Source organism: Bartonella rattaustraliani AUST/NH4 (genome assembly GCF_000312565.1).
In the GTDB taxonomy this organism is placed as follows: domain Bacteria; phylum Pseudomonadota; class Alphaproteobacteria; order Rhizobiales; family Rhizobiaceae; genus Bartonella; species Bartonella rattaustraliani.
This window is the reverse complement of record NZ_CALW02000061.1, coordinates 57,672-106,992: the sequence shown is the minus strand read 5'-3', so window position 1 is coordinate 106,992 and position 49,321 is coordinate 57,672. Positions and strand designations below refer to the sequence as shown.

Genomic DNA, 49,321 nt, shown 5'->3' with positions numbered 1-49,321 from the left:
ACTTCTCAATCAATCATAGAGGAAAATATCATGGCTATGAGAAAACCCGTCATAACAGAACCAGAAATCAACCGTGTCATACGCTCAGCCAAAAAAAATGGATTAAGCGCCGTGGAAATAAGAACCGAAGGTTGTTCTGTTTTAATGTATCTCAAAGATGACTTACCGCCTTTCGTCCAAGAAAAGGAACAAAAGAAATCCTCAGACGATTTTTTCAAATTGAAATTGTAATATTGTAGAAAAGTTAATCAAAATGCCAAAGAGAAGACCGCCTCATCTTGTGAAAGAAGTCACAAGATACGGGAATGTTTTATGGTATGTTCGTATTGGTCACGGTCCTCGTATACGTATCAAAGGAGTCTATGGAACACGAGAGTTTATTGATCAATATGATAAAGCCATTCACATATTAAAGAATAATCAGCCCATACCAAGCAAGAAAAATTATGTAAAGAGTGGCTCGCTCCAAGAGCTCATCTATAAATACTATCAAAGCGTTCACTGGAATAAATTATCAAAAGGAACCCGCTACCAGAGACAATTAACCTACCGTAATATAATTGATAAAAATGGTGAGGCTCCCTACTCAGAAATTACCAAAAAGACGCTACAGCACGCTGTCAATGAACTGCTTGATACGCCGGGGTCCGCAAAGAATTTTATGGGAGCTATGAGCTGTCTCTTTAAATGGGCAGTTGACATGAATTATGTTGAAGATGATCCAACAATTGGCGTTAAAAGACCTGTAGCACAAAACAAAGATGGATTTATAGCCTGGACGGAAAAAGACATAGAAGACTACTATAAATGTTGGGCTGAACATACCAAAGAACGCGTATGGCTTGACGTTTTGCTTTACACGGGCTTGCGTCGTGGCGATGCGGTTCGTATCGGTTGGAAAGACGTTCAAGACGGTATCTTATTTCTAACAACAGAAAAGAGCGGCTTTAAAACAGAGGTTCACTTACCGCTTTTACCGGCTCTTATAGACAGTCTGGAACGCGGTAAAACCGGTCTCAATACTTTTATATGTGGCGAAAAAGGATATGCTTTAACAAAAGATAGCTTTGGAGTTTTGTTCTGTAAAGCTTGTCGTGTGGCGGGTATTAAAAAGTCTGCTCATGGTGTTCGAAAAATAGCTGCCACACGCGCTGCCAATGCAGGCGCAACGGTAGCCCAAATGAAAGCCCTCTTTGGTTGGACAGATGATACAATGGCGTCGCATTATACCAAGACAGCAGATAGAAAAAGGCTCGCCATTGAAGCAATCAAAAAACTGCAAAAAAATTCGGGATAGCCCCCCAAAAAATGTAATAGAATCAATGAATCATGAAATCCCAAATTTTCATATAATTTGTTTATTTTATTAAATATAAATATTTTCAAAGAGATTTGAAATGAGAGAATCCTACAATATTCGGAGCTATGCTTCAAGGTGGACAATGAAATTACCCTAATGAATCAATGTACTGTCATACCATAAAAGATAAAGAGCCAAATGCCTCTCATGAACCGCCTTTATACAAGGGCTGTTGTAACACAATAAGTTGGAAAACATCATGGCGATGTTAGCTCCTTCGTAAGCGTAAAGATGGTTGTGCACCATGGCTTTACCGTTTACAACTCACAAATCGCCATGAAATAAACTTAGGAACAGTGCGAGATATCTCTTAAAACCAACCACAAATGTGTCATGCAATGAAAGCAATATCATCTTGGTAGATTTTAAAAGCCATTTTTTAATCCATAAGTCACACCGTTATAGACATCAAAATATTAAACTGTGAGAAAATGAGACTGCCTCTCGTAAAAATCAGCTAAATATCAAAGACACTCTTATAATTTTGTTCACCTTTGATCTCGGGGGGGGCGGAAAAGAATCTATACGTTGAAGTGCCATCATAGCTAAGCGATCAAGTTCCGGATGACCAGAAGAAACAATAACACGGCTAGAAAAAATACTCCCCTGCTCATGCACTCTAAACTCCAACTTCACCGTTCCTTTTGCACGACTGATACGTTGTCCTACAACATATTTTTTTTGCATTTCTAATTGCGACTGTACCTTTGCTAACCATTCTATTAACAATGCATCCTCACGTGCTGTCATATCACCGCCTTGATTGGAGATAGACGAACGTATCGCTTTCATATTAGGCTGCTTTACGACCGACTTTGGCATAGGTATCAATTTTTTGGCAAGGACTTTTTGCTCTCCTTTTTGAGAAAAAGATTCTTCTTTGAGAAGAGGTTCTTCCAAAGATTTAAGGACCGAAAATTCATCCTCTTCGACATGGTCCTGAGGCTCTTCTGGTTGCTCTTCATCCTCTGTTTCCAATGTCTCTAAATCCTGCTCTAAAAAATCAGGCTGCAACATTTCCGGCTCTGTACGCATATCTAACAAATCTGTATCAATATCTAGAGAGGGAGTCTCTTGTGTAAAAGCTAATACAACCGCAGGTGAGAGCACAGCATTACTTACACCAGAGCTCCCAAAATAAAACCGTGCTCCCAATATGATATGCAAAGAGAAAGCACAAATAAACGCACAAATCCAAAGACTTATTAACTGCCTCGTATTCGCAAAATTCATCGTTTTTTCCACCGCACTTCTAAACCTATATTGGTATTAAACTTCATTAAAATAAGCTCTTTGAGAATTGCAACTTTTTTCTTGACTGATTTTATCATGTTTAATATGTTTTCTTCGTGGTTTTATGCGAAGTGAAGCCGCTTTTGCTTAACTGGCTCGTTTGTGTTCAGAAGGGCGAGGTTTTTTTATGTCAAATGAGAGAGGGGTTTTTAAAAAAAGGTTATGATGTGTTATGCAAATAAGACGAGAGAATATCCATAGGAGCTGCGTGATTTTAAGCGCATTATCGGTCTGTATCCCTTCATTGGTTTTTGCACAAAACAGTGACAACAGTGGTGTAACGGAGCTAAAACCAATTGTTATAAAAGGAAAAGGAATAGAGGGTACTTCAGGTTCAGTGACCATTCTGACCAGTCGTAAAACCGCTGAGGATATTAACGCAAAACAAATAGGTGACGCCCATGATGTTAGTCGTCTTAATCCGTCTGTAACCTATAACACAAGCAATAGCAGTTTTGTAGTTCGTGGTTTAGATGCAAATCGTGTTCTCACAACAATGGATGGAATTTCCCTTCCATGGTTTTCAGATATAGTCCGTGGAAACGGTGGAAATACAACTTTTGACTTTGGAGCGCTTTCTACGTTTGATGTTATTCAAGGATCAGATTCTAGTCTTTATGGATCTGGTGCACTCGGAGGCGTTGTCGCTTTGCGCACCCTTAATCCTGAAAACCTTATTCGTGAAGGAAAAAATTGGGGGAGCCTTATAAAAAGCGGTTATCATTCTGTTGATAACAGTTGGCGTGTCAACCAAGCTTTTGCGATACGTAATTACAATACGTTTTTGCTTTTCCAGGGGTCTTATATAGAAGGACATGAGCGTAAAAATATGGGAACTGTAGCAGGATACGGAGAGCGTACACGTAAAAATCCCGCTCATTATGATAAAAACAATTTGCTCTTTAAAGTTCATCAATATTTTTATGACAATCACCGGCTCACTTTCACCGCAGAGCGTTTTGGTTCCCATAAAGAGACACATGTGTTGAATGCCTCCACCAGATATGCTCCAGGTTCGGTTTATGAGAAAGATCATAGGCAGCGTGAACGTTTATCTCTTTCTTATGATTATAAGGGAGATGGAAATGCATTTTTAGGTGCATTTTATGGACAACTTTACTGGCAAAGACAGTCGAATAACAATGTTATGAGTGGCTTTCGCGTTCGCGCACCAAAAGGGGATTATTTAAGAGATAATTTGGTCCGTAATAGCAGTTATGGTTTAAATACTCATGCTCTCAAAACGGTGGATATTGGTTCTGGAACTCATACATTAAAGTTTGCTAGCAATGTTTCTTCATCCGAATTTCATCATTATATGTTAGGTAAGGACAATTGTCATCTGAAAGAAAATGCGCAAGGGTGTGCGTTTTTGCCTGCTAATCGATCAGAATCGCCAGACACAAAGAGTTACAATTTAGGCCTTGCTTTCGAAGATGAAATTTCTTTGGTGAATGACCGCTTTCGTATAACCCCTGGGGTTCGTTATGATTGGTACAAGCATAACCCTCAAAAGACCCCCAATTACGAGAAAGCGCTAGGTTCTAACGAATATCCTCCAGAAAAAACTGGCTCACGTTTTTCTCCTAAATTACGTATGGAGTGGGATGTTCGTGATCAAATCACACTTTATACTCAGTGGGCACAAGCTTTTCGCGCACCAGGAGTTTCCGAGCTCTACCTTTCTTACAACAAACCTCCTCTTTATTATGTGAGGGGAGATTCCGAGCTTCTGCCAGAAACAAGCAATGGATATGATGTCGGTATGCGATATGGAAATGAAACTTTTGGTGGTTCTTTTAGTGCCTTTTCCAATCGGTATAAAAATTTTATAGATACCATAGATAAAGGCCCATCAGAAGAATTTAAATTTGCGCGTCGGCATTATATAAATCGTTCACGTGTTCATATTTCAGGTATCGAAGCAAAAGTGCACTTTGCTCTTTATAATGGAATCCGTAGCAACTTTTCTCTTTCCTATGCTCAAGGAAAAGATCTTGATAAAAATGAATATCTTAACTCAATTCCAGGTTTGGAAGCAGTTATCGGTTTAGGATATGTTCAAAAAGCTTGGGGAACAGATGTTGTGCTTAAATTAGCAGCTAAACGTGATAAAGTTGCTGAAAAATCTGATCATCAAAAGAATCCAGGATATAAAGTTGTCGATATGTCTGGTTGGTGGAAGCCATTTGGTGAAAAAGGACCAGTTATAAGAGCTGGTGTCTATAACCTTTTCAATGAGAAATATTGGAATGTGTCGAATCTTCTTTCCAGTAAAGGTACAACGCCAAAAGATTATTACAGCCAGCCTGGTCGTAACTTTAAAGTGTCGTTCGTGCAAAAGTTTTAATAACTTCTGTTGACAACTTAAGACCAATAGAAGAAGGATAGATCATTGTGTTTCTGCTCTCGTCATTCTTTGAATTACAAAGATTTGAAAGAAAAGCTTTAACTGTTCTTGATCTATCTGTTTTTGGTTGTTGTGCTGTTGATTATAAGGACTTGTTTTGTGATAGGTTGAACTACGCACAGGGAGTGGTTCAACCTATTGCATTGTAAAGATAAAGTTTGAAAGTTAACTCTAAATATAAGGAAAGTCCATGTCATATACAACCGAAATGATTATTCGCTTGCGCGAAGAAAAAAAAGAGATGCGAAATCGTGATTTTGCAACCTCTATTGGTATTTCTGAGGCAGAACTTATTGCTGCCTATTGCACCATTGGAAAAGCAAAAAAGCTCCAAATTGATGTTGCCGCTCTCCTGGGGAATGCTTCTCATCTTGGAACAGTTATGGCGTTAACACGCAATGAATATGCTGTTCACGAAGTTACAGGAAATATTGAAAAATTCGTTCACAACAAAAATGTCCCTATAACACTCGGTGAAATTGATCTGCGTATTTTCGCAAAACAGTGGAAGTTTGGTTTTGAATATGAGATGACTATTCTTGGCAAACCTGCAAAAAGTCTGCAATTTTTTGATCAATATGGTGTTGCTATTTTTAAACTCTATTCTCAAGATACCACGAATATGGAGGAATGGAGTAAACTTGTTGAAAAGTTGCTTGATAAAGATCAATCACCTATTCTTGATATCCTTCCTGCGTCTCCTCCAGTTCAGCATGATAAGAGTGAATTAGATGTTGAACAATTCCGTAATCGTTGGCGCAATATGACCAATGTCCATCAGCTTCATGAGATTATTTCTGAGTTTAAAATGAATCGGTGTGATGCTGTGAAATATGCTGGCAACGAATTTGCCAATGAATTAAAGGTAGAAGCTGTTGAAATGATGCTTAACCAAGTTGCACAACAAGAAATACCTATTATGTGTTTTGTTGGTAATAGAGGATGTATCCAAATTTTCAGTGGGCAAGTTAAGAATATTAAGCAAATGGGACCATGGCTGAATGTTCTTGATCAAAAATTTGATCTTCATTTACTTATTTCCGGTATTGATAGTGTGTGGTATGTTCGCAAACCTACCTGTGATGGCTATGTCAGTTCGCTTGAAATCTTTGATAAAAACAGTGAAATCATTACACAGTTCTTTGGTTTACGAAAGGAAGGTCAAAAAGAACGTGAGGATTGGCGCTTATTATTGAATAATCTTCCTCTGCGTCAAGAAGCAGTCGTCGCTTAGAAAGGGAAAGTTAAATATGCTTGCTCTTTTTTTGCGTAAACTGTCGAATCTTTTTCTTCTTTTTGTACTGTTTTCTTTTTCTCAGCAAGTGATTGCTGAGCCTGTGACACGTTTTTCTGAAAATGCACGAATTGTCTCTATTGGTGGATCTCTTACAGAAATCGTTTATGCATTAGGCGCCCAAGATCAGCTTGTTGCCCGTGATAGTACAAGTATTTATCCGCAAGAAGCACTCAAACTTCCTGTGCTTGGATATATGCGTGCTCTTTCACCTGAAGGTGTTCTGTCACTTGCTCCAGAAGGTATATTGCTTGTTGAAGGAAGCGGACCTGCTTCAACAATTGATATTCTTAAAAAAGCTTCAATCCCTATGGTGATTGTACCAGAAAACTACTCCCGTGAAAGTGTGATAGAAAAGATTCGTATCGTTGGTCACGCTCTTCATCGCGAAGCACAAGCAGCTGCATTAATTAAGAAAATAAGTCGTGATTTTGTAGATAATGATGCACTTTTAGCAAAAGTAACAAAACCAAAGCGTGTTCTTTTTGTTCTCTCCGTACAAAATGGGCGCGTGATGGCTTCCGGAACAGACACAGCGGCTGATGGTATCATAAAGCTTTCAGGTGGAATTAATGCCATCACTGATTATAAGGGCTATAAGCTCCTTAATGGTGAGGCATTGTTGCAATCAAATCCTGATGTTATTTTACTTGTAAAACATCGTAAACAATCTGCTAACCTTGAAAAGATTTTAGCTATACCAGCAGTTCAAGCAACGAATGCAGCAAAAAATCACGCCATTAAACAGATGGATGTTATGTATCTTTTAAGTTTTGGTCCACGTACTGCAAGCGCTTCGAGAGAACTTATTAATATCCTTTATGGTACAAACCAGGATGGTAAGAGCTAAGAAAAATGGCAGATCCGATATCCACAGTATATGCACCTGGAACAGAGGAAAACAAAGAATTCAATCGTGCAATTTTGAAAAAAATTGTCTTATTATGTCTCAGTATATTTCTGATTTTCAGTGTTTTTAGTGGGCTTTTAAATGGCGCTTCTAGCATTTCTTTCTTTGATTTTTTTCATGCCATGCTTACACAAGATTTTTCTGTCAGCAGCAAAACCCGCGATTACCTTGTTCTTATCGACATTAGACTTCCCCGTGTTATCTTGGGATTATTAGTTGGATCATCATTAGCTGTTTCTGGTGTTCTCATGCAGGGGCTTTTTCGTAATCCTCTTGCAGACCCTGGAATTGTAGGTGTCTCAGCGGGTGCTGGCCTTGGTGCTGTTTTAGCAATTGTTGTTGGTATTGCTTTCCCTCCTTCATTGGCAGTTTTTCTAGAACCCTACAAAGTGATTATAGGTGCCTTTTTTGGAGGACTTTTATCAACCATTGTTCTTTATACAATAGCAACGCACCATAGTTTTACTTCTATTGCAACAATTCTTCTTGCTGGTATTGCTCTTGGTGCTTTAAGCAGCGCTGTTATTGGAACATTGATTTTTATCGCAAATGATCAGCAATTGCGTGATATTACTTTTTGGAATCTTGGTTCTCTTGCCGGTGCTACATGGCTGAAAGTCTGGCTTGTTCTCCCTTTTATTTGTATTGGTCTTCTTTTTTCACCCCTGTTATCACGAGCGCTTAATGCCCTTGCTCTTGGAGAAGCTGTTGCGGTTCATATTGGTTTTCCTATTCAACGCATTAAAAATATTGCTATTTTCCTTGTTTCCCTAATGTGTGGTAGCGCGGTTGCAGTTAGTGGAAGCATTGGTTTTATTGGTATTGTTGTTCCGCATATTTTGCGTCAACTCATTGGTCCTGATCATCGTTATCTCATTCCATGCTCCGCTCTCTTGGGTGCAGCATTGCTTATTTTTGCTGATACCTTTGCACGTTTAATTGTCGCCCCTGCTGAACTGCCAATCGGAATTGTTACAGCTCTTTTTGGCGCACCTTTTTTCCTTTGGATTCTGATATATAAACGGGGAACAAACTTTCCATGATCGAAGCAATTGGTGTCTGCGTTCAACGCAGGAAAAAACAGATTCTCAACCAGATAAATCTTCATGCAGAAAGTGGTTCTCTTACGATCATTATCGGTCCTAATGGATCTGGAAAAAGTACTTTCATCAAAGCACTCAGTGGAGAAATTCCTTACAGTGGGCAAATGACTTTAAATGATCATGATGTTAACAAAACAAAAACTTCTGAAATGGCAAAACTGCGGGCAGTGTTACCACAATCAACAGTGTTAGCATTTCCATTTTTGGTTCATGAAGTTGTGGAACTTAGTTTCTCTGCAAACCAAGTTGCCATTGCCAAAACTGAATCGCAAAATCTTACCCAAAAAGCTTTAAAACGTGTTGGCCTTGCTGACTATGGCAACCGATATTATCATCAATTATCAGGAGGAGAACAAGCTAGGGTACAACTTGCTCGTGTGCTTTGTCAAATATGGGAGCCTGTTTGTGATGGGATTTCTCGTTGGATGATATTAGATGAACCCATTGCTAGTCTTGATATTCAACATCAACTTGTTGTTATGGATATTGCCAAAAATTTTGCGCGTTGTGGTGGTGGTGTTCTTGCTGTTCTTCATGATCTCAATCTTGCCTCACATTATGCAGATAAAATCATATTGCTAAAGCAGGGGGAAATTTATTGTGAAGGAAGCGCCTCTACTGTTTTGACAACACAAAACCTACGTGATGTTTATCACTGTGCTTTAATCGTTTCTGAAGTTCCTAAAGCAAATGTTCCATTTATACTACCTCAAACAGCATCATGCCTATGAGATGGCGTATTGGGAGAAGGTTTTCTGATTGAACAAAAAATTAAGCAATATGATAAAGTATCTGAATTCCTTCAGAAGAAGTTGCTTTAAATGAATTAACTTCTCTTAACATGTTTATTTATAAACATCATTTAGCATTTTTTATATTGAATAAAAATATCAAATACGACAGTACTCTCTCATTCTTATCCCGAAACAAAAAGGCATGTTCTTGCACATTATAAAAGAAAATATCCTGTAAATACAATTTCTTGAAAAAGTGTTCAATTATTGTCTCCTCTGAACCGTGTGAATGCCAAAATAGAGGATACTATTGGAAATGAAAAAAACACTACTCTATTTTATGAAATAGTAACTTCTGCATTATAATAAAATGCGCATTTTAAAAAACTTATGAAGAGAATAACGTTATCATTAATATTCTGTGTAGGTTAATGATGATAGATATGTAAATTAATAATGCCACCATCTCTGATATTATTCCCATATAGATAATAACGCAGAAAGTATTCAAACTGTTTGCAAAGAGTGGTACTCCTATAAATCAAAGTGCCTTTGTTCAATATTTCTCTATGCGCTCTTATCGTTGTAATGGTATTTTATTATCTTACAATATGTATCCAAATTTCAATATTATGATCATGCTCAATATGAAAATGGTGTGTACAATTCACCCCATACTCACAGACAGAAAGCTGCCCTTTCTAACATAGTGTTCAGATCTTGATTTTATATATCAAAAGATTTTGTATAACAAAAAATATGCATTAATAAACAAGGCAATCTCTTTGTTAAAGCACATATTGATTTATAATGATTATTTATCGTTGTTTAGCTTGAATCAAAACCCCGAATATCCATAAGATTATTTTATTTCAAACCACTTTATGTTGAATCAATTTTGTTCATTTGGCTTTACACTATCAGTGGGACTGGGCATTTGGGTAAAATTATAAAAGAAAGGAAAAAATGCCTCTCATAAACCGCCTTCATGCAAAGGCTATCGCCATATTGATACAACTTATAGCATGAGAAAATTTTCCAAGATAAAAACAAACCCACCAACAAAATTTGAGAAAGCATGATTGTAAAGTTAGATCGGGTGATATGCTTGAATTTATGGCAGTGCATTTATTGTAACATTCCAATTGGTAGTGGTTATATATTCATAATGATATAAAGTATCTGAAAGCACTCAATAAATTTACATGACTTATAAAAATGCCGTGATGGAATCATCACGCTAAGATTGATGAGGCTGTCATCTGAGGGAGAAATTTATGAGACTGCAAAACTAAAAAACATGCAGACAAAAGACGCACTCTGATTTGTGCCCTTTAGCGCTTAATTTCCGCTTAATTTCCAATGACCTTTTTTCAATGATCTTTGCAACTCCACACAGTCATAGCTGTGAAAGAAAAAACTTTCTCCTGTTTTTCGTTATAAGTTCCCCCCTCATCCCTACAGTCATTTAAAGTTACTGACCGAAAAATCATCTTCATATCATTTTCATACTCCCCGATATCTTCATTTTAAGAGTATATAAATTATTTATGATATGATAACGCGGATTTACTCCGCGTCAACAATGATAACTATTTGTCATCCGATAGTTTTCATGACTTTATGGCATAAACAACCGTTACATTTACAGGTCGTGTTTCTGCTCCGCCCGTTGAAGAGAGAGTTATCTTATGCGTATGCTCGCCTGCAAATTCCGTTGTCCTTGATTTTTTCATATGATCAAGAGAAGCACCTTGCCCCCCCAACCCCCCATGTGGAATTCGCTCTAAGCTAAGGTAATTAATCTTGTGTATATGTGTCCCCGCATTTTCAATGGTACCAACATGTGTATGCGATTTTATGCTGTCTTTTTGTTCTTCTGCAAACTTTCTTTCTGAATCTAAGCCGCGACCACCATCAAAGCCGCGTAAAAACATCCCTCTAAAATCAGGAACTTTGAAAGTTGTATCACTCTCTTTTCCCCATTTATCACCTATTGCCTGAAATAATTGCGGATAATCTGTACGCTTATAGGTAGCGCCATCACATAAAATCCAACCGCTTGGCACTGTCTGCATGGCAAATGTAGCAATGAATCCAGCTGGAAAACTTTCTACTTTTTGTGGTGTTGGATTTAATAAATACCAGCCATCACGATCTTTCATTGAAAAATCGTGATGATATACCATTTCGTAAATACCATCTGTTTGTATTTCACCACCTTCTAATGGCATAACACCTGCATCCGTTGCCTTATAGATAGGTCTCTCCCCTATGTTATTCACCGTTACTGTCGTTGTACCAATATTCACGCCACAAGACTTAAAACGTATGATAAGATCATTATTGTATTGTGCTATGGGTGATGCTATCTTTAATGTTATGCGTGTTGTTTTATCTTCCGCATTCACCGTAAAGTTCGCATTAATCGAACCACCACTATCTGCAAGATATTCACGTACACGCTGCATCATCGCCCGCGCACTATCATTAACAGAACTCGGTGGCTGCCCTTCTGCCCAATTAATAATATTATCCGAATTAGCGTTTTCATCAGCCTTTAGTGACCAATCGTAAATATTAGACATTATAATCCCCCGTTCTACTCAATCATTCATTTCATCATTTCTACGCACCAAAGTGCATCACTCCATCACCATTAGTTGATACATCATTTGCTGCTGTACCCCCATACTAACTTATTTTCCTTCTTTCTCATTCCTCCTCTTTAAATAAACGAAAATGACCACACCTTATTTCTCATAAAACCAGCATCACTGCCTTCTCTAATAAGGTCATTCCTTCATCTCACATCACCTGCCCCTTATTACCCTGCTGTGATTGTCTCTCTCTTGAGAAACTTTTCGTTTTATTGAAAAATTTCATCAATATTGATCATGAGATTTGCTTGTCGCTTTAGTGCGTAGTACTGTTCAATGTCATTTTTGAGCCTATAAGACTGCTCATATGTTTTACCAAGTGGGCAAACACTCTATTTTTTGACACTTTAAGCTGCCCCATTTGCCATATTTTATAGCATAAATATTATGTTTTACTTCTCTGCAAAATCACTTCAATTTTTAAATTTTTGGTTGCAAATTTTTATCAATTGTTTTTCTTTATCTTCATTTTTTATAACTGCTGCTCATTTTTTGCAATATTAAGGTTTTATCATGAAAGTTAAAATCTGCTGGGTTTATAGGCTTTTTGCATAATCTACCGTATTTTATCTGCCCCCACATATCTTGTGTCATGAAATTTGTTTCTGAAAATATTTCCTACTCAATCAATACCAACGCCCCTCAATACCAACGCCCTTGTCAAAGGCTTGTTATTTTCAATCTAAAAGACAACAAAGAATAGATTTAACATACAAATCCCCCCGCATTTTCATTCAATTAAGAACAATGCACATAAAATACTCAAGACTTAATACCATCTTTATTAAACTTGAAAAATGTACCAATTTATATATTGGTGATAGAGGAAACGATGCCCCACTCCTAAAGGAGGCTTACACCACCGGCATTTGAAAGATACCCCACCCTTTTGCCATCTCTCTGTGAGCATAAATGCCCTTCTTGCTTATTTTATTATATGTCGAGTTTTTTTGCAAGAGCAATAAAGCCTTTTGAGCAACTTCAGCAATTGTTAGCATTTTTCTTTCCATCGCCAATCACTCCATGGTTTACACATAAAGTCATCAACTTACAAAAAAGCATCCTGATATTTTATAGCTTACTTTTTCAAATAGGGGCTCTCAACAAATCCAAACACCCTACTTTTGTATCTTATATCGGTCATATTCATATGCTCGTATATTTCTAGTGCTCATTGATGAATGAATCCTCTTCGCATTTTACCCATAATCTATATCTTGGTTGCTTTATCTTATTTTCTCTTTTAAAGGTAATCCCTTTCTCTATTTAAAGATCATTCTACTTTGCTAAAATTGCACTTTGTTTAGATTGCCTTTTTCTGTGATACATCAGAAAATCACATTATTCCATATAAATGAGGAAGGGTAAAATGGTAAAAAATGAGCCATGAAACATTCCTAGTTTCCTCCCTCTTCTTAAGCTCCAAGAAGTTTTTAGCTCAAAATAACATGACATTTTTATACAAAAAATACTGAAGATGAAGATTTGCATAAACGAGAAAGTGCTGTAAAAATAGGGAATAATTATTCCTAAAAATCGCAATCATAAAAATTTTTGAAATCGCCCTTTATATTAACTTTTATTGTTTTATGAAGATTTTCCCAATATTGTCGTCATTTTCTGAGTTGTAAAACCTCTTTTTATTTCTAAAGATATACAAAATCGTTAAAAACATATTTTTGTGATTGACAATAGAGATATTTATGCCAACCATGTTCACACTAACGAAAATGTTTTAAGTGGGGGTATCGTGCAAATATGGTTAGAAATATTGCATTGATTTTTTCAAAATAAAATTTCTTGCGCTTTATCACAGAGCTTCTTGCTGTAACTGTAATGGTTGCATTGTACTCCTTCACTAAAGCGCCCATGATTGATCATTTGAATACCTCCTCGTTAATATAACAATCTGTTTTTGGATTATTTGTTTATAAGGAGAAAGTTTGTGCAAAAAAATACTCCGTCAATCAGTAGCAGTCCCCTTCCCGCCTCGCAAAAAATTTATCAGCAAAGCCCTGTTTTTTCTGATGTACGCGTACCATTGCGTGAAATTTCATTGACCAATAGCAGCAATGAAAAACCTTTAAATGTTTACGATACTTCTGGTCCCTATACCGATCAAAATACGACCATTGATATTACAAAAGGATTACCAGAAATTAGCACACCTTGGCTTTCAAAGCGTGCTGATACGGAATCTTATCCGGCACGTCCCGTCAAACCTGAAGACAATGGCTTAACCCATGATAAAACCCTGACACCAACTTTTGAAAAAAAACGTCCTGTTTTGCGCGCAAAAAATGGCAAAGCAGTTACACAAATGGCGTATGCACGTGCAGGCATTATCACCGAAGAAATGGAATATGTCGCTATACGAGAAAATGAAGGATTAGCAATACAAGACCTCCCAAAAGTACAATCAAGCAAAGCATTTGATGGATCAATACCAGAAATTTATACTGCAGAATTTGTTCGCAATGAAATTGCCTGTGGCCGCGCCATTATTCCCCAAAATATTAATCATCCAGAATGCGAACCAATGATTATTGGACGCAATTTTCGTGTTAAGATTAATGCTAATATTGGCAATTCAGCGGTGACGTCCTCTATGGCAGAAGAAGTAGATAAAATGGTTTGGGCTATTCGTTGGGGTGCTGATACAGTGATGGATCTCTCAACAGGGCGAAATATTCACAATATTCGTGAGTGGATTATTAGAAACTCTCCGGTTCCAATCGGAACTGTCCCTCTTTATCAAGCACTCGAAAAAGCACAAGGTATTGCTGAAAATTTAACATGGGATATTTTCCGCGATACCCTTATCGAACAAGCAGAACAAGGTGTTGATTATTTCACCATTCATGCGGGATTAAGATTACCATTTATTCCTCTAACCATTGACCGTGTGACAGGTATCGTCTCACGGGGTGGGTCAATTATGGCAAAGTGGTGTTTACATCACCACAAAGAAAGTTTTCTCTATGAACATTTTGACGAAATTTGTGATATCGCACGCACCTATGACATTTCTCTTTCACTAGGAGATGGGCTGCGTCCTGGCTCTATTGCCGATGCGAATGATGAAGCGCAATTTGCTGAACTTAAGACTTTAGGAGAGTTAACAAAAATTGCTTGGGAAAAAGATGTACAAGTTATGATTGAAGGACCTGGGCATGTCCCAATGCATAAAATTAAAGAAAATATGGACCAACAATTAGATCTGTGTCATGAAGCACCCTTTTATACTTTGGGACCTCTTACCACTGACATTGCGCCTGGTTATGACCATATTACCTCAGCAATTGGTGCTGCTATGATTGGGTGGTTTGGCACTGCTATGCTCTGTTATGTAACGCCTAAAGAACATCTCGGGCTTCCTGATAAAAATGATGTTAAAACTGGTGTCATTACTTATAAAATTGCTGCCCATGCTGCTGATCTTGCGAAAGGTTTGCCAAGAGCGCAATTGCGCGATAATGCTCTCTCACGTGCACGATTTGATTTTCGATGGTATGATCAATTCAACCTTTCTCTTGATCCAGAAACAGCGCGGACCCTGCATGATGAAACATTGCCTAAAGAAGCGCATAAACTGGTACATTTTTGTTCCATGTGTGGACCAAAATTCTGTTCTATGCGAATTTCCCATGATATTCGTGAAACAGCAACAATGCAAAAAACAAAAGAGGAAGGGATGATTGCCATGGCTGAAAAATATCAAAAAAATGGCGATCTTTATGTCGATGTTACTCCTACTCAAAGAAAGAGAGCAAATAATTGAAGAGCATTCTTATCAAAGGTGCAGGTGTAGGGGGATTAACAGTTGCCGTTATGCTACAACAAAAAGGCATTCCTGTTACTGTATCCTCTCCCCCTCATTCTCCTATAGGAACTGCTAGTTGGTATGCAGGAGGCATGCTAGCACCTTACTGTGAAAGAGAAAGTACTGAACAAATTGTTGAAGATCTTGGCATAAAAGCCATAGAGTGGTGGCGCAAAACACTTCCCGATCTTGTCACAGAAAAGGGAACTTTAGTCGTCGCCCCTATGCGGGATAGGGTAGAGCTTGAACGATTTGCAATGCGTACACATCATCACAAAACTGTAAATAGTGCAGAAATAGCGCATCTTGAACCGGATCTTGCTGATCGTTTCAACCGTGCACTCTTTTACAAAAATGAAGCGCATATTGATCCCCGCAAAGCACTAATCTCTTTAAAAGAAACTCTTATAAAGAATGGTGCATGTTTTGTTGATGTGGGAATATCTGAAAAAAATTTTGATATTATTATTGATGCAACAGGAATAGCACGTTTAGGAAAAGACAAAAATATACGAGGTGTGCGCGGTGAAATGCTTCTTCTACACAGCACAGATATTAAAATCTTTCGTCCCGTTCGTCTTCTCCATCCACGGTTTCCTCTCTACATTGTCCCTCGAGAAAATAATATTTTTATGATTGGCGCAACAATGATTGAAAATAATTTTGATGGTGCTATTTCTGTGAGATCCATGATGGAATTGCTTAATGCTGCTTATACCTTGCATCCCGCTTTTTCTGAGGCAGAAATTATTGAATCCGGTGTTGGGATTCGACCATGCTATCCTGATAACTTCCCTTCTGTATACAAACATGATAATCATATTTTTATAAATGGATTTTACAGACATGGTTTTCTTTTATCTCCAGAAATGGCAAAACGAGCGATGAAACTAGCACTGGAGTAAAGCATGCAAATATTTGTCAATGGTGAAACAATACAAACAAAAGCCACTACTCTTAGTCTATTGCTTGAAGAATTGGGTTATGAAGGGAATTGGCTCGCAACCGCGGTTAATGCAGAGGTCATTCCTGTGGAGGCACGAAGCCAATTTAGCTTGCATGAAGGAGACAAAGTTGAAATTTTAAGCCCAATGCAAGGAGGTTGAAATGATGCTAAATCTTTATGGACGCCCATTCTCTTCTCGTCTTATGTTAGGTACGGCTCAATATCCTTCACCAGCAATCCTTCGTGAGGCTATTCACAAATCAAAGACAGAAATTGTTACAGTCTCCCTGCGCAGAGAAAGCGCAGGTGGAAAGCAAGGGGGACAATTTTGGCAATTCCTTAAAGAACTTGATATCACATTGCTCCCCAATACTGCTGGTTGTTATACTGTTAAAGAAGCCGTTACAACAGCACAACTTGCAAGAGACCTTTTTAAAACCTCTTGGATTAAACTCGAAATTATTGGTAATCCTGATACCTTACAACCAAATGTTTTTTCTTTAATTGAAGCCACACAAATTTTAAATAATGAAGGTTTCAAAGTTTTTGCCTATACAACAGATGATCTCATTGTTGCGGAGAAACTCTTGGATGTTGGGTGCCAAGTCATTATGCCTTGGTGTGCGCCTATTGGATCTGCCAAAGGTCCTCATCATACCGATGGATTGCGTTCTATTCGCGCTTACCTTCCCGAAACTACACTTGTTATTGACGCAGGCATTGGGCGTCCTTCACACGCTGCTGTTGCTATGGAGCTTGGTTATGATGCTGTCCTCCTTAACACTGCAGTTGCAAAAGCAGGTGATCCTGTCTTAATGGCGCAAGCATTTTCTCAAGCCATTCAAGCCGGACGAATGGGATATCAAGCTGGAATGCTCGAAGCACGCAATGTCGCTGTCCCTTCAACACCAGTTATTGGCAAAGCGTTATTTTCATGAAACTAGATCCATTTTATCTCATTGTTGACAATGCGGATTGGATCGAACGTTTGGTTCCTCTTGGTGTCAAACTTGTACAATTACGTATGAAAAATGAAAATTTAGAAACAATCCGTCAACATATCAAGCGTGCGAAAAATATCTGCGATAAGTGGGGGGCACAATTCATTGTTAATGATTATTGGTCCATAGCAATTGACGCAAAATGTGACTTTATTCATCTTGGACAAGAAGATTTAAGCCATACTGATCTCCCTGCAGTTCGTAAAAATAGTATAAAATTTGGTCTTAGTACCCATGATGAACAGGAATTGGATATCGCGTTATCTGTAAGCCCTGACTATATCGCGCTTGGTCCTATTTATCCAACAATCTTAAAAAAAATGAAATGGACACCACAAGGGCTCGAAAAAGTTAAACAATGGAAAAAACACATTGGTGCCTTACCCTTAGTGGGAATTGGAGGTTTGACCCCTGAGCGCGCCATTGGTGTTTTGCAAGCAGGCGCCAATAGTGTTGCTGTTGTAACCGATATTATCCTTCATAAAAAACCTGAACAGCGGATCCAACAATGGCTCAAGGTAACACAAACATGGCGTTAACACCTTCTATTCTGATTGTTGCAGGAACGGATCCAACAGGGGGTGCTGGTATTGTTCGGGATATAGAAACAGCAGCATATTTTCAAATAAAAGCAAATTTAGCCGTCACTTGTGTTAACGTACAAGATGATAACCACGTTGCTGAAATTTTTCCTATGCGTGAAAAACTCATCACCGCACAAATGCACACCGCTTTAGAAGCCAGTCCTATAAGTGCCATAAAAATTGGCATGACAGGAAACCGAGAAATTATAACAGCAGTTTGCCATATCTTAGAACAATATCCCCACATCCCAGTTATTTTTGATCCCGTACTTGTTGCCTCCTCAGGAGGAAAACTGACAACAGAAGAAACCATAGAAGTTATCATTCATAAACTGCTCCCTCTCGTTGATCTTTTAACACCCAATAGAGAAGAACTTGCTATTCTTAGCCAAAGTCCATTAGCGTCCTACCATGAAGAAGCCATACAACAAGCACAAAAAGTTCTGTCTTTTGGTCCACGCTCTCTCTTAATAAAAGGTGGGCATGCAGATGGTCCTCTTGCAACCGATAGCTTCATTGATAAAACTGGAATCATAAATATTTCTACTCCACGCTTAACAGGAACAATGCGTGGAACTGGTTGTATTCTTTCAAGTGCTATTGCAGCACATTTGGCGTTAAATGAACCTATGATTCAAGCAGTAAAAAATGCAAAAACATATATTCACACCTTGCTTTTAAAACATAATCAAAATCTTTCTTAAGAACGTGATCATGATCGTCATCTTATATTTAAAGCATTTTTTCTCTGTTATCATTTACCTTGAAAAGTATCTTTAAAATTTATTATAAATATATTTTTAAATAAAAACATGATTTTTATAGTAAAAAAATATTTTTACTTTTTTTAAATAAAATAAACATTTATAAATTAAAATATATCTCTATTACGTAAAATATAAATACAATTTATAACAACTATAATTTATATTTACTACATAATTATTTATTATAGAATAATAAGCATACGATAAAACTTAAAACAACCCTATTTTACAGCTTTTTTCTTGTTAAACGAGAAAGAAGTTATTACCATTGCCTCTATAAAAGTGCTCAAAAATATAGCACAAAACTTGAAAGATAATATCGTCTGGTCTATTCATAGTTAAATGGATCAACAGAAGAATAAGATGTTAAATCAAACACCATACGAAATATCATATGAAGAACTTCTAAACTTTTATAAAGAAAGTGGAGTGGATGCTGCTCTGACAGATTTACCCGTTGATCGCTTTCATCAATCTGTACTCTTAGAGAAAAAACCAACAAAAACTGTTCACATTTCTCATCACCAACAGCCCCCATCTCATCATCTCCCCCCACAACCAACTGTTAAACTCCGTCATCCCCCACCGCCTCACTCTGGTAGCGTGCAACATGAATCTTCAGCTATAGAAATAGCAAAAAGTGCGAATACTCTGGATGAATTAAAATCTGCTCTCCTCGCATTTAACGGTTGCTCATTAAAACTGACAGCAAAAAACACCTGTTTTTCAGATGGAACAGCAGGAAGCCCTCTCATGCTTATAGGAGAAGCACCAGGACGTGAGGAAGATCTACAAGGAACTCCGTTTGTAGGAAAAGCAGGTAAGTTGCTTAATAAAATTCTTGAATCAATTGGTTTGACAAGAAATAATGTTTATATTGCCAATACTATTCCTTGGCGCCCTCCCGGAAACCGCACTCCAACACCAAGAGAAGTCGCATTATGCCGTCCTTTTATTGAACGGCAAATCTATTTGGCGCGCCCTCGTATTCTGATAGCACTAGGAGGTGTTGCGACACAATTTCTTACCGGTGCTCAAAATGGAATTGTCCGAACAAGAGGAAAATGGCTCACATATGAAAGAGAAGGCAATATAAAAATACCTGTTATGCCCACCTTTCATCCCGCTTACCTTCTTCGAACGCCTAGTCAAAAAAAGCTCACATGGATGGATTTCTTAGAAGTAAAAAACCGCTTAGAGAACCTCTTGTAACTTCCTAATCTTATCCTTTCTTTAAAATATAAAAACTCTTTCAATTCTTTAATTTTTAAAATACAAACAGGAGGAATTATGCAACAATCAGCAACACCCGTTTATCGCCTAGAAGACTACCAACCAACCCCTTATACGATACCAAAAACACAACTCCACTTCTCTTTATCTCCAACAAAAACCTCTGTTACAGCAACATTGTCTATTGAGCCTCGCCACAACACAAAAGACTCTGCACCTCTTGTGCTGTCTGGTGATGATCTTAAATTAATTTCTGTTGCAATTAATGGCGAGATATTGTCCGAAAACGCTTATAAAGCCACGCCTTCACGCTTAGAAATTCCAACACCACCAGCGGCTCCTTTTACATTGCAATTGGTGACGGAAGTAAACCCAGAAAGCAACCGTCAACTCATGGGTCTTTATCTTTCAAATGGCGTTTATTGTACACAATGTGAATCAGAAGGGTTTCGTCGTATTACATACTTTTACGATCGCCCTGATATTCTTTCTACCTATACAGTCAAAATTGAAGCAGATTCTCAAACAATTCCTATCTTGCTTTCTAATGGCAATCTCGTGAAAATGGGAACCCTTGAAAATCATCGCCACTTTGCGGTTTGGAAAGATCCTTATCCCAAGCCCTCTTATCTCTTTGCTTTGGTTGGTGGAGATCTTGATAAGTTAGAAGACCATTTTACCACTGTCTCTGGTCGACGTATCAAACTTGGTATCTATGTGGAAAAAGGAAAAACCAAGCGTGCAACCTATGCAATGGATGCTCTCAAACGTTCCATGCGTTGGGATGAACAGCATTTCGGTCGTGAATATGATCTTGATGTTTTTAATATTGTTGCGGTTTCCGATTTTAATATGGGTGCCATGGAAAACAAAGGGCTTAATGTCTTTAATGATAAATATATCTTGGCAGATCCTGAAACTGCAACCGATCTTGATTATAGAAACATCGAACGTGTCATTGCCCATGAATATTTCCACAATTGGACTGGTAATCGTATTACTTGCAGAGATTGGTTTCAGCTCTGTTTAAAAGAAGGCTTAACAGTTTACCGTGATCAGGAATTTTCTTCTGATCAAAATGTGCGCAGCTTACAGAGAATTGAAAACATAAAAACCTTAAAAGCAGTGCAGTTTACTGAAGATTCTGGCCCTCTCGCTCATCCTGTACGCCCGCATCAGTATAGCCAAATCAACAACTTTTATACCACAACTGTTTATGAAAAAGGTGCAGAAGTTATTCGCATGGTGCATACTATTTTAGGGTCTACTCTCTTTCGTAAAGGAACGGATCTCTATTTTCAACGCCATGATGGGCAAGCTTGTACAATTGAAGATCTTATCGCCTGTTTTGCTGAAGTTTCCCAGAAAGATTTTTCACAATTTATGCTGTGGTATGAACAAGCTGGTACACCCCATGTAGAAATTAACCACCAGTATAGTGATGGTATTTTAACGATTCATGCACAACAACATATCCCAGCAACACCACAACAAAATACAAAAAAGCCCATGCTTATCCCTATCGCTTTTGGTCTCATAGGACATAATGGAGAAGATCTAACCTATGAATCTGACGCAGATATTCAATCAGATGTCATGCTCCTATCCAAAGAAAAACAAACCTTTACATTAAAAGGTCTCCGCGAAAAACCTGTTTTATCATTACTGCGAAACTTCTCTGCACCTATCATTTTAAAAACACCATTCCATGAAGATGAACTGGCTTTTCTTGCACAGAATGATAGCAATCAAGTTAACCGTTGGCAGTCTCTTAACCAGTTAATGACGCATGCTTTGGTTCAAGCTATTCAAGATACAACACAAGAAAAAGAAAAGATACCCTCTCCTTTGCTAAAACTTATTGAAAACATTCTTAAAGATGAAAGTCTTGAACCAGAGTTTCGCGCTTTTTGTTTAAGTCTACCAAGCGAGATTGAGCTTGCGCATACAATTGGTAAAAATATTGATCCAGATCGTATCCACCATGTCCGCAATCAGTTTTTAATCTCTCTTGCACGTCAGCATCAAGAATTCTTCACGAAACTTTATGCGCAAATGCAAATACAAGACCCTTATTTACCAAATACTGAGCAGGCAGGAAAACGCGCATTACGGAATATGATGCTAAACTATCTTTCACTTGCTGAAGCCCAACCAGACCGTGCTGCCGCACAATATGCAACAGCTGATAATATGACTGATCGTATGGCCAGTATCACTGTTTTAGTGCGGCATTTTAACAAAAGTGAGCAGGCACAAAATGCTTTAAATGATTTTGAAAACCGGTATCACCATGATCCTTTAGTTATGGATAAATGGTTTTCCATTCAAGCAATGGTTGCAGGGGCATCAACACTTGATCACGTTCAAAAACTCACACAACATCCGCTTTTTTCAAAAGACAACCCCAACCGTGTACGCTCTTTGATTGGTGTCTTTGCTTCTAACAATCTCACTGGTTTTAACAGAGCGGATGGTGCATCCTATGATTTTCTTTGCCAAATCATTTTGGAAATTGACAAAAAAAACCCACAGCTTGCCGCACGTTTATTAACAATGACACGCTCTTGGCGACAATTAGAACCTCTTCGTCAACAAAAATTTGAAGCTGCATTAAAAACAATTGTAGCAGCTCCCAAATTGTCAAGTGATGTTGCCGATATCATCAATCGTCTTCTTTCGTAATGATGAAAAAACATTTTAAATCAGTGTGTTATTAATATCATTTGAGAAAAAAGATATTTGATAATCACAAGCCTACAAACGGATTATAAACCTGTTTGTAGGCCATATTATGGTTCCCTGTTATTTTCACACTCCATTTTCATAAAAGTAAAATTATTTTTTCTAAAAAAAGACTAGACAGAAGACTCCTGTTTTGATTCATTGCACCCTATGAGGTCATCAATTAAAGAGCAAAGCAGGTTTTAGAATACATTAAAGGAACGAGAAATGGCTAAACTGGACGCATATAATGCGCCGACAAAGATATATGCCGATCAAAAATCAAGCGCTCAAAATCCTAAAGCGCGAAGTGGATATATCAATTTTCTTTCTGGTTCAGCCTATAAAAAGATTCTCTGTATTGAACCTTGGTTACGCCGTTCTGTTCCACTGGTCGTCATTGCATTTCTCATTGTGTTAGCAGCAATGCATTCCGTCTCAATCTATGATTGGCGAAATGTGATTGATAAAAATACACGTTCTACTATCACTCTTTTATCTTCCCATCTTGTCAACACAATTGATCAGATGACTCAGAAAGGAAAATCCGCAGCTCTTTCTCACAATCAGTTGCAGGATATGCTTACTAATTTTCATAATCAAGGGCTTATTGCGCTAAGCACTGTCATTGCTATAGTAGATCAAAAAGGAAATGTTCTCGCCTCGTCCAGTCCAGAAATTGCTTTAGGAAAACCCTTACAAGATTCTACCTCTAAAAATCTTTCTTTACAATCTTTCGAACAACATGCTGGAATCATGAAAATTACAATGAGTGGTAAAGTCCCTGCTCTCGCTTCATTTCAGCAAACACAAAATCAACAATATGGTGTCTTTATCAGCGAAAAAACGCAACATACCTATATGGAATGGCGGAAAATTTCCTCATTAAACATAACCCTGTTCATAGCGACTGCCGGTGTTATCCTAGCGCTCCTCTATGCTTATTACAGTCAAATTGTACGAGCACGCAAAACGGATCTTATCTCAGAAAAAATTCAAAACCGCATTGATATGGCAATGATGCGTGGACGCTGTGGATTGTGGGATTGGAATATGGCAAGCGGACGTGTTTATTGGTCGCAAGCCATTTATGAAATGCTTGGTTATGTCCCCCAAGAGTCCCTACTTTCAATTTCACAAATTACAGCCATTATTAGCCCGAATGATGCTGATTTTTTTGATCTTGCACAAGAATTAATGAGTGGCAAAAAAAAGCATATTGATATTAATGTTCCCATGCGTCATGCTGATGGTCATTATGTGTGGATGCGCATTCGTGCTGAAGTGACGGATGAAGAAGAACCTCATTTGGTTGGTATTGCCTTCGATATTAGTGAACAACATCAACTTGCCGAAGAAACAGCACAAGCCGATCTTCGTATCCGCGATGCTATTGAAAATATTTCAGAATCTTTTGTATTATGGGATTCAGCAGAACGCCTCGTCATGTCCAACAGCAAATTTTGCGAATATGCAGCTATCCCTAAACGTGCTCTACAGTCAGGTATCCAACGTGCAACCGTCGAATCTATGGCACGCCCTGCAATCAATGAATATCTACTCAAAGATGATGGCACTGGTAACATGACCAGTATTCGCCAAATGGCAGATGGTTCTTGGCTCAAAATTAATGAACGGCGCACTCAAGACGGAGGGCTTGTTTGTATCGGTACTGATATTTCAGAGTTGAAACAACAACAAGAAAAATTTGAAGACAGTGAAAGGCGTCTCTTTTCTTTTATTCAAGAACTCAAACGCGCTCGAGGAAATGCGCAACAACGTGCAACAGAAGTTGAAAAACTGAATATCAGTCTAAAAGCGGAAAAAGAGCGCGCTGAAAGTGCTAACAAAGCCAAATCAGAATTTTTAGCCAATATGTCGCATGAATTGCGTACTCCACTGAATGCCATTCTTGGCTTTTCAGATATTATGTTGCAATCTACCTTTGGTCCTCTTGGCTCGCAACGCTATAAAGAATATATGCATGATATTTACAATTCAGGAACCCATCTTCTTACTCTTATCAATGATATCCTTGATATGTCCAAGATCGAAGCTGGAAGATTTACCCTTGATTGTAAAAATACTGATCTTGAACCTATCATGAGTGAAGCAGTACGCACACTTATGCCACAAGCTCAGGAAAAAAATATTTTTGTTACAACAAATATTGCTCCGGAACTGCACGCAGAGATTGATGGCCGTGCTATGAAGCAGATTTTTCTTAATCTTATCTCCAATGCTGTTAAATTCACACCTTCTGGCGGAAGTATTGATATCTGTGCTTTTAGGAAAAAAAGTAACCTTATTTGTAAAATTAAAGATACAGGAGTAGGTATCCCCCAATCAGCCATTCAAAAACTTGGACAACCTTTTGAACAAGTTGAAAATCAACTCACGAAAACACACACTGGGTCGGGACTTGGATTAGCTATTTCACGCTCCTTGCTGGAACTACACAAAGGGAAACTTGAAATTATTTCTAAAGAGATGAAAGGAACAACTGTAACCATTACAATGCCAATTCAACAAAGCTAACCCCCGTTTAAATTGTCCTCTTTTGTTCTCGTTCTAACAAAATCTGTTTTCGCTTCACTCCCCAACGGTACCCAGAAATTAATCCATCCTTTCGCACAACACGATGACAAGGAATAATTAATGCCAATTCATTATGTGCACATGCATTCGCAACAGCACGAAAAGCATTGGAGATACCAATACGTTGTGCCAATGCTTTATATGAAATTGTTTCTCCACATGGCACTTCACATAAAAACGCCCACACTTTCTTCTGAAACGCTGTAGCATTTATATCTAAGGGGAAATCATGCTTTCCTACCAATTGAGGTGTTTCTATCATCGCAACAATATGAGCAACTTCTCTTTTGAATAGATTGTCATCCACTACGTGTTGTACATTCTCAAAGCGTCTTGTAAATTCCTGTAATAACTGTTCTGTCGTGTCTCCCAATGCTACATTACAAATCCCTTTGTGAGACTTTGCTATCAAAAGTCCTCCTATTGAAACGTTTTTTAGACAGAATATTCTTTTTTGAGAAATGTTCGGCATTTTGACTTTTTAATTCTTAAAAATTTTTGAACACTCTAAAAGAGGAAACTTTTGCATTACTCTCTTTACAAAACATAATGACCTTAAAATTATCTTCTTAAGCATTAACTCAAAATCGCACTCTCACCGTTTATGATATAAAGAGAACAACTTTAAAAACCCGATCTCTCTTTTATGCTTGAAACCTCATGACTATAAAAACCCAATAATAACACTCTTAAAGTATATGAGAACAAATCTCAGTAATACTATCTCTTAAAGCTTTTAAAATTATTTCTCTTTTAATAAAAAGATATCAAACTCTACTCTACGGGACAAGAAAAAAACTCTCCAATATAAATTCTCCAAATGCCTTTTTATATGCCGTGTTTAAAAAATATTCTGCATGATCAGCATCAGCTTGTTACAAAATATCCTCAATAAAAAACATCCAAAAAGAATTTTTTACAGCTTTATATTTATGAATTTTCTTTCAAACTTAATTTACTACAATGCGTTGATTTATAACGATTATTTATTATTATTCACCTTAAAACATAACCTCGACTATTGTAAGATCCCCTTATTTCAAACCTCTTTATGTTGAATCAATTTTCTTCACGTAGCTTTACACGATCAGCAGAATGAATATAAGAATAAAAATTATAAAGGAAGAAGAAAAAATGCCTCTCATGAACCACCTTAATGCAAAATCTGTCGCAACACCAACTGGTAAATAGAGTGATCGTGCTGGCTTACATCTTTATAAACGTAAAGATGGTGGTGCTTAATGGCTTTATCGTTATACAATTCATCGACGCCGACGAGAAATGAACTTAGGGACACCAAGAAAAATCTCTTTAAAACAAATCCATAAATATGAAACGCAATGGCGTTCCGTTTTGCAACACACATAATTGAAAATGATAAAAGCCCCATTTAAATGGGGCTTTTAAGGAATTAACTCTTTAAAAATTAAAATTTATAAGCGACACCAACCTGGAACTCATTCGTTTTATAATTCATTTCAACTTTATCATAGAGGAATTTCTTCTTACCAAAATCTGAGTAACGATATTCTGCACGCAAAATAATATTGTCACTCATTGCAAAATCAACACCGCCTCCAAAGGTGTAACCAACCATTGTTTTTTTTTCATCATGCAACCAGTCAGAAAAATCAACTGCTTCCTCAGATGCTTTCCGTGCTATACTCGTCTCTTTCCCCTTTTCAAGAATATTGCGAAGTTGCGTATAAGCAATACCTCCTGCAACATAAGGCATAAAACGATCAAAAGAAAAACCGACTCGTACCCGAGTAGCACCAAACCATTTTCGTTTTAAAGTATAATTTACACTTTTAACAGCCTCCGCCAAAGCTTCCTCTCGTAATTCGCTAGAGCGACTTATTCCATCAACACTGCCTGCAGGCACTATGCTCGATTTAAATTCCGATGAACTAATAATTTTTGTATCTTTTTTATTAGACCACATTATATCCGTTTCAATACCTACAATAAAACCATTGTCGATATCAATATTGGAACCTGCATAAACACCACCAATAAAACCAGAAAGTTTAGGTAAAAATTCTTTTTTAACTGGACTCCATCTCTCTGTCTTCTCATCTGCTAAATAACTCGCACTCGTTTTACTTGAAAAGCCACCAATTTTGCCCCCAAGATAAAGCCCCATCCAAGAAAAAGCAGGAGTAGAAACAACGGGCATCGGCTGTTCTGGTAGAATAACATCCGCTGCCTGTACTGTAGAAACTAAAGTTAAAGAAAAAATAGATGCTGTTATCAAGTATTTTGTAATCATAATTATCACCTAAAAGATATTTGACACATAACAGGTGGATTTTTCATATTTTTTTTAAAAATCTATAGTAAAAATGATACACTTATAAAAATAAAACAATATTATAAAATATAAAAATTATTTTTTTAATATCATTTTACATATAATAAACATTTATAAATTTTAATACTTTTACTATTATTAACTATAAATAATTTACAATAAATTACTTATGTATAAATTTGTAATTTAATATACGCGTCTCTATAAACGAGATATATTGTATTATCGTATGCATTCACTGAAAAAATTGTAAGCACTATCATTTACTAAAGCAGGGGAAAAACGCATTTTAATTTTCTAACTCATATCTAAAATGCCTTCATCATTTCTTCATTCGTTTTTCTTTTCAATCTTCTTTTATTTTTTGAAAAATGACTCGACTTCTTCGAAATTTAAGACAAAACAAATGTATGCTCATTTATTTTCTCAAAATGGATACTGAAGCCGTTTTTTCTGAAAAAATATGTTAAAATCTATAGTATTTCCTTTTCTACACGAGCCATATGTATCTTTCCTCTTTTCTCTTCACCACGTTTTTTATAGATAGCCATAATCACACTGAATATGTAAAAATTGTTATCGCCTTTTCACTGTTTTACCTTTAGAAAATTTAAACATGTTCAGAAAATCTTTTTTATTCTTTCAATTCTATGGGTAGCCAATTATCTTTTTTCAATAAGAGTGCAAACATCTACATCCATACATTCAAAATTGTTTGCTCATTAGAATATTAAAGTTTTTTTGGGAAATATTAAGACTTCTCTGGCTCATATGAGCGTATACTCTCTTCACTATGAATTCGGCTCTCAACCTACCAATATACGAATATACTCTACCCGTAATCTTTACCCTAACCTCATTGCTGTATAAATGGAAAAACTTCTAATAGAAAAGAAAAGCACAACCATCTTTTTCAGTCTCTGTATGGTCAAAATATTAATTCATAAAAATGATTTGTCATTATCGAGCTTAAATCACAACTCCGAATACCCTTAAGATTTTCCCCTTTCAAACCATTTTATATTAAATCAATTTTGTTCACTTGTTTGTACGCCATAAGCAGGATTGATACGTGAATAAAAATTATAAAGAAAAGTGCCTCACATGAATCGCTTTCATGCAAGATCTGTCGCAACATCCACGAATTTATAAATCCATGAGTTAGGATGATGCCGGCTTTTCACCTTTATAAATGTGAAGATGGTAGTGCTCAATGGCTTTATCTTTACATAATTCATCCGCACCGTTATGAAATGGGCTTAGGCGCTCTGAAGAGAAGTCTCTTAAAAAAAACCGTGAATGTGCAACACAGGTAGCATTCTGTTTTACGTGAAGTCCGTGAAACCATACGTGATAGCTCTATAATGCATAACCATTAATAACTCTTTGTTTTTTAATATTTTGATTTTGTTTCAAGTTGAATAACCTGCATTAAAACTGAGCATACCAATTGCCCGGTTTCCTTAATTAATTTTTCAACACGAGGCAGATCAGGCTCTCCAGCACTCATTAACAAAAGATCACTTAAACCAAGTGGCATATCATAAAGGTCAAGAGAGTTGTTTAAACACAACCGTATGATTTGGCTCAAATTTGTATAAAGGTTATAGGCGTAGTGTAAATCAGAAATAAATGACTGATGAAGCAAGCGACGCGGCAAATGGGATAAAATATCCGCTGTATTTGCACCAATTTTAAACTCAATCATATGTGTAATAAGAGCAAATTGGGCTATAAACTCCAGATCCATAATGCCGCCTGGCATTGTTTTCAAATCCCATAGACTTTCTGGTGGTTTTTCTTTTTCAATCAAAGTACGCATTTCATAGATTGCTTTTGCAACATTTTGCTTATTACGAAGAAAAGAAATAATCGTACAAACTTCATTTTCTAACTTCTGCAAAAAATCAGAATCTCCTGCGATACCCCGTGCCCGTGTCAAAGCAAGATGTTCCCATATCCATGCTTCCTTGCGATAGTAGTTTTTAAAAAACTGAAAAGAAACTGCAACAGGCCCTTTATTTCCTAATGGCCGCAATCTTAAATCAACCGCATACAGAACACCTTGACTTGTAAGAGCCGATAAAGCTGCAACCAAACGCTGTGTCAAACGGGTATAATACTGAGAAATATAAAGAGGTTTTTCTCCATCAGATATTTCTGCATCCTCATCATGTTCATAAAGCAAAATAAGATCAACATCCGAACCCGCCGTTAATTCACGGCTTCCAAGCTTACCCATCCCCAATATTCCAACACGTCCCCCTTTAATATTGCCATGAAGACGAGAAAAATCTTTTTGAACAGCTGCAAACGTTTTTGCTATCATAAGATCAGCAAGTGCTGTAAATGCAAAACCAGCCCTCTCACCCGTAATTGCACCATTCAAAATTCGAATACCAATTAAAAAACGTTGCTCATCAGCAAAAATCCTTAAGTGATCAAGAATTTCTTCATAAAAGAAAACATCTTCAAGAAAACATTCAAGCCGTTCTTCTAGATAAGCTTTTGTGGGCAATTCTGAAAAAATGCTTGGATCTAACATTCCATCAAAAACATGTGGTTTACGCGTAATAATTTCCGCAAGACGTGGTGCAGCTCCCATGATAAGAACAAGCATATCTAAAAGTGAAGGGTTAGACTGTAAAAGACTAAAAAGCTGAATTCCTGAGGGAAGCCCCTGCAAAAAACGATCAAAACACAGCATCACCTCATCAGCTCGTTTTGTTGAACCAAAAGCTTTCAAAAGCGCTGGTGTTAATTCTGTTAATCTCTCGCGTGCTTCTGCAGACTGTGTTGCTTTATAACGCCCACAATGGAGTGTACGCATAATACGACAAATATCACTCGTTCTTTCAAAACCTAAACGACTTAATGTTATGAGTGTTTCTGGATCATCTTCTTCACCTGTAAAAACCAAATTGCCAATTTCTAAACCGAGTTCTTGCTCGTTTTCAAACAATGCAGCATAATGTTTTTCAACAACCTGAAGCATTTTTAATAAATCACGCATAAAACTGTTGCTGTCTTGATACCCCATCAAATATGCAACACTTGTGAATTGGGAAACGTCATGTGGGAGAAGATGTGTTTGTTCATCTGCAAGCATCTGAATACGGTGTTCTACATTTCTTAAAAAAGTATAGCTTTTGACAAGACTATCCCTTGTTTTTTCACTGATCCAACCAAGCGTATAAAGTTCTGTTAACATTGCAACTGTTTGACGTCCACGTAATTGAGGAAAGCGCCCACCAGCAATAAGTTGTTGTGTCTGGACAAAAAATTCAATCTCACGAATACCACCACGCCCTAATTTTATATTATGGCCATAAGCAGCAATTTGGCCATAATTTTTATATGCATGGATTTGACGTTTAATGGAATGAATATCAGCAATAGCAGCATAATCTAAGTATTTTCTCCATACATAAGGAGAAAGTTCTTTCAGAAAATTAAAGCCTGCTTTTTTATCGCCAGCAACTGGACGTGCTTTAATCATAGCGGCTCGCTCCCAATTTTGTCCACGCCCCTCATAATAGCGTAACGCCGTCCTTACTGGTAAAGCCAAAGGTGTTGAAGCTGGATCTGGTCGAAGACGAAAATCAAGACGAAAAACATATCCTTCTGCAGTACGTTCTTGAATAATACGGATCAATCGACGGACCATTTTAGAGAATATATCGATACTCTCAGAAAGATTAGCAATATGAGGCGATGTTTCATCAATGAAAACAATAAGGTCGATATCAGAAGAATAATTAAGTTCTCCTGCCCCCAATTTTCCCATCCCTAAAATAATTAAGCCACAGTCTTTTTCTGGATTATCACGGTTTAACAGACTTATTTTCCCATCATCATGGGCTTCTCTTAAAAGAAAACGTAAAGCGACACCTAATGCTGCTTCCCCCAAACGCGTCAACCAAGCACATGAAATTTCATAAGTAAAAACACCACTTAAATCAGCCAAAGCAATGAGAACATGTGCTTCCCGTTTCTTGCGTCTTAAAGCGGCCATCAATGCCGTTTCATGATGAACTTCCCCCCTATCAAGGGCTGCGATATCATCTATAATTTCGCTCAGCCTTGTTTCTATATCAACCTCTAAAAGGGGACTGAGATATGATGGATTGGCAATAAAAACCTCACGCAAGAAAGGAGATAAAGTCATCACTGCGCTTATAAAATCAATCTGCTCTCCTTTTTCTGAAATATAGGAAACAAGCGGCTCTAAATTTTCTTTTCTTGCTTGTTCTTCAAGGTCTTCCAGCCATCGCGAACCACTCTCATCAAGGGGATATAAAGAAAGGAGACACGTTTTTAAAAAAGCATTTTTCATCTGCACTCTCTCTTGAGGAGTCTTTTACCTTTCTATACCACTGCATGATCTTAAAAAAAATCATTGTTGCGTGCAAAAAAAGAAAATGCAAAATATTCTTAGGGAAACAATAAAACTGCTCTCAAACCTGGATTAGCACTTTCTAATAATAACTCCCCTCCATGGAGTTTCATAACGGCTTTTGCTATACTTAAGCCAATACCAAAACCAGGCTGTGTACGGCTTTCCTCAAGACGAACAAATCGTTCTGTAACTTTTTCACGTTTGTCTTCTGCAATTCCTGGACCATTATCGCTCACAACAACCAATAAATGTCCATCACGATCTTCCATAGATAAGCAGACTTTTGCTTTTCTTCCATCTTTTGTACGGTATTTAATGGCATTATCAATCAGATTAAAAATCGTTTGTGCAATGAGCTCACGGTTTAATTTAAGCTCTTTATCAAAGGTATTCCCTAACCGAAGCAAAACACCTGATTCTTCAGCAAAAGGCTCATAAAGTTCAACAGCATCTTCAAGGATCAACTTCATATTCATAGGCTCAAGATGCTCAATTGCACTGCTGGCTTCAATCCGTGAAATCATCAAAATTGCATTAAAAGTACGAATAAGTTGATCTGATTCAGCAATGATACTTTCAAGTGCCTGACGATACTCAAATTTTGTCTTTTGTCCTGAAAGCGCTTCTTCAGCACGATTTCTAAGACGTGTAAGTGGTGTTTTTAAATCATGAGCAATATTATCTGATACTTGACGCAAACCAATATTTAACTCTTCAATGCGGTCTAACATAACATTAAGATTGGCTGACAGTCGATCAAACTCATCGCCTACCCCAGAAACAGGCAAGCGCTTACTAAAATCACCATCCATCAAACGCTGCGATGCAGCTGTCACATGATCAATCCTTTGTAATGCTCGTCTCCCCACAAAAAACCATATAAGTAAAGCCCCACCAACCATTGCAGCAAGAGCAATCATGACGGCTTTACGAATAACGGCTACAAAACGCTCTGGTTCATCCAAATCTCGCCCTATAAGAACCTTCATAGCATTAGGCAAATCAACAACAACGGCCAAGGCACGATGTTCACTTGTTTTGCCTCGCTCTCCAAAACGTGAATACAAAAAAGAATTTGAAATGAAACCATTTTGATTAAGAATGCCCAATTCAATACGCGCAACATTCCCTGCTAAAATACGCCCCATAGGATCAGTAACAAGATAAAGAAAAGCTCCTGGTTGTCGCGAACGATAATCAATAGCACGCATTAATAAAGGGATCCCCCCATAATTATAAACATTTTCAATATATCTTAACTCTTCATGAAGAGCCTGCTCTGTTTGCTTGGTTAATAACGAAGCGGAAAATGCCGTCATATAAATAGAAAGCCCTATAGCAACCAATACAAACAATAAAATATACAGTGAGAAAAGCCTTAATGCAGTCGTGCGCATTATATTGATTAAACGCTTCATGTTTTGTTATCTGGTACTTTCAACATATATCCGGCTCCACGCACGGTATGGAGAAGTGGAACATCAAAGTCTTTTTCAATTTTTGCTCTCAAACGAGATATATGAACATCAATGACATTTGTTTGGGGATCAAAATGGTAATCCCAAACATTTTCCAAAAGCATCGTGCGTGTCACAACCTGACCAGTATATCGCATCAAATATTCAAGTAAACGAAACTCTCGTGGCTGTAATATAATATTTCTATCACCCCGTTTCACGGTATGTGCTAACCGATCAAGCTCAAGATTTCCAACACAATAAACAGTTTCTGCCTCTTTAGGATTTTTCCGCCGTTGCAACACTTCAACACGAGCAAGAAGCTCGGAAAAAGCATAAGGCTTGGTTAAATAATCATCACCACCTGCTCGCAACCCCGTTACACGATCATTCACTTGCCCTAAAGCAGAAAGGATCAACACCGGTGTATCATTGCCTTTAGCACGCAACTCAGAAATAATGGAAAGACCATCACGGTGCAAAAGCATCCGATCAATAACCATAACGTCATAATTTTCGGTTTCAGCTAAACTATATCCCGTATCCCCATCATAGGCCACATCAACAGAATGCCCGACTTCCAAAAAAGCCTTTTCGAGATAACGCCCCGTCTCATGATCATCTTCGATAACGAGTATCTTCATAAAACGTATCTCCGTTGTTTTATTCAATCACATTGTAGAACAGAGGTTTTATAAACCTCTGTTCTATCGCTTATAAACTATTACTTTTTTAAAATTGGAAGAGCAACAAAACGATTTTGGCCATCTGTTTGCACCTGTAGAAGTACAGCTTTTCTTCCCATTTTTTGAGCATTCTTGATTGTATCAATGACATCCGATACCTTCTTAACAGATTTATTATTCACTGTCACAATGATATCACCAGGACGTATTCCCTTATCTGCGGCATCGGAATCTGAATCTACATCCGTTATCACCAATCCTACACCATCATCAGAAGGCGCAACAATCAAACCATAATCTTCTAGTGTCTCATTTGAACCACCGCGCCCATTTAAAGATTTTTGCCCTTCTTGCTTACCATTATCTTCAGGCATTGAATCAAGTTTAACCTTAATATTACTCTCTTTACCAGATCTCAAAACACCTAACGTTACTGTTTCTCCAGGCTTAATATTTGCGATACGCTTCCCCAAATCACGGGTATCATTAATTTTTTCGCCATTCACTGAAATAATCACATCACCTGTCTTGATACCTGCCTTTTCTGCTGGTCCTTTTGAGGCATCAGTTACTAAAGCACCTTTTGCTTCTTTCAAACCCATTGAGTCAGAAATTTCCTTCGTTACAGGCTGAATCACAACGCCCAACCAACCACGCTGAACTGAGCCTTTTTCAATAAGCTGTTGTACAATCTGTTTGGCTGTTGCTGCTGGAATAGCAAAAGCAATCCCTACATTTCCTCCAGAAGGAGAAAAAATCGCAGTATTTACTCCCACAACCTTGCCCTCAAGATCAAAAGTGGGACCGCCAGAGTTTCCTCTATTAACGGCAGCATCAATCTGAATAAAATCATCATAACTACCCGTGCCAATATCGCGTCCACGTGCCGAAACAATACCCGCTGTCACAGTTCCACCAAGACCAAACGGATTGCCGATAGCAACAACCCAATCACCAACTCGGAGTTTTAAATCATCACCAAAATCAACATATGAAAATTTTCTTTCGTCATTGACCTTCAACACGGCAAGGTCCGTTCGTGGATCCGCTCCAACGAGTTTTGCATTCAATTCTGTACCGTCCTCAAGGACAACAGAATAATTTGTGCCGTCAGAAATCACATGATTATTAGTCACAACATAACCATCAGACGAAATAAAAAAGCCTGATCCAAAAGCTATAGGATGAAGTTTATGCGAACGTTGTGAAAATTTGTCGTTAAACCTACCACGATCATAAAATTCTTTAAAAAATCTTTTCAAAGGATGTTGATTTGGTAATTGATCAATACCTGGAAGACTAAAAAAATCGCCAAAAAACCGCTCTTCTTTCTTTTTATCGCTCTTCACCTGCACTGAAACAACAGCTGGTTTTACTTTAGCAACAATATCTGCAAATCCCTGCTGCTGCACTAATGAAGTAAATATAGAATTTGCATGGGCTTGTGTAATCCACAAACTTGATCCACACCCACCCAAAAATAGTGCACTTTCCAGCACAGCCGAGAAACTTACTGCAACGAATGTTTTAAAGAAAGTTTTTTTAACCATTTAGTATATGCCCCTATTCAATTATATTGTTATCCAAGTTGTGATCACTTATAAAGCAGCAGACCTTACCATTTTCTGTCTAAATAATTAAAGTTTTGTAAGGTTGAAACATACAACACTCCTTTAACGCACTATCAATATATTGATTCATAAATATAATTTACCGTTACTCACCTTGAATCATAACTCCGAATGCCCGTAAGATTCTCCCCTTGCAAACCTCTTTCATGATGAATCAATTTCGTTCACTTAGATTGTACACCGTAAGCAGAGTTGGCATATGGAGTAAAACGAGAAAAAAGAAAGGAAAGTGCCTCTCATGAATCGCCTTCATGTAAGGGGCTGTTCCAACACCTAAGTTGGCCAATAACACTATGCATTGGTAAATATACCCTGAGCAGGTCAAAGAGAATTATGGTGCCGGCTTGTATCTTCATAAGTGTTAAAGACAGTAATGCCCAATGGCTTTATCATTATACAATTCACAGAACAGTGCTGCGAAACGGGTTAAAAAACTCTCAGAGATATCTCTTTTAGAGAGGTATTTGTAATTATTTCCCTGCAAGAGAATGCAACATTATTCCTTTTTGTGCTTATAGCGCCTTACCCGAAAAAATACGGTGCTTGTACCAATAATGAGAATGATCAAAGGTGATAACCATAAAAGCCAAGTTGTTTGATTAAATGGCGGTTTTAAGAGAATAAACGCACCGTATCGGTCAATAAGAAAGTCGATAACCTGCTGATCGGTATAGCCCATTTTTAATCTTTGCCGAATCAAAATCCGTAAATCACGTGCTAGGGGCGCATCTGAATCATCAATGGATTGATTTTGACAAACTGGACAACGCAAATGTGAAGAAATATCGCGTGCACGTGATTCAAGAACTGTATCCTTTAAAACTTCATCCGGCTCTACTGCTTTCACTGACTGTGCAGAAAAACTCACGACGAAAAAAAATAAAACCCAAAGTAACAGATTTTTCATTTCAGTCTCTTTTCAGAAAATTTAACGTAAAAATCCACCTACCCTGCACCCTCATACGAAACCTAAAACCTAAAAGAGAAAGACATCCACCCATCGCCATCATAAATGCACCTAACCAGATACATATGACATAAGGCTTCCACCATATATGCAAAACAAGTCCTCGGTCATCTATCCGCCCTGGCACAATGTATAACTGAGAGAGACCATAATTTTGAAGACCAATCTCTGTTGTTGACATATTTTGGCTTGAATAAAACCGCTTTGATGCTGTTACATTCCCCACAGCGTTTTTATTTTCATATATCGTAAAGTAAAATTCCATTGCAGAATAGTTTGGACCAGCACTCTCACGCACTTCACTCAAATGAAGCGTTTTCCCCGCGATTGTTACCCAATCTCCTTTCTGCATCGTGAGAACCCGTTCTTGTGTGAAAGTCGCAACACATATAATACCAAACAATGTCATACCCAATCCCATATGCGCCATCGCCGCACCAAAAACAGACCATGGTAATCCAATAATCCTCCTCATTCGTACCCATAAAGTTGCCTTGCCCCGTAAAGTTGCCTTACTCTGTCCACTCTTCTCCCAAAGATTAGCTAAACTGCCCAAAAAAACAAAAACTGAAAGTCCAATGCCTAAAGCAGCCCCAATATCACGCAAAGATGTAACATAAAAAGTTATGAAGCAGGCTATACAGACGCATGCAAAAACAAACCATAACCGTTCAAAAACTACGAGAAAATCACTCCGTTTCCACGCCAACATTGGCCCAAATGGAACCAGCAACAACAATAGCATCATCAAAGGCCCGCAGGTAAGATTAAAAAAGGCCGCACCTACAGAAATTTTCTGTCCAGTGAATGCTTCAATAAAATAAGGATAGAGCGTACCGATACATATCGTCGCTGTTACGGTTGTGAGTAATAAATTATTTAAAATAATTAAACCTTCACGCGAAATTGGTTGAAACAATCTTTTTGTTTGCAACACAGGGACGCGCCAAGCAAAAAGAAGAAGAGCACCTCCCGTAAAGAAAAATAAAAGTGCAAGAATTGCTCGTCCTCGTGCTGGATCAACCGCAAAACTATGAACGGACATTAAAAGACCAGAACGGATAAGAAAAGCCCCCATAAGAGAAAGAGAAAATGTCAAAATTGCCAAAAATAAAGTCCAACCCTTCAATGTATCTCGCTTTTCAAGAATCATGATCGAATGTAAAAGAGCTGTTCCTGAAAGCCATGGCATAAAGGAAACATTTTCAACGGGATCCCAAAACCAATACCCACCCCAACCCAGCTCATAATAAGCCCAATAGGACCCGACCATGATACCCAATGTCAAAAAGATCCAAGAAAGAAGAACCCAAGGACGCAGCCAACCTGCCCAAAATTTATCAACGTATCCTGTAATTAATGCAGCTACAGCAAAAGAAAAACACAGTGAAAAACCAACATAGCCTAAATAAAGAAGTGGCGGATGAATTGCTAACGCGAGATCTTGTAAAAGAGGATTGAGATCATTTCCCTGTAATGCTGGTGGATTGATACGTAAAAATGGGTTGGATACAAAAAGAATAAACAAAAGAAAAGCGCTTGTAATCCAACTTTGGCATATTAAAATCAATGCCTTAAACTGTTCTGGTATATGTTGCCTGGATAACGCCATTAATGTACTAAAGAAAGTAAGGCTTAAAATCCATAGCAACAGTGATCCTTCATGATTTCCCCAAACACCAGTAATTTTGTATAAAAGTGGTTTTTCTGAATGAGAATTGTTCACAACATTTAAAACAGAGAAATCAGATACAATGTAAGCGTGAATGATAACCAAAAAACAGAAGAGCAATAATGTAAAAGTAATATATGTTAAGGGAACAACTGTTCGTATGAACGAATGATCCCTCCACAAAAAACCTAAAACAGGTAAAAATGCCTGCAGTAGACTTACTGAAAAGGCCGCAGATAAAAACATATGACCCAGTTCTACAAGCACAATCTAATTATTTCTCCATACCATGATGTTTATTCAAGAGATCAGCTGTTTCTCTAGACATATAAGTCTCATCGTGTTTTGCTAAAATGCGCGTACCTATAAAAAAACCCTGTTTATCAAAATATCCTTCTACGATAACACCTTGACCTTCACGAAAAAGATCCGGAAGAACACCACTGAAAATTACTTTTTCATGTTGTGCATAATCCGTTACAAAAAAAACGACTCTTTTCGCTCCAACATATTCAAGTGTTCCCTTTTCAACAAAACCGCCTAAACGCAAAGAGCGTCCCGTTAAAATATCTTCTCTTGTAATTTCAGAGGGCATTCGAAAAAAGCTTACCGTATTGCGCATTGCATACATAATGAGACTTATTGCGATCATTATAATCAAACAATAGAATAAGATTGCTAGCAATCGCTTTTTTTCTCGCTGCTTTGCAATGTTTTTCAATGAACGAGTATTATTAAAAGATTGACTGCTCATAAACACTCTACGAAAATTCTTTTTATAGACATATTATTTAAGAGCTTCGCACATCTCATATATGAGTGCAACTTTTATCCAACACTTCTCTCCAAAGACCTCTTGAATACCCTTATTATTCCTTTATAAATGCGCGCTTTTTCTCCAAACTGTCATTGTGCTCACACCTTAACAGCTTTTTCGTATTTCTCCATTCTTTGAGTTTTGTTCTTTAATCTCCTTCTCACGCAGTGCTTTAACGCCCAATTCTCGTTTTGCCACCACACAAGCCTTTTCATATTCTCCCTCTATAAATCTACACCAACGATACTTATTTTCTAGCTATTCAATTGCTTAAATCACGGAGTTGAATAATCATGGATTCAATACGTGATCGTCCTGTAAAGTTTTCAGGCATTTTATCAAGAAAATTTTGTAGAAATTGTACTGCCTGCAAAGACTTTCCCGACTGATGAAACGCTTCCGCGAGTAATAAACGAGGATAAAAATCATGTGGCGCTAAATCTGCTGCTTTCTGAAAAGCATTTTGTGCCTCTTGCGTAATCATTCCTCCCTCATAACCAACCAATGCCAATCCATACCCAACAAGTCTGGGGGCTGTTTCTCCATTCAAACGCAACGCATCTAAATAAATATTCACTGCATTTTGAAAATAGCCTTCCTCAAGATATCCAATTGCTAATGCATCTGCTAGCTTACCATCGTTTGGTGAACGAAGAAAAAGTACTTGTAAACGAACAAGCTGTTCACTCTTACTGAGAAGCTTTGGATTCTTATCCATTAACGCATTAAAAAAATAACTTTTAACTTCTGGATTGCCTGTTAAACCGTATATGTTCCATGTTATAAGAAGAACAAAAAAAATACTCAAAATTTTAAGTGTATGTCTGTTTTTATTATGCATACACACCTTCTCGGATCCAGCCGGATCCAGACAAATTTCATAACGCTCAAGAGTTTGCACTCGCTGTTCTTTTTTTGTCTCATCGCTAAAATGCAATGCAGCAAAAAGAAGACTTGCCAAAAAAATGAGAAAAAGTGCTGCGAAGACTAATAATAACATATCATTGTGATACCAATACGAAAACTAAAAATAGAACCAATTTATCCTCCCGATTCTTTCACTCACATACTGATGTAAAACGATAGAACCACATTTTCTTGCTGACAATATCACAAAATTTATCATTCATTTTTTTAGAACAACCAAAGGTGTAAAAATGAAACCATCTTCTTATAAAAAATGTATCCCCTCCGTTATCATTTATACCCTTTATCATTCTGAAATGCCCCTTTTTTATCCCAAATATTTCTCTATGCTTACAAAATTCAAGAGGCAACATAGATGTTCTGAATTTTATTACTCAAGATATTGATTCATAAAGATCTTTGTCGTTTCTTGCCTTGAATCACACCCCCGAATACTCAATAAGATTCTCTCATATCAAACCACTTTCATGTTGAATCAATTTTGTTTATTTGCTTGTACACTATCAGCAGGATTGGCATGCGGATAAAGATTATAAACACAAATACCTCTCATTAACTACCTTCATGCAAAGGCTATCGCAACATTAGGCACCAGTAAATATAATGATGGTATCAGTTTTTCACCTTTATCTACCGCCTTGGTAATAAAACCTTTGTACATAACCCACCCAACACCGAGCGTGATAAAAAAAGGCTTCCGCCATATTCGTTGACCATATCTGAAACAATCGCTAATCCTAAACCTGTACCCGGCTTACTTTCATCAAGCCGGCTCCCCCTTTTTAAAGCTTCATCCATTTTGTTTTCTATTAAACCAGAGCCATCATCTTCTACAAGGATACGAAAATATTCTGTTTCTCCAACATTTTCATCTAAATGACAAGAGACGGTCACTTTTGTGTGAGACCATTGGGCAGCATTTTCAATCAAGTTCCCTACAACTTCCTCTAAATCTTCTTTCTCACCAGCAAAAACAATATCATCGACATTCATAATAAACTGAAATTCTTTTTCAGGATTCAGCTTTTTCATAAGTCGCAGCAAACGCTCAACCACACTGCGAACAGATGTATGATAAACAATACTATCACATTGCGCTGCAATCCGCGCACGCTGAAGATAATGATTAATTTGTGCCTGCATCATTTTGGTTTGTTCTTGCAATAAAAGAGCTTGCTTTCCATGCATCTTATCCGTCTCATTGACAATCACTGACAGCGGTGTCTTTAACGAATGAGCAAGATTACCAACCTGTGTGCGAAACCTTTCAATGATACGCTGATTGTTATTGATAAGAGCATTCATCTCTTGTGCGAGAGGCATGACCTCGCTTACTAAATCCGTATTCACGTAATGCGCTTTGCCCTCCCGAATATCATTCAATGCTCGCCGGATAAGCTTCAATGGCTGAAAACTAAAGAAAATAATCGCAATATTAATAAAAACACTGCCGATACCAAAACTCCAAAGAAAAATTTGCAAAGTGCGCTTAAATTCCTGCACTTGTGCATGTGCCTCATCGATATTCCCAACAAGACGAAAACGTGCAATGTGATTTTTATTATCAAGGACAACATCACTCTCAATGACCTGTAGCGTCTGACCACCATCCCCCTTTATCCGATAAGAACGAAAAAACTTATTATCAAAAGGGATATCAATATCGTTTGGTGAAAATATTGTTCCTGTTTCCAAAGATGGAGATGTCAACCTTCCTTTTAGATTAGGTGATATAGCAACAACTTCCCAATACCATCCTGTTGTTGAATCTGAATAACGAATATCATCAACTCCAACACTTCCTCTCAAACGCCCCTCGGGTGATACAGTTACCGTTGCAACGAGGTTATAAAGCTGAGCTGAAAGAATACGCTCTAAGTTTTGTTCGCTTGAGCGCCTATAAAATAAAACACTCACTGCAGAAATCGATGAAAGCGAAATAACAACCCAGAATGTTGATAAGATCATCACACGGAAACTGAGAGATTTGCTCACGAAAAAAAACAATTTTCTAAGCCAACTGTTGTTCTTGCAAACACTCATTGACCACCTAGCGTTCTCACACTATAGCCCATTCCTCGAACTGTCTCAATCAAATCCACCCCAAGCTTTTTACGTAATCGGCCTACAAAAACCTCAACTGTATTTGAATCCTTGTCGAAATCCTGATCATAAAGATGTTCTGTAAGCTCTGTCCTTGAAACCACTCTGTCACAATGATGCATGAGATATGAAAGAAGTCTGAATTCATAAGATGTTAATTTAATCAACTGTCCTTCAACAAAAACACGAGAAGTCTTGGTGTCTAATAAAACTCCACCACAGCGTAACAGACTTGTCGCATGTCCAGCCGTTCTACGAATTAACGCCCGAAGCCGCGCTATGACTTCTTCTAAATGAAATGGCTTAACAACGTAGTCATCAGCACCTGCATCAATGCCAAGAACTTTATCAGACCAACGATCTCGTGCTGTTAGCATTAAAACAGGCATAGAATGCCCTTCTTGACGCCATTTTTCAACAACGCTAATGCCATCCATATGAGGCAGACCAATATCAAGAATGACAGCATCGTAAGACTCTGTACTTCCTAAAAAATAAGCCTCTTCACCATCGAAAGCGCTATCTGAAACATATCCCGCATTTTTGATAGCCTCTGCGAGTTGATGATTAAGATTGTGATCATCTTCGACAATTAAAATACGCATTGCACCATCTCCCAAACATTAATTGTTGGGAACAAAAACCTCAACACGGCGCAGCTTTTCCCCCTCACGCGCTGGTATAACAACCACAACCATACACATATCTTGCCCGTCCTGAACAACTGGTTTTAAACGTACCAATACCCCACTTTCTTGGGCAGCAACCCTCTTACCGACCTCTATACAACCAGCAGCTGCAGCAGAACTCGCCCCCAAAAAAACAGACATCACCATAAATAAGAAAAATCTTTTCATCATCGATATTTTATAGCCTATTTTTGAAGACAAGATGAATCATGTTTTTTGGCTCTCAAAAATTATAAGACGGGGAATAATACACCCTCTGTATTACAGAAAAACAAGAATATATTACCCTAAAATTGAGCAATTTCAAAATAAATATTTTTAATGATAATAAATATAACCAAATCACCTTTCTCCTCAACTAAGTTCTTTCTTTATAAGCACTATAGCAAAAAATCATTTGTGCCCCATATAATGGTCATGGATTTGTTTGGTTGCATAATTTTGCCATAGGCTTTTTTTAAAATGTTCGATTTTTTCAAAAAAAAGAAAACGCGACATCATAAGCCTTTTCAAAGCCCAACACTCATTAAATTTGATGCACTGTTTGACACCACACTTTATCGCCTCCGCTCTGCTAACCGTTTCTTCTGGAATAAGACGAAAGTCATTTCACAATCTTTTCAGATTCAAGGATGGAAACGCTTTATCGTAGAAATTCTCGATGAAGCACTAACATTAGGTCTGATTGCTTTTTCCTTCTTCACCGTTGTGGGTATTCCTGTTTTTGCGTTAACCAAAAGTGATTGGCGTTCTCCTAAAAATTTTTCCATTCTTTTTCTAGATCAATATGGAAACCCTATTGGTCACCGTGGTGCATTACCAGAAACACCTGTCCCCGTAGAGGAAATGCCTGATTATGTTATTAAAGCAGTCCTTGCCACAGAAGACCGTCGTTTTTTTGATCATTGGGGGATCGATTTATACGGCCTCACACGGGCAATCTCACAAAATATGCAGGCTAAGAGTGTTGTTCAAGGTGGTTCAACCCTTACACAACAACTGGCTAAAAATTTGTTTTTAACAAATGAAAGAACCATAATACGCAAAATTAAAGAAGCCTATCTTGCCCTTTGGTTAGAAACAAACTTCAGTAAAAAGCAAATTCTACAGCTTTATCTTGATCGTGCCTATATGGGAGGCAATAATTTTGGGATCGCCTCAGCAGCAAAATTTTACTTTGGTAAAAATATACGCAATGTATCCCTTAGTGAATCCGCTATGTTAGCAGGGCTCTTCAAGGCGCCTTCTAAATATGCTCCGCATAGACACCTCTTTGCGGCCCAAACACGGGCTAATGTCGTTCTTTCTAATCTTGTCAATGGCGAATTCATGACGAAGAGCCAAATTATCAATGCCCATCGCCACCCAGCCAATACCGTTCCCCAAAGAGACAATAACCAACCTGACTATTTTCTTGATTGGGTTTTTGAAGAAGTCAAAAAAATGAGTGACCAACTTCCAAGCCATACCTTAATCGTTCAAACGACTCTTGATCCAAACATTCAAAAAGCAGCAGAAGAATCCATTACCTATCATTTACAGCAATATGGTCAACAATATCGCGTCACACAAGCTGCAGCCGTCATACTCGATAACAATGGTGCTGTTCGTGCAATTGTTGGAGGAGTAGATTATAACAAAAGCCAATTTAATAGAGCAACACAAGGCGGCCGGCAACCTGGCTCTTCATTCAAACCTTATGTTTATGCCGCCGCAATGGAGCATGGTCTGTCTCCCTCAACAATGGTCTTGGATGCGCCCATTCATTGGGGTGGCTGGTCACCTAAAAACAATTCGGGACGTTATCTTGGTAAAATTGATTTAGCAACTGCTTTAGCTTTTTCAATTAATACAGTGCCTGTCTATCTTACCTATAAATATCTTAACCGTGATACCCAACCCATCATAGATTTGATCAAAAATATGGGAATTAAGGCACATATTTTATCACACAAAACGATGGTTCTTGGCACATCCAATATGACCCCTCTGGATCAAGCAACTGGTTTTAATGTCTTTGCCAATGGAGGCATGGCTGGAAATCGCCATAGTTTTACGAAAATTAGAACAATCGATGGGCGTGTGATATGGGACTTCGAGCATGATGGAAAGAAACCATACCGCGTTCTTAGCGGACAATCAGCAGCTTATATGAATCAAATGATGGTTGGTGTCACAACACGAGGATCTGGTAAACGTGCCGCTCTCCCCATGACCCTTGTTGCTGGGAAAACGGGAACATCACAATCCTATCGTGATGCATGGTTTGTTGGTTTCACTGGGAATTATACGGGAGCTGTATGGATGGGAAATGATGACTTTTCCCCAATGAATCGCGCTTTTGGTGGTGGTGTTCCTGCCATGATATGGCACCGTATCATGTTTTCTGCACATCAAAATATCATGCTCAAACAACTCTATGGTGTTAAAGATTCTCTTCTCCCTTATCAGCCACCAACATTGCCTTCACACAACGATGCTGACACAACACCCTCGATAGCCTATACGCCCTCCCCCAAAACATTGAAGATTATACAACAGATCGACAAAGATCTGAAAAACCTACTCACCCCTTTGAAGACGAAAACTATACGTGATTAAAAACTTTAAATTCGAGATATTCTATAAATGCTTATTCCTATCAGCACTGCCTTTTTCATTTTTGCTTTTTCCATTTTATGTGGCACATTGAGCGTCAGTTATATGCTCGATTCCCCCCATAATTTTGGAGGTTTTACAATCGGCAAATGGAATAGTTATCCAGAAGTTGGAACAATCAACACCGATCCCTATACCCGTGCACGCACTGCCAAACGCGGTGATATTTCACTTGGACGTACAGAAGGACTTATTTTTCAACTTTGGAAAGACAATCGCGGACGCCCCTTGCGCCCTCATTGCCATTATTTGCTCAAAGGTCATATTCCCAATGCGCGCCTCTTTACCCTCTATACAGCCGACAGATTCCTTAAACCCTATACTTCATCTCAGGCGATACCTTTCGAACTCTACACCGACAATATTATCTATGAAAGTGATGGCACATTACGTATCAATATCTCACCAACACCGCAAAGCGGCAATTGGCTTGCAACCGTCAGCCAAAAAGAATTTGGACTTATTCTGACTTTATACGATACCTCAATTATTTCTGCAACTGCATTACAAAAGCTCACAATGCCCTCTGTAGAACAAATCCCATCAGGACAAAAAAACTGTGACTAGATTCTTTCATGCCGCACTTCTTGCAAGTATTGGTGCCATCATTGTTCATATTTGCGTTTTATTTTTTATTCCCTATTGGGCACAAAATAATATATGGAAAGCACTTGAAAAATCAGGAATCCCTTACAAATTTGTTGATTTAGATCCTCATAATCCCATTCAGCAGTCTACCGACCCATTCTTTCTTCTTAAAGTTTGCAGATTTAATCTCGAAAATGGTCCTGTTCACTTAAAAGCCGCAAAGACAACACAATTTTGGTCACTGGCAACCTATACACACGATGGAATTATTTTTTACAGCCTCAATGACCGGACAGCACCTGAGGCAACACTCGATCTTATTATTGGAAAGCCGATACAAATCATAGAGCTCAAACAGTCAAAGCCTAAAAAAAGCGCCAACTCGGTTTTCGTCGCTCAAAATTTAAATGAAGGTTTTGCACTCTTACGAGTCTTTGCCCCATCTCTTCTTGCAAGACAAGAAAGTGAAACCTTTTTTTCATCAGCCTCTTGTCACATGTTCAATGGATAAAATTGCCCATAGAACTTCACCTTTACAAAAACTTTCTTCAATCAAAGCGGATAACAACCTATTAAAATAATTGTTTTTCATTTTAATCCACTCAAATGGGAATGAAAATACAACTTTCATTTTTAAATAACTGAATTTCTATTGAGATATTGAATAAAAAGTCATCACAAATGATCTGTATCATTGCTCTCCTGTCTCACCAATTCCTCACTTTTCTTTAAAGTCCCCCCTTCCCCAACGGCGTTTCTTACAGCACCATGAATTTTATAACGCCCCATTTAACCCCCATTCTCGCGCTTTACAATAAAAAGTCAGAGCCATCATCTCTTTTACTTCACGCTGCGACTCCCCTTGAACTTAAATGATTCATAACCCGTATCCCGCTCTCTCTTTCATTGAGCGTTTTTTCATCCCCCCTCAATTCATCATTTCACACCGCAATTAAAGAGAGACATTACGAACGATAACCAAGCATAAACTGTTGCAATAAGCAGTATTTTTACAACATCATGATGTTTGATTTTTTCTCCATCAATATGTTACGTCTTTGCAAGCGCCTCTCTGTTCACAATATATGGCTCTTTGTTCACACTATATGAAATGAATGGAGATAGAGTAACAACGATAAATGAGAAAGTTGTTACGCAAAATCACCTCTGCTTGATAAAAAACTTTTGTTTTATGAGAGATAAAAACGAAGAGTCGAATATTAGAAAACTTTGACAAGCATATTCCTCTCAACCGAAAAAGACACCATCTCAATTTATCTTCATGCATTTACACGCCTTTCTCTATGGAACACAGTAAATCTAAAAAGGCTGAACATTCCTCATATCAATTGGCTGAGATAATGATAAAAAATTTCTATTGTACAGGTATCCTTGACCTCAAAAACAAGTGCTTTACTTTTGTTATATGACCAAAAGCTTTCTCTCAAATATGACACTCGAGAAGAATTTTGCTTTTTGTCTATCATTGAAGGGGGAAAAACTTTATGAAACAAAAATATATCCGTCTCATTTCAAGGGCAGCAGTATGGTCCCCTCGTTTTGGTGGATTAGCATTTTTCATTTTGTTATTCTCAATAATTTTACAACGCTTTTCTGTGATTGATGTCGCCGACTTCATAATTTTAATAGCTATTTCTTCCTTTTGTATTGCGGTTTCTCTTTTTCTTGCACTCAAAGCACTTTACAGTTTATGGGTGTATGGTGCTCTAGGAGGAATAAAAGCTTTTAAAGGGATCATATATTCATTGATAACGGCCACACCATTAATGTTCTTTTTTGGACTTTGGTTTTCTCTGCCAGCTCTGCACGATATTTCTACTGATACACAAAACCCACCAGCTTTTTTCCGTGCAACACGCCCTCATGATGCTTTACCGCTTAAGAGTGTTTTAACGGAACAAGCATCCTTACAAATGTCACAATGGCCAGAAATATCAGGACGTCGTTATGACGGCTCACCTGATCATATTAGCCAATCTGTTCTCAATGTTTTGGCCGCTTACGGTTGGCCTGTTGTCGCTCAACGAGAATTTAAAGGTAAAGAAAACGCACTTTATATCGAAACAATAGCAAAAACTTTTTACCTTGGTTTCATTTCAGACATTGTGATACGCTTAACCAATGAAGGTGATACCACCTTTGTTGATATGCGGTCTGCTTCGCGTTATTTGCCAAGAGATTTGGGAACCAATGCTGCTTTTATTATCGATTTTATGAATGCTCTTGATACAGACATCGCCTCCTTTCCTCTCTCACAAGACGACGAATAACAATCAAGAGAGATAAGGTTCTCTATTTCATAAAAATTACTTATTTTTCAAAAAATTAAGATACATAAGCAAACTATTTCTTTATCAAAATCTATAAACTGACAATCCTTATACAAAAAACAACAATCTCAAACCATTCTTGAAATAATTAAAAAGATTCAAAAATAGGAAATAAAAAACAGAAATATTGATAATAATATTATTAAAGTCTCTGTCTAACTGTAATAAGTAAATATTTTTTTAAAGTTTAATATTAAAAAATTATTATAAAACTCATATCTAAACATTATCATATAAAAATAATAAATAATCATTGTTCATATAAATAAATGTATACAAATTAAAAATGTTATAGAAAGTAATATAACAAATATAATGAAAAAAATGTGCTTAAAAAAATTTTTTTCACAATTTCTTTGTTACTATAACCTTTAGTTTATAATATGAAAACAATGTACAGAAAAATATAAATAAAGCACCTATAGAAAATAATAATTCTACAATAATACGAATAAGATCATTCATAAAAAAAATCCAAATTAAATATATAATTTTGTAAAATTATGCACCTAAACCTTCCTGTCAAATTTGTAGACACATACTTATGCCTACAAATTTGTTCATTTTAGAAATATCTGCTGATTTTTATATTAGCGATAACATCCATAGGCTGTATTTCCTA

At 37.5% G+C, this 49,321-nt stretch carries 36 protein-coding genes and 1 pseudogene (1 of these 37 running past the window's edge); 21 read left to right on the top strand and 16 right to left on the bottom strand.

Translation table 11 applies throughout. From position 1 onward, the window contains the following. Both BN67_RS14655 and BN67_RS08820 read left to right on the top strand, forming a co-directional pair. On the top strand, positions 1–231 hold a 231-nt coding region (locus tag BN67_RS14655), incomplete at its 5' end, for a hypothetical protein (protein ID WP_026088254.1). 22 nt (positions 232–253) lie between these two features. Next, positions 254–1,297 carry a tyrosine-type recombinase/integrase gene (locus BN67_RS08820; RefSeq protein ID WP_026088253.1) on the top strand — a complete coding sequence of 348 codons (1,044 nt, stop codon included), beginning with the start codon at positions 254–256 and terminating at the stop codon, positions 1,295–1,297. A gap of 516 nt (positions 1,298–1,813) precedes the next feature. Here BN67_RS08820 and BN67_RS08815 read toward each other — a convergent pair. After that, positions 1,814–2,593 carry an energy transducer TonB family protein gene (locus BN67_RS08815; RefSeq protein WP_019223747.1) on the bottom strand — a complete coding sequence of 260 codons (780 nt, stop codon included), beginning with the start codon at positions 2,591–2,593 and terminating at the stop codon, positions 1,814–1,816. A 232-nt stretch (positions 2,594–2,825) separates the two neighbouring features. On the opposite strand from BN67_RS08815, the gene BN67_RS08805 reads away from it, so the two are divergent. The 5 genes from BN67_RS08805 to BN67_RS08785 all read left to right on the top strand — a co-directional run bounded on the left by BN67_RS08805 (position 2,826) and on the right by BN67_RS08785 (position 9,101). Beyond that, positions 2,826–5,003 (top strand): TonB-dependent hemoglobin/transferrin/lactoferrin family receptor, encoded by a 2,178-nt coding sequence (locus BN67_RS08805; RefSeq protein WP_026088252.1) that lies wholly within the window; start codon positions 2,826–2,828, stop codon positions 5,001–5,003. Between the two features lie 250 nt (positions 5,004–5,253). Further along, positions 5,254–6,297, top strand: a complete 1,044-nt coding sequence (locus tag BN67_RS08800) for a hemin-degrading factor (RefSeq protein WP_019223744.1) — start codon at positions 5,254–5,256, stop codon at positions 6,295–6,297. A 16-nt stretch (positions 6,298–6,313) separates the two neighbouring features. Beyond that, the gene (locus BN67_RS08795) at positions 6,314–7,207 is read left to right on the top strand and encodes a heme/hemin ABC transporter substrate-binding protein (protein WP_019223743.1); all 894 of its coding nucleotides are present in this window, start codon (positions 6,314–6,316) and stop codon (positions 7,205–7,207) included. A 5-nt stretch (positions 7,208–7,212) separates the two neighbouring features. Continuing rightward, positions 7,213–8,310 carry a FecCD family ABC transporter permease gene (locus BN67_RS08790; RefSeq protein ID WP_019223742.1) on the top strand — a complete coding sequence of 366 codons (1,098 nt, stop codon included), beginning with the start codon at positions 7,213–7,215 and terminating at the stop codon, positions 8,308–8,310. Further along, on the top strand, positions 8,307–9,101 hold the full coding sequence (locus tag BN67_RS08785; RefSeq protein WP_019223741.1) for a heme ABC transporter ATP-binding protein: 795 nt from the start codon (positions 8,307–8,309) through the stop codon (positions 9,099–9,101). The genes BN67_RS08790 and BN67_RS08785 overlap by 4 nt, the downstream gene beginning before the upstream one ends. Positions 9,102–10,717: 1,616 nt before the next feature. Here the strand turns inward: BN67_RS08785 and BN67_RS08780 are convergent. Beyond that, positions 10,718–11,692, bottom strand: coding sequence for a phage tail protein (locus BN67_RS08780; protein WP_019223740.1), 975 nt, complete (start codon positions 11,690–11,692; stop codon positions 10,718–10,720). Between the two features lie 2,017 nt (positions 11,693–13,709). Here BN67_RS08780 and thiC point away from each other — a divergent pair. The 9 genes from thiC to BN67_RS08730 all read left to right on the top strand — a co-directional run bounded on the left by thiC (position 13,710) and on the right by BN67_RS08730 (position 25,380). Further along, positions 13,710–15,545 carry a phosphomethylpyrimidine synthase ThiC gene (gene thiC / locus BN67_RS08770; protein WP_019223738.1) on the top strand — a complete coding sequence of 612 codons (1,836 nt, stop codon included), beginning with the start codon at positions 13,710–13,712 and terminating at the stop codon, positions 15,543–15,545. Then, on the top strand, positions 15,542–16,492 hold the full coding sequence (locus tag BN67_RS08765) for an FAD-dependent oxidoreductase (RefSeq protein WP_019223737.1): 951 nt from the start codon (positions 15,542–15,544) through the stop codon (positions 16,490–16,492). The genes thiC and BN67_RS08765 overlap by 4 nt, the downstream gene beginning before the upstream one ends. A gap of 3 nt (positions 16,493–16,495) precedes the next feature. Continuing rightward, entirely contained in the window at positions 16,496–16,693 is a 198-nt protein-coding gene (gene thiS, locus BN67_RS08760; protein ID WP_019223736.1) for a sulfur carrier protein ThiS, read from the top strand. A gap of 4 nt (positions 16,694–16,697) precedes the next feature. Further along, entirely contained in the window at positions 16,698–17,471 is a 774-nt protein-coding gene (locus tag BN67_RS08755; protein ID WP_026088251.1) for a thiazole synthase, read from the top strand. Further along, entirely contained in the window at positions 17,468–18,073 is a 606-nt protein-coding gene (locus BN67_RS08750; protein ID WP_019223734.1) for a thiamine phosphate synthase, read from the top strand. The genes BN67_RS08755 and BN67_RS08750 overlap by 4 nt, the downstream gene beginning before the upstream one ends. Next, positions 18,064–18,822: a hydroxymethylpyrimidine/phosphomethylpyrimidine kinase gene (locus BN67_RS08745; RefSeq protein ID WP_019223733.1), complete on the top strand. Its 759-nt coding sequence runs from the start codon at positions 18,064–18,066 to the stop codon at positions 18,820–18,822. Before BN67_RS08750 ends, BN67_RS08745 begins: the two co-directional genes overlap by 10 nt. A gap of 426 nt (positions 18,823–19,248) precedes the next feature. After that, positions 19,249–20,097, top strand: a complete 849-nt coding sequence (locus BN67_RS08740) for a uracil-DNA glycosylase (protein WP_019223732.1) — start codon at positions 19,249–19,251, stop codon at positions 20,095–20,097. A 78-nt stretch (positions 20,098–20,175) separates the two neighbouring features. Continuing rightward, positions 20,176–22,803: an aminopeptidase N gene (gene pepN, locus BN67_RS08735; protein ID WP_019223731.1), complete on the top strand. Its 2,628-nt coding sequence runs from the start codon at positions 20,176–20,178 to the stop codon at positions 22,801–22,803. Positions 22,804–23,070: 267 nt separating this feature from the next. After that, positions 23,071–25,380: a sensor histidine kinase gene (locus BN67_RS08730; RefSeq protein WP_019223730.1), complete on the top strand. Its 2,310-nt coding sequence runs from the start codon at positions 23,071–23,073 to the stop codon at positions 25,378–25,380. A gap of 7 nt (positions 25,381–25,387) precedes the next feature. Here the strand turns inward: BN67_RS08730 and BN67_RS08725 are convergent, their stop codons facing one another. Further along, positions 25,388–25,912 carry a methylated-DNA--[protein]-cysteine S-methyltransferase gene (locus tag BN67_RS08725; RefSeq protein WP_019223729.1) on the bottom strand — a complete coding sequence of 175 codons (525 nt, stop codon included), beginning with the start codon at positions 25,910–25,912 and terminating at the stop codon, positions 25,388–25,390. Positions 25,913–26,574: 662 nt separating this feature from the next. Between BN67_RS08725 and BN67_RS15005 the strand changes: the two are divergent. After that, positions 26,575–26,796, top strand: a pseudogene (locus tag BN67_RS15005) (Arm DNA-binding domain-containing protein); the annotation flags it as partial. 70 nt (positions 26,797–26,866) lie between these two features. Here the strand turns inward: BN67_RS15005 and BN67_RS08715 are convergent. From BN67_RS08715 to BN67_RS08650, 12 genes are all read right to left on the bottom strand, one after another. Then, entirely contained in the window at positions 26,867–27,712 is an 846-nt protein-coding gene (locus tag BN67_RS08715) for an outer membrane protein (protein WP_019223727.1), read from the bottom strand. Positions 27,713–29,147: 1,435 nt separating this feature from the next. Next, complete coding sequence (locus tag BN67_RS08710) at positions 29,148–32,090, bottom strand: bifunctional [glutamine synthetase] adenylyltransferase/[glutamine synthetase]-adenylyl-L-tyrosine phosphorylase (protein WP_019223725.1); 2,943 nt, start codon at positions 32,088–32,090, stop codon at positions 29,148–29,150. Between the two features lie 98 nt (positions 32,091–32,188). Next, complete coding sequence (locus BN67_RS08705; RefSeq protein ID WP_019223724.1) at positions 32,189–33,571, bottom strand: sensor histidine kinase; 1,383 nt, start codon at positions 33,569–33,571, stop codon at positions 32,189–32,191. Then, positions 33,568–34,254, bottom strand: a complete 687-nt coding sequence (locus BN67_RS08700) for a response regulator transcription factor (RefSeq protein ID WP_019223723.1) — start codon at positions 34,252–34,254, stop codon at positions 33,568–33,570. The genes BN67_RS08705 and BN67_RS08700 overlap by 4 nt, the downstream gene beginning before the upstream one ends. An 80-nt stretch (positions 34,255–34,334) precedes the next feature. Further along, entirely contained in the window at positions 34,335–35,846 is a 1,512-nt protein-coding gene (locus BN67_RS08695) for a Do family serine endopeptidase (RefSeq protein ID WP_019223722.1), read from the bottom strand. A 577-nt stretch (positions 35,847–36,423) separates the two neighbouring features. Continuing rightward, a complete protein-coding gene (locus BN67_RS08690; protein ID WP_019223721.1) occupies positions 36,424–36,834 on the bottom strand; it encodes a cytochrome c-type biogenesis protein in 411 nt (136 codons plus the stop codon). Between the two features lies 1 nt (position 36,835). Then, entirely contained in the window at positions 36,836–38,833 is a 1,998-nt protein-coding gene (locus BN67_RS08685) for a heme lyase CcmF/NrfE family subunit (protein WP_026088250.1), read from the bottom strand. Positions 38,834–38,840: 7 nt separating this feature from the next. Continuing rightward, entirely contained in the window at positions 38,841–39,320 is a 480-nt protein-coding gene (gene ccmE, locus BN67_RS08680; protein ID WP_019223719.1) for a cytochrome c maturation protein CcmE, read from the bottom strand. A 325-nt stretch (positions 39,321–39,645) separates the two neighbouring features. After that, positions 39,646–40,383, bottom strand: a complete 738-nt coding sequence (locus BN67_RS08670; RefSeq protein WP_019223717.1) for a tetratricopeptide repeat protein — start codon at positions 40,381–40,383, stop codon at positions 39,646–39,648. Between the two features lie 557 nt (positions 40,384–40,940). Further along, a complete protein-coding gene (locus BN67_RS08660; protein WP_019223715.1) occupies positions 40,941–42,353 on the bottom strand; it encodes an ATP-binding protein in 1,413 nt (470 codons plus the stop codon). Continuing rightward, a complete protein-coding gene (locus BN67_RS08655; protein ID WP_026088249.1) occupies positions 42,350–43,018 on the bottom strand; it encodes a response regulator transcription factor in 669 nt (222 codons plus the stop codon). The genes BN67_RS08660 and BN67_RS08655 overlap by 4 nt, the downstream gene beginning before the upstream one ends. A gap of 18 nt (positions 43,019–43,036) precedes the next feature. Then, positions 43,037–43,273, bottom strand: coding sequence for a hypothetical protein (locus tag BN67_RS08650; protein ID WP_026088248.1), 237 nt, complete (start codon positions 43,271–43,273; stop codon positions 43,037–43,039). Between the two features lie 291 nt (positions 43,274–43,564). Here BN67_RS08650 and BN67_RS12025 point away from each other — a divergent pair, with 291 nt between their 5' ends. The 4 genes from BN67_RS12025 to BN67_RS08625 all read left to right on the top strand — a co-directional run bounded on the left by BN67_RS12025 (position 43,565) and on the right by BN67_RS08625 (position 48,639). Next, positions 43,565–45,703, top strand: coding sequence for a transglycosylase domain-containing protein (locus BN67_RS12025; RefSeq protein WP_019223712.1), 2,139 nt, complete (start codon positions 43,565–43,567; stop codon positions 45,701–45,703). A gap of 27 nt (positions 45,704–45,730) precedes the next feature. Further along, entirely contained in the window at positions 45,731–46,327 is a 597-nt protein-coding gene (locus tag BN67_RS08640; RefSeq protein ID WP_019223711.1) for a DUF1214 domain-containing protein, read from the top strand. Next, positions 46,320–46,859 (top strand): DUF1254 domain-containing protein, encoded by a 540-nt coding sequence (locus tag BN67_RS08635; protein WP_019223710.1) that lies wholly within the window; start codon positions 46,320–46,322, stop codon positions 46,857–46,859. Before BN67_RS08640 ends, BN67_RS08635 begins: the two co-directional genes overlap by 8 nt. A 994-nt stretch (positions 46,860–47,853) precedes the next feature. Further along, a complete protein-coding gene (locus BN67_RS08625) occupies positions 47,854–48,639 on the top strand; it encodes a DUF1499 domain-containing protein (protein WP_019223708.1) in 786 nt (261 codons plus the stop codon). A 650-nt stretch (positions 48,640–49,289) separates the two neighbouring features. Here BN67_RS08625 and BN67_RS08620 read toward each other — a convergent pair. Then, positions 49,290–49,321, bottom strand: the final stretch of a protein-coding gene (locus BN67_RS08620; RefSeq protein ID WP_019223707.1) for a hypothetical protein. The gene runs 259 nt beyond the window's last position; only the last 32 of its 291 coding nucleotides appear in the window; its start codon lies beyond the right edge, outside the window; the stop codon is at positions 49,290–49,292.

Coding starts and splice junctions, on each gene's coding strand:
- BN67_RS08820 (WP_026088253.1), top strand. CDS start 254: ATGCCAAAGAGAAGACCGCCTCATCTTGTGAAAGAAGTCACAAGATAC.
- BN67_RS08815 (WP_019223747.1), bottom strand. CDS start 2,593: ATGAATTTTGCGAATACGAGGCAGTTAATAAGTCTTTGGATTTGTGCG.
- BN67_RS08805 (WP_026088252.1), top strand. CDS start 2,826: ATGCAAATAAGACGAGAGAATATCCATAGGAGCTGCGTGATTTTAAGC.
- BN67_RS08800 (WP_019223744.1), top strand. CDS start 5,254: ATGTCATATACAACCGAAATGATTATTCGCTTGCGCGAAGAAAAAAAA.
- BN67_RS08795 (WP_019223743.1), top strand. CDS start 6,314: ATGCTTGCTCTTTTTTTGCGTAAACTGTCGAATCTTTTTCTTCTTTTT.
- BN67_RS08790 (WP_019223742.1), top strand. CDS start 7,213: ATGGCAGATCCGATATCCACAGTATATGCACCTGGAACAGAGGAAAAC.
- BN67_RS08785 (WP_019223741.1), top strand. CDS start 8,307: ATGATCGAAGCAATTGGTGTCTGCGTTCAACGCAGGAAAAAACAGATT.
- BN67_RS08780 (WP_019223740.1), bottom strand. CDS start 11,692: ATGTCTAATATTTACGATTGGTCACTAAAGGCTGATGAAAACGCTAAT.
- thiS (WP_019223736.1), top strand. CDS start 16,496: ATGCAAATATTTGTCAATGGTGAAACAATACAAACAAAAGCCACTACT.
- BN67_RS08755 (WP_026088251.1), top strand. CDS start 16,698: ATGCTAAATCTTTATGGACGCCCATTCTCTTCTCGTCTTATGTTAGGT.
- BN67_RS08750 (WP_019223734.1), top strand. CDS start 17,468: ATGAAACTAGATCCATTTTATCTCATTGTTGACAATGCGGATTGGATC.
- BN67_RS08745 (WP_019223733.1), top strand. CDS start 18,064: ATGGCGTTAACACCTTCTATTCTGATTGTTGCAGGAACGGATCCAACA.
- BN67_RS08740 (WP_019223732.1), top strand. CDS start 19,249: ATGTTAAATCAAACACCATACGAAATATCATATGAAGAACTTCTAAAC.
- pepN (WP_019223731.1), top strand. CDS start 20,176: ATGCAACAATCAGCAACACCCGTTTATCGCCTAGAAGACTACCAACCA.
- BN67_RS08730 (WP_019223730.1), top strand. CDS start 23,071: ATGGCTAAACTGGACGCATATAATGCGCCGACAAAGATATATGCCGAT.
- BN67_RS08725 (WP_019223729.1), bottom strand. CDS start 25,912: ATGCCGAACATTTCTCAAAAAAGAATATTCTGTCTAAAAAACGTTTCA.
- BN67_RS08715 (WP_019223727.1), bottom strand. CDS start 27,712: ATGATTACAAAATACTTGATAACAGCATCTATTTTTTCTTTAACTTTA.
- BN67_RS08710 (WP_019223725.1), bottom strand. CDS start 32,090: ATGAAAAATGCTTTTTTAAAAACGTGTCTCCTTTCTTTATATCCCCTT.
- BN67_RS08705 (WP_019223724.1), bottom strand. CDS start 33,571: ATGAAGCGTTTAATCAATATAATGCGCACGACTGCATTAAGGCTTTTC.
- BN67_RS08700 (WP_019223723.1), bottom strand. CDS start 34,254: ATGAAGATACTCGTTATCGAAGATGATCATGAGACGGGGCGTTATCTC.
- BN67_RS08695 (WP_019223722.1), bottom strand. CDS start 35,846: ATGGTTAAAAAAACTTTCTTTAAAACATTCGTTGCAGTAAGTTTCTCG.
- BN67_RS08690 (WP_019223721.1), bottom strand. CDS start 36,834: ATGAAAAATCTGTTACTTTGGGTTTTATTTTTTTTCGTCGTGAGTTTT.
- ccmE (WP_019223719.1), bottom strand. CDS start 39,320: ATGAGCAGTCAATCTTTTAATAATACTCGTTCATTGAAAAACATTGCA.
- BN67_RS08670 (WP_019223717.1), bottom strand. CDS start 40,383: ATGTTATTATTAGTCTTCGCAGCACTTTTTCTCATTTTTTTGGCAAGT.
- BN67_RS08660 (WP_019223715.1), bottom strand. CDS start 42,353: ATGAGTGTTTGCAAGAACAACAGTTGGCTTAGAAAATTGTTTTTTTTC.
- BN67_RS08655 (WP_026088249.1), bottom strand. CDS start 43,018: ATGCGTATTTTAATTGTCGAAGATGATCACAATCTTAATCATCAACTC.
- BN67_RS08650 (WP_026088248.1), bottom strand. CDS start 43,273: ATGATGAAAAGATTTTTCTTATTTATGGTGATGTCTGTTTTTTTGGGG.
- BN67_RS12025 (WP_019223712.1), top strand. CDS start 43,565: ATGTTCGATTTTTTCAAAAAAAAGAAAACGCGACATCATAAGCCTTTT.
- BN67_RS08640 (WP_019223711.1), top strand. CDS start 45,731: ATGCTTATTCCTATCAGCACTGCCTTTTTCATTTTTGCTTTTTCCATT.
- BN67_RS08625 (WP_019223708.1), top strand. CDS start 47,854: ATGAAACAAAAATATATCCGTCTCATTTCAAGGGCAGCAGTATGGTCC.